We start from the raw sequence: 56541 nt of genomic DNA on the forward strand, positions 1-56541 counted from the left end.
GAGGCGGGCCCGCAGGCCCCGCCGACGGGAGGACGGCCGTCGGAACCGGAGGGTCGGACGGTCGGCAGACGTCGAACGGCGAGGAGGAAGCACGGTGACTACCGCCGAAGTGAGCAGTCCGGTGGCCGCCGGCACCGCGGTCGCGACCGCGCCCGACGCCGGACGCGCCGGTCCGCGCGGACCGCGGGTGCGGCAGTGGTTCTTCGGGGCACGCGCGGGCGGCGGAGCGGGCGGCCGCCTGCTCGCGGGCTTCTGGGCCGTCGTCCTGGCTGCGCTGCTCGTCGAGGCCCCGGGACGGATCGTCTTCGACACCAAGGCCGACGTGGTGCTGACGCCCGGCCGCTTTCTCGGCCAGCTCGCCCACCTGTGGAGCTCGCAGGGCGGCTTCGGCGGACTGCAGGACCAGGCCGTCGGCTACGCCTTCCCGATGGGCCCGTTCTACCTGGTCCTCGAATGGCTCGGGCTGCCGCCGTGGATCACCGAGCGGCTCTGGATGTCGCTCATCGTCGCCGTCGCCTTCTGGGGCATGGTCCGCCTGGCCGAACGCCTCGGCGTCGGCACGCCCGGGTCCCGGCTCGCGGGTGCGCTCGCCTACGCGCTGTGGCCGACGCTGACCGCCGTCCTCGGCTCCACCTCCGCGGCCGTGCTGCCGATGGCGCTGCTGCCCTGGGTGGTCGTGCCGCTCGTCGACGGCGCCCGCGAGGGGGCCTCGCCGCTGCGCTGCGCCGCCCGTTCGGCCCTCGCCGTGCTGTGCATGGGCGGCGTCAACGCCGTCACCGTCCTCGCCGTGCTGCCCGCGCCGCTGCTCTATCTGCTGACCCGTCAGTGGACACCGCGCGGACGGCGGTTGCTCGGATGGTGGCTGCTCGCCGTCCCGCTGGTGACCGCATGGTGGTGGCTGCCGCTGCTGCTGCTCGGCCGCTACGGCTTCGACTTCCTCCCCTACATCGAGACGCCGCACACCACCGCGTCGACCATGGCCGCCACCGAGGCGCTGCGCGGCACCGGCAACTGGCTGGACTACCTCGACTTCGGCACGCCCGCGCTGAGCGCGGGCTGGGTCCTGGCCACCACCGGGTGGGCCGTCGCGGGCAGCGCCGCGCTCGCCGCGTTCGGGCTCGGCGGGCTGGCTCGCCGTGATCTCCCCGAAGGGCGCTGGCTGCGCTGGACGCTCGGCGTCGGCGCCGTCACCGTCATGGCGGTCTACGGCGGCGCCCTCGGCGGCCCGCTGCACGACCAGGCGCAGTCGTTCCTGAGCGGGCCGGGAGAGGCGTTCCACAGCATCTACAAGTTCCAGCCGCTGCTCGCGCTGCCGCTCGTACTCGGCCTCGCCCACCTGCTCGGCCGCGCCGTCACCGGGCCCCGCCGCGTGCTCGTGCCCGTCACGGCGTTCGTGCTCACCGCCGCGCTGATCGGCTGCGCCGTCCCGTACCTGACGGCCCGTACGCTCCAGAGCGGATCCTTCAAGGCGGTGCCCGACTACTGGAAGCAGACCGCCGCGTTCCTCGCCGACAACGGCGGGGGCGGGCGCAGCCTGCTCGAACCGGCTGCCTCGCACGGCGACTACACCTGGGGCAGCACCACCGACGACGCGCTGCAGCCCTACGCCCAGTCCCCGTGGGCCGAGCGCACCCTCGTCCCCGACGGCGGCGCGGGCGTGCAGCGCTACCTCGACGCCGCCGAGCAGGCCTTCGCGACCGGCACCGACCAGCCGGGCCTGGCCGCCTACCTGGCCCGGGCGGGCATCCGCTACGTCGTGCTGCGCCACGACCTCGACCCCGGCCAGTTCGACTACGTCAACCCCACCGCCTACCGCGAGACGCTGCTCCAGTCCGGCTTCCACCTCGTCACCTCCTTCGGGCCGGAGATCCCGCCGACGCCGGTGCGCGGCGACACGCCGCTGCAGGTCGTCGCCCTCGACTACGGCTACCCGGCCGTCGAGGTCTTCGAGGCCGACGCCGCCCCGCTCCAGCCCGAGACGCCCTTCAGCGTTCTCCCGGCCGCCGGGGCCCTGCGGCTGAGCGGCGGACCGGAGAGCCTGCTCCCGCTCAGCGGGCCGCCCGACGGCCTCGGCGGCGGGCTCGCCGACGGCCGACCCGTGCTGCTGAGCGGTCAGACCGCGGCCACCGGCGGTGTCGCGCCCGCCGGCAGCCCGCTCGTGGTGACCGACGGCCTGCGCCGCACCGACACCTCCTTCGGACTCGTCCGCGACAACGTCTCCTACACCTACACCGCGACGGGGACGAACCCGCCCGACCGCTCCGACGGCACCGGAGGCAAGGCGCCCAGCCAGATCGCCCTGCCCTTCGACGTGACCGGGCACCAGACCACGGCCGTGATCGCCGGAGCGGCCTCGGTGACCGCGTCGAGCTACGGCTCCTGGCTGCTCCAGTCCCCGCAGTACGACCCGGTCAACGCCTTCGACGGCGACGCCGGGACCGCCTGGACCGAGGGCAGCCCGAGCAGCCCCGTCGGCCAGTGGCTGCGGATCGACTTCGCCGGCCCCGTCGACCTGCCCGCCGCGGTGTCCGTGCGGCTGCTGGCCGACAGCCCGCTGCGGCCGCTCGTCAGCAGGCTGACCGTCCGCACCGACCACGGCACGGTGACAGACACCCTGAGCGCGAGCGGCTCGCCGCAGGACCTGGCCGTCCCGGCCGGTCCCACCCGCAGCCTCACACTCACCATCGCCGCCGCACGCGGAGCCGTCCCCGGCGGGCTCGGCGCGGGCATCAGCGAGGTGTCCGTCCCCGGCGTCCAGGTGACCCGCTACCTGGCCGCCCCGCACGACGCGGCGACGAACGGTCAGGGCGGCGTTGCCTTCTCCTTCCACCGCACCGTCGGCGCGACCGGCCTGCTCGGCCCGCAGAGCGCCGAGACCTCGCTGGCCCGCCGGTTCACCCTGGACGCGCCCGACTCCTTCGACACCCAGCTGACCGCCATGCCGGTCCCCGGACCGGCCCTGGACGCGCTGATCCACAAGCTGACGCCGAGCGGCGGCCTGACCGTCACCGGCAGCCCCGCCATCGCCGACCTGCCCCAGTACCAGGCCGCGAACCTGGTCCAGGCCACGTCCTTCGACGGCTGGATCGCCGCGCCCGGGACCACGCCGCAGCTCAGCTACTCCTGGAAGGGGCAGCGGACCCTCAGCGAACTCGACCTCCGGCCCGCCCGCGGACTGTCCGCCGCGCCGCTGACCGTGCGGCTCAGCAGCCCCGCGGGCGACCGCACCGCGTCGGTGGGCAGCGACGGCAGGGTGATCTTCGCGCCGCTGCGCACGGACCGGGTCACCGTGACCTTCCCGAAGATCCAGCAGGTCGACACCTACGAGCCGATCACCGGCAGCGAGGTGCCGCTGCCGCTGGGGCTCGCCCGGGCCTCGTTCCCGGCGCTGCGCGACCTGCCGCAGCAGGCGGCCGACCCCGGCGCCTCGTTCGCGCTGCCGTGCGGCCAGGGCCCGCAGCTCACCGTCGACGGCCGCAGCTACCCGACGTCCGCCTCCGGCACGCTGGGGGCGCTGCTCTCGCAGCAGCCGGTCGTGGTCACGCTCTGCACGACCGGAGGTCGCCTCACACTCCCGGCGGGCACCCGCAGTCTCTACGCTCCCGGGGATGCGGCGGGCCAGTCCCTGGCTCTGACGGACGTGACCCTCGTCGGCGCGTCGGAGCGCGCCGCGCTGTCGCGCACCGAGACCGCGCCGGGCGCGGCGGTGCGCACGACGGGCGCGTGGAGCTGGGGCCAGGAGGACCGCACCGTGACGGTCCATCCGGGACCGGCCGCCTACCTGGAGGTGCACGAGAACGCCGCACCCGGGTGGTCGGCGACGCTGAACGGGCGGGCGCTCCAGGCCGTCACCCTCGACGGCTGGCAGCAGGGCTTCCTGATCCCGGCCGGAGCGGGTGGCGAGGTGCAGCTGACCTACACGCCGCAGACCTGGTACGTCGTGGCGCTCTCGGTCGGCGGCTTCCTGCTGCTGCTCGTGCTCGCGACGGCGGCCTGGGCGGCGCGGCGGCAGCGGTCCGGCGCACCGGCCGGCGCTGCGGCCCTGCTCCCGGCCGCGGGCGCACGCAAGGCCGCCGGGAGGACCGCCGCGCTGATCGCCGGGCCGGTCGTCGGCCTCGCCGTCCTCGCACTGGTCGGCGGCCCGATGGCAGGCGTGGTCCTGGTGCTGGCCGCGCTGTGGTGGTGGCGTCCCGACCTGGCCCGGGTCGTGGCTCCCGCCCTGGCGGTCGCGGCCATGACCGCGGCGGGCCTGATCGCCGCCGTCGACGTCCAGCACGGCCTGACGCCGGGCCAGGGCGCGTTCAGCGCGGCCGCGCAGGCCTGCGCGCTGACCGCCCTCGCGGCGGCACTGGCGAGATGGACCGCTTTGCGCCCGCAAGGGACGCCCGGTGGCACCGCCCAGCCGGAGACGCCCGCCCCGACGGTCGCGCCGCCCCCGCAGACGGCCCCGGCGCCCCCGGCGTCGGAGCCGGCCGGTCCGCCGACCCTCGTCGAGCCCGGCCCGCTGCTCCCCTTCGTCCCGCACCAGAGCGGCGCGCCGAAGGCGAGCGCCTACCAGCCGACCCCCCGGCCCGATCCCGCCCCCGCCCCCCGCGAAACCCCGGGCAGCGCGGAGGCGCGCCCTGGCGCGGTCGGCATCCCGCGCCAGACCCGGGGTGAGACCGCCGCCGCCGAGGCTCCTGCGGGCCGTCGCGCCGACGAATCGCCGAGCACCGCCACGCCGACGACCGCTGCCGGGGAGAACGACGTGTCTACCGAGGGCATGCCACCGGCGCCGGGGCCCGAGGACGAGGCGGGGGAGCCGTGATACTCGGCGTCGGGGCGGCCGTGTTCGCGGCCGTCTGTTACAACGTCGGTCTGCTGGTGGAGAAGCAGGCGCTCGGCGCGCTGCCGCCGTTGCGGCTGGGCGCGCCGGTCGCGCTGTTCCGGTCGCTGTTCGGGCGGCCCGCGTGGCTCGCCGGGTTCGCACTGGTCCTCGCGGGGCTGGTGCTGCAGGTCGTCTCGCAGGGGCTGCTGCCGATCACCGTGGCGCAGCCGCTGCTCGCCGTCGGCCCGGCCGTTCTGGTCGCCGCCTCCGCCGTGGCCTACCGGGAGGCGCCGGCGCGCGCCGACCTCGCCATGCTCGGGCTGCTGGCCGCGAGCACAGTGATGCTCGTGCTCAGCTACGACCCGCACCTGGACCCCGTGGGCCGCGGTCAGCACCCGGTCGCGGTGCTGACGGTGTGTGCGCTGGCGGCGGCCGGCGCAGCCGCGGTGCTGCTGCCGCGCGGTCCCCGCTCGGGCACGGCGTACGGGGTCGCGGTCGGCTTGCTCAACGGCGCGGGCGGGCTGCTGGCCAAGGCGCTCGCGGTCTCCGCGCGGGACGGCCGCCGCTCCCTGCCCGCCCTGGCGGCACTGCCGTACCCGTGGCTGCTCGGCCTGTTCTCCGTGCTGATGCTGGGGGTGATGCAGATCGGGCTGCAGCGCTCGCGCGCGGCCACGCTGGTGCCCGCCCAGGTGATCACCGGCAACGCCCTGGTCATGGTCGCGGGCGGGGTGATCTTCCACGAGCCGCTGCCCGCCGATCCGTTGCGGCTCGGGCTGCGCCTCGCGGCGCTGGTCGCCTCGCTGCTGGTGCTGGCGCTGCGGCCGCCCGCCGCGTCAGTGCGCGGCGCGCGCGGAGTGGGCGGCCCGGTGCAGGGCCTCGTCGACGACGGTGGCGAACCGCTCGACGGTGGTGTGCCAGCGCAGGCCGAGCGCGCGTCTGCGGGCCGCCGCGCCCATGGCCCGCCGCCGGGCGGGGTCCAGGGCGAGCCCGGCCCACGCTGAGGCGAACGCGCCCTCGGTGGGGGCCAGCAGGCCGGTCGCGCCGTGCGCGACGGAGTCGGTGAGGCCCGGGATGCGGAAGCCGACGGTGGGCGTGCGGCGCACCGCGGCCTCGGTGACCACCAGGCCCCACCCCTCGACCTGTGACGGGTGCAGCAGCATCCAGGCCTGGCACAGCAGTTCGTGCTTGGTCTGCTCGCTGATCCGCCCGGTGAAGACGACCCGGCTCCCGGCCAGGGCTTCCAGCCGTTCGCGCTCGGGGCCGTCGCCCGCGATGACGAGGGTGCCGCCGGTGACCGGACGCACCCGCTCCCAGAGCCGCAGCAGCAGGTCGATCCGCTTGTACTCGGCGAGCCGGCCCAGCGCCAGGAACAGCGGTTCGGCCGACTTCCGTGGCAGCGCTGCGGGTTGGGCCACGTCCTCGACGCCGTTGGTGACGACGCGGATCCGCTCGGGGGCCACGCCGATCTCCGCCAGCGCCCGGGCGGTGGACTCGGAGACGGCCACGAACAGGTTGCCGCGGTGGACCCGCGGCAGCAGCACGGTCTCCGCGTAGCGGCCCAGCGCGGCGATCGGCCAGGGGTAGCGCAGCGGCCACAGCTCGCGGTGCACGTGGTTGACCAGGCAGACCGCCGGAGTGCGCGGCGACCATGCGGGGGCGAGGTAGGGCAGGCCGTTGCACACCTCGACCAGCAGGTCGACCCGGTCCAGCGAGCGGACCGCGCGCGGCGCGGTGAGGAACTGGCTGTACGGGCCACCGTTGCGGCGCACCCGGTAGGGGCGTCCGGCGCCGACGGGACCGCCGCAGACCAGGGTGGTGGGATGGCCGCGACGGGCGAGGCCTTCGGCGAGTTTGTCGATGAGCAGTTCGGATCCGCCGGCGGCGGGGCTGGCGAGATCGCGCAGGGACAGGAAGGCGACGTGCGCGCGGGGCGCCGTCCGGGCCCGGGCGTCGTTCTCCCGGGACGGCGGCCGAAGGACGCCTGAGCGGTCCATCGGGGGGTGCCTTTCGTCGGGGGCGGGGAGAAGGGCGCGCCAACCCTAGGGCGTTGATGACAAAGCGTCAATAACTTCTTACTTGTGGGTAGTTCTTTGGCTCACATGGGAATCATCAGCCAGTGCGCAATTATTGACGTTGCGTCAGTTTGCGCTCTACGGTCCGAGACGTCTCGCGCTCGTGCTCCGCCGCCACCACGTCCGGCAGCCCTCTGGGGGTCCGATGAGCCACCGCGTCAGCGCCGCCGTCCTGCTCGCCACCGGCGTCCTGCTCGCCGCCGCCGGCCCCGTGCTGCACTTCGCCGTGCTGCCCGCCGTCCGCGTCGCCCCGTGGGATCCCGACGACACCACCGTCTCCACCGGCCAGGGCCGTTACCTCGACCCGACCACGGGAGCGCCGGGCACCGGCCTGGTCACCGTCACCGAGCACATCCAGGGTGACCCGGCCGTCGGCCGGAAGCACCACGCCGCCGTGTGGACCATCACCACCCGTGTCGACACCCCGAGCACGATCGCGCTGGCCGACGCCCGGCAGGCCCTGCAACTGAGCGTGCACCGCTGGACCTTCGACCGTGTCACCAACCAGTACGTCCCCTGCTGCGGCGCCGACACCGGCCAAGGGGCGGACGCCTTCCGCAAGTTCCCCTTCCACGCCGAAGCCCTCAGCTACCGGCTCTGGGATCCGGAGGCCGCACGGGCCTTCCCCGCGCAGCTCGACGGCACCCGCGAGATCGACGGCCACGCGTTCAACGCCTACGTGCAGACCATCCCGCCCACCGAGGTCGGCACCCTCGCCGTGCCGCCCGGCGTGCTCGGCGTGACCTCCAAGGACGCCACCGTCGAGGCCCAGGAGTGGTACCAGAACCCGCAGACCGTCACCCTGGTCGACCCGGAGACCGGCACGCCCGTCTCCGTCACCACCCACGAGATCGTCACGCTGCGGCTGCCCGGCGACACGCGCCACGCGGCCACCGCCCTCGACGTGACGCTGCGGACCACGCAGGACACCGAGCAGCAGCTCGTCGACCAGGCCACCGGGCAGGCGACCGAACTCTCGCTGCTCGAAGGGCCGGTGCCCTGGCTGGTCACGGCCCTCGGCGTGGTGCTGGCGGCCCTCGGCGCCCTGCGGACGCACCGCAGAGCGGTCCCGGGCGTGCCAGGCCTACCGGGCGGCGGAGCCGGCGGGGCGGACGGGCCCGACGAGCCCGAAGGCCCGGAGGCGCGGACTCACATCCCGGCGGCCGAGACCCCGGTGGCGGAGGAGTTATGAGCACGGGAGACGGCGTGCCCGCGGCCCGGTGCGCAGCGGACGCCCGGCCCCCCGCGGCGACGGCGCTGCGCCTGCTGGCCACCGCCGCCCGGCACGGCGTCGCCGACCCCGCCTACCAGCGCCTGCACGCCGCCTACCGGGTGCGGCGTCTGGACCGGTCGTTCGGGCTGGCAGACCGTCAGGTGGTCGCGGTCGGCACCGACGTGTGGCGCGCGGACGCGTTCCGCGCCGCAGGCGCCCGCTGCCTGACCGTCGAACCGGGCACGACCGGCCGCGCGCAGCCCGCGACCCCCGCCGACGCGCCGGACCTCGCCGCGCCAGGGCCGGGGGAGCGCATCGTCGCCGACGGCTACTGGCTGCCGGTCAAGGACGGCGCGGCCGACCTCGCCTACTGCGACGCGGCGTTACCGAGCGGACCCGACGCCGTCGGCGTCGTGGACGAGCTGGCCCGGATCACCCGCGTCGGCGGACTCGTCTGCCTCTCCCTCACCGGCGCCCGCCGCCCCCTCGTGCACCTCCTCCGCCGACGCGAGGACCTGGCACTGCTCACCCGCCCCCCGATCGTGCGGCTGCCCCGCCGCCGCACCGAGCTGGTCCTGCGGAGGACGGCATGACCACCCAGGCGACCCGCTTCACCGCGGTCGACGAGACCGCCGACCTGATGGAGCGACGCGGCGAACCCAACCTCATCTACCTGGAACTCGGCGTCGCCGGACGCCTGGACCCCGAGCGGCTCCGCGCCGCCGTCCACACCGCGTTCGCCGACCACCCGGCCACCCGCTCGCGGCGACTGCCGACACCGCCCTGGCGCACCCGCAGCCGCTGGCAGGTCGAACCACGGCCCCCCATCGATCCGCTGACCGTCCTGACCGGCCCCGACCTCGACCTCGACCTCGACGCCCAACGGCGCGCCATCCTCGACCACCCCCTCGACCTGCGGCAGCCACCCCTGCTGCGCCTGCGCCTGCTCAGCGGCCCACCCGGCGGCGACCGCCTCCTCCTGGTCGCCCACCACGCCGGCTTCGACGGCATGGGCTTCGTCGGCGTCCTGCTGGCGATCTGCGCGGCGTACAACGCCGAGGCGGCGCACGTCGCAGCCGCGCCTGCGGGAGCGGCCCCGGTGGGAACCCCTTCGGTCCAGCCCGCGCACGACGAGGCCGCGGCTGTCGGCGCGGGGAGTCGTGAGCGCAGGGAGGACGGGGCCGCCAGGGCAGACGGGCGGAGAGGGATGCTGCCGCCGAGGCCCGTGCGGGTAGCGCGGGAGCCCGCGTCGGCGGGGCGGCGTGGGTACGGGCTCGTGTCGCTCGGGTTCGATGTCGAGGGGAGCGACGCGCTCGCGCGGGCCGCCCGGGCGGCGGGGGTCACGCTGAACGACCTGCTGCTCGCCGCCCTCGGCCTGGCCGTCACCCGGTGGAACACGCGGCACGCCCGGCCGGTCGAGCCGCTGCGGATCACGATGCCCGTCAACACCCGGGACCGGCAGGCGCGGCACGTCGGGGGCGGCAACCAGTCACGGCTCACCTCCATCGACGCGGCCGGTCGCGACGCCCGCGCCGTGCTCGCCGCCGTCGCCGTCCGGACCGCCGAGGCCAAGGCCGCGCCCGCAGGGCCCCAGGGAGGGCCGGCCGCGGTCGTGCTCGGTTCCCCGTGGCTGCCGCGCGCTCTGCGGCGGGCCCTCGCCCCCTGCGTGCGGTTCGCGGCGCGCTCCTTCGCGGACACCACCATGCTCAGCAACCTCGGCCCGCTGGCCGACCTGCCGCCCGTACTCGTGGGCGCGGGGGAGATCACCGAGCTGTGGGCCGCCGCGCCCGCGCCGATGCCGCGCGGCCTCTCGGTGACCGCCCTCGGCGCCCACGGACGCCTGCACGTGATGTTCCGTCATCGCTTCGAGGCGCTCGACGCCCCGGCCGCCGCCGCCTTCACCGACGTGTTCGCCGAAGCCGTCGCCGAACTGGCCGCCGCCGCACCCGCCGCCACCGCACCGGTCGCCGCCGCACCGGTCGCCGCGGACACGGCGGGAGCCGACCTCGCCGCGACCGCGGCCCACCGCACGGAAGGAAACCCGTGACCGACTCCGCCGCCTCCCCGCTGCGCAGCCTCTACGAGGACCCCACCGTCGTCGTGGCTTCCGGCCTCGACCGGGCCAGACGCCAACTTGCGCTGCTCGAGCCGTTGCTGGACCAGGCCGCGGCGAGCCGTCGGCGGCTCCGCATCCTTGACGTCGGCTGCGGCGACGGAGCGGCCACCGCACTGCTCGCCGATCGCGCCCACGGGCACACCGTCGTCGGCGCGGACTGGTCCCAGATGGCCCTGGAGCGGGCCCGGGCGCGCGGCATGACCCTGGTGCGGGCGACGCTCGACGGCGGCGGGCTGCCCGTGGCCGACCGGGCCCTCGACGTGGTCGTGTTCAGCGAGGTCATCGAGCACCTCGTGGACACCGACGCGGCCCTCGACGAGCTCGTCCGCGTGCTGCGGCCCGGCGGGTCGCTGCTGCTCTCCACGCCCAACCTGGCGGCCTGGTTCAACCGGGGACTGCTGCTGGCCGGCGTGCAGCCGGTCTTCAGCGAGGTCAGCCTGCGGCGGATCTACGGCCGTCCCGGCCGTGAAGTCGTGGGCCACCTGCGCCTGTTCACCCGCGCCGCGCTGCTCGGGCTGCTGCGCGGGCACGGTCTCGACATCGTCGCCGTCCGCGGGGCCGCCTACCACGACACCCCGCGCCTGCTGCGCCCGCTGGACCGCCTGCTCCAGCACGTGCCCGAGTTCGCCGCCGACCTGATCGTCCACGCCCGCACGCGACCGGCCCCCGGCGCCGACGGCCCGGGACGCCCCGACACCGTCCCATCCGCGGAGGACCGCATGCCCCTGCCCGCCGAGCTCCTCGACCTGCTCGCCTGTCCCGTCGACAAGGGCCCCCTGCTGTACGACGCGGAGACGGACAGCCTGTACAACCCGAGACTGCGCCGCGCCTACGCGATCGTCGACGACATCCCGCAGCTGTTGGCCGACGAGGCACGCCCGGTGGGCCCGGACGACCACGAACGCATCACCGGCCCGGGCGTCGAATCCGCCTCCCGGGGGCGGGATAGGGTGGGCCCGTGACTCCTTCATCCGCTTCATCCGCGGCGGATTCCGCGCCGCAGGCCGCCCCACGGGCGCCTTCGCTGCGCAGCGAGTACCGGGAGCTGACCCGCAAGCGGCTGCTGGAGGCCGTGCGCGAGGTGCTGGAGGAGACGGACTACGCGGCGGCGACCGTCGACGAGATCGTGCGGCGCGCCGGGGCCAGCCGGGCCACGTTCTACGTGCACTTCCGCTCCAAGGCCGAGGCCGCCGCGGCGCTGCTGGAACGGGTGACGCCCTCGGACCGGGGCCTGTACGCCACCCTCCCGAAGGCGCTGCGCACCCGCGCGGGGCTGCGTCGCTGGCTGGAGCTGTCGCTCGGCTGGTACGAGGAGCACGCCCGGCTGCTGGCCGCGCTCAACGAGGCGATGGCGGTGGAGGGCACGGTCGCGGAGCGCCGCTCGGCGGCCGTCGAGCGCATGGTGGAGGCGCTGCCGGAGTACCTGGACCACTCGGAGGACCCGGCCCGGGCGCGGGTGCGCCTGCAACTGCTGCTGCGCCAGTTCCACCAGGTGGCGATGGACACCGTGGTGCAGCAGGCCTGGCAGCCGGACCGGGACGTGCTGCTGGACGAGATGACGGCCGCCTGGTGGCTCGCCCTGGGCGGGGAGGCGACCCCGCCCAGGCGCTGAGCCCTCCGCGGCGTGCCGCGGTGTGGGGTCAGTCCGCGTCGGCCCCGGTGAGCACCCGCAGCTCCACGGCCTCCTGGTCGATCCGGTCGTCCTGGTCGACCCCGTTCCCGGCCTCGGCCCGTCGCCGGCCGCGCACGCTTCCCGCCCAGCCCAGCAGGAACGAGGCCGGGATGGAGACCAGCCCCACGCTCTGCAGCGGGGACCAGGCGAAGTCGTGCGTCGGGAAGAGCGTTCCCGGGCCGCCGGAGACGGTGGGGGAGATCAGCTGCAGGCCGATCGTGAGCGCCGCGCCGCCGTAGACGGACCAGAGCAGCCCGGTGCGGTTGTAGCCGCGCCAGAAGAGGCTGCAGACCAGGGCGGGCAGCACTGCGGAGGCGGCCACGGCCACCGCCAGCATGGAGAGGAACTGCACGTTGTAGCCCTGAGCCTCGACGGCCAGCAGGATGCCGACGATCCCGAAGAGCAGCGCGGCCCACCGGACCGTGCGCACCTCCTTGGCCTCGGTGAGACGGCCGCGGCGCACGGCGTGGGCGTGTATGTCGTGGGCCAGGCTGGCGGCCGCGCTGAGGGTGATGCCGGCGACCACCGCGAGGACCGTCACGAAGACCGTGCAGGCCACGGCGGTCGTCAGGGACAGCCCGGCCGTGGTGGAGGGGCCGCCTGCCAGGGTTCCGGCGAGCAGCAGCAGGGACGCCTGACCGTTGGGGTTGACGGCGGAGATCGTCTGGCCGCCCACCAGCGCGGCGGCGCCGAGGCCGAGGACGGCCAGCAGGACGCTGTAGATGCCCACGGTGCCGAGCGCGTACCGGGTGGAACGGCGCGCGGTGGCTCCGTCGGAGGTGGCGTTGATCCGCATGATCATGTGCGGCATGCAGGCGGCGCCGAGCACGACGGTCAGGTGCAGTCCGGCGATGTTGAGCGGGCCGCTGGCGGTGACGCCGAACTGCGAGGTCGAGCGCAGGTAGTCGGCGGGGTGACCGCTGCCCTGCGCGGCCGCGGACAGCAGTTCGCTCGGGCTCCAGTGGAAGCGGGCCAGCACGCAGAGCGTCGTGATCGCCAGGGTGACGGTGGTGAGGACCACCTTGGCGATCTGCATGAGACTGGTCCCCTTCATGCCCCCGGCCAGGGTGTAGGCGACCATGAGCACGCCGATCAGTACGATGCAGATCTGCTGGGCCCCGGCGCTGGTCAGCCCGAGCAGCATGGCGGTCGCGGCACCGGCCCCGGAGAGCTGGACGACCAGGAACGGCACCGAGACGGCGAGGGTCGCCACCGAGGCGGCGACGCGTGGCGCCCTGCCGGGGGCCCGCAGCGCGAAGATGTCCCCGAGGGTGTAGCGGCCGGCGTTGCGCAGCGGGCCGGCGAGCACCAGCAGCGTGCTGAGCGCGAGGGCCGTGCTGACGTCGAGCATGATGCCGTTGAAGCCGGACAGGGCGATGATGCCGGTGGTGCCCAGCATGGTCGCGGCGGAGATGTAGTCGCCGGACAGGGCCAGGCCGTTCTGGAGCGGCGTCAGCGTGCGGTTGGCCGTGTAGAAGTCGGCGACCTCGTCCTTGTCCGGACCGACCATGACGCAGAGCAGCAGCGTCACGCAGACGAAGACCAGGAAGGCGATCAGCACCGCGGTGTGGGTGCTCTGGCCTGCCGCGGGGACGGCGTCGGCGAGGAGGAGAGGGCTCACCAGCCGCTCCATCTCCGTGCGGCGGCGCGCTCCTCGGCCGCCGTGGCCGTGGCGGCCGCCCGCTCCTCGTGCCTGGTCCGGATCCGGTCCGCCTCGGGGTCGACCTCGCGGCTGTAGCGGCGGTCGTAGCGGATCGAGGTGCACAACGACACCACGCCGAGGGCCGCGCAGAGCAGCAGCCCCAGGTTGACGCGCCCGACGATCTCGGTGGCGAGCAGGCCGGGAGCGGCGCCGGCCAGCAGCACGAGCGCTGCGAAGCAGACCGCGTTGACGGTGATCAGGCTGCGGTCGAGGCGGGTGACGCGTCGGCGCAGGCCGTCGAGTCCCGGCGTGCCGGTCTTCTCCGGCGGCGGACCGAGCGTGGAGGGCGGCCCGGGCCGGGCGGGCCGGGGCCAGCCGGAGGGTTCGCCGAAGCCGTACGGCGGCTCTCCGGGGTGGGAGGTGGGATGCATCGAAGGGTCCTCGCGGTGGCGGCATGGGTGGGTGGGGCCCGCAGGTGAACCTCGCGGGCGAGTCCGGGGCGGCGGGGTGGCCGTCAGCGTAGCCAGCCCGGAGGCCATTGACTAGACATGTGTCCAGTCAGCAGACACTGTTTCGCTCACCTGCGAGGATCGGTGCACGGAGCGTCGGCGGCGACGTCCCGGCAGCGGAGGGAAGGGATGGGGCGGGATGGCCCACGAGGGGCGGTCGGTCGCCTGACGTTCCGCGTACGTTCAACCCGCAGCCCCTGACCATGGCGCGTCACGCCCTTTACGTTTCCGGTGGGTTTGTGAGAAGGGGCCATGGATACACAGCGTGCGGTACGGGCTCGTGGGATCACCAAATGCTTCGGAGACGTCGTCGCCCTCGACGGCGTCGACCTGGATCTGACGTCGGGGCAGATCCACGGACTGGTAGGGCCGAACGGCGCCGGCAAGACGACGCTGCTGGGTCTGCTGCTCGGCCTGGCCGTCGCCGACGACGGCAGCCTGGAGGTGTTCGGCAGGCCGGTCGGCCGCGCGCTCGCCGCGCCGGCGGGCGTCGCCGGGTTCGTGGACGGGCCGGGCCTGTACCCGTCATTGACGGCTCGTCAGAATCTGCAGGCGCTCGCCTCGCTGCGAGGCCAGGACCGGCGGACCGCGCGCGTCGACGAGGTGCTGGAGGAGGTCGGGCTCCGCGAGGTCGCCGACGACCGGGCCCGCGGCTTCTCCCTGGGCATGCGTCAGCGACTCGGACTGGCGGCGGCGTTGCTGGCCCGCCCCCGGCTGCTGGTGCTCGACGAGCCCTCCAACGGGCTCGACCCCGCGGGAAAGAAGCATGTGCACGGCGTCCTGACGCGGCTCGCGGGGGAGGGCGCCACCGTCGTGCTCTCCAGCCACCGCATGGACGACCTGGAGGCGCTCTGCTCCGAGGTCACCATCCTGGCGACCGGACGGGTCCGCTTCTCCGGCCCGATCGGCAAGCTGGCCGCCGAGACCCGCGAACTCGACTACCGCCTGATCACCTCCGACCCCGAGGCCGCGCGCCGCCTCGCCGCCGACGCCGCCGGGGTCCGCGTCGTGGACGGCGAGGCGGCCTGGCGCGGCGCCGAGGCGCTGGTCGTGCGCGCGCAGGCGCCCGCCCTGGAGCGGCTCGTGGCGCGGCTGGTCGGGGAGAACCTCGCGATCCGCGAAGTCGCCCCCGTCGTCTCGCCGCTGGAGACCGCGTTCCTCACCCTCACCGAGGAGCCGGAAGAGCACATGGACCACGCGGCGCAGGCCGACCACACGGAACCCGCGTCACACACGGAACCCGCGTCGCACGCGGAGCAGGCCGAGCAGAAGGCGCAGGAGGCCGACCGATGACCGTCACCGTCGTCGAGCAGGACGTCATCCCGCCCGGCGCCGAGGAGGAGGCGCTGCGCGTCCCGGTGACCCGCGCCTACCGGTTCGAGCTGGTCAAGCTCGTCTCACAGTGGCGGGTCCGCCTGCTGCTGCTCGTCTGCTGGACCGCGCCCGGCCTGTTCGTCGCCGCGGTGGACCAGCAGGGCACCCTGCCCAGCGACACCCTCTTCGGGCGCTGGATGCACACCACCGGCTGGGCCGGACCGCTGGTGGTCCTCGGCTTCGCCGGTTCCTGGGCGCTGCCGCTGCTGGTGTCGGTCGTCGCCGGGGACGTGTTCGCCGCCGAGGACCGGCTCGGCACCTGGCGCCACCTGCTGGTCGCGGTCCGCTCGCCGCGGCGGATCTTCTGGGCCAAGACGCTGGCCGCCCTCACCGCCCTCGTCCTGCTCGTGGCGGGACTGGTCGCCTCCGGCGTCGCCGGCGGTGTGGCCGCGGTGGGCAACCGGCCGCTGGTCGGCATCGACGGCCATCTGCTGACGCCGTCCGACGCCGCCGGCAAGGTCCTGCTCGCCTGGGCCTGCGCACTGGTGCCCACCCTCGCCCTCGCCGCGATCGGGCTGCTCGGCTCCGTCGTGCTCGGGCGCTCGCCGATGGGGCTGCTGGTTCCCGCACTGCTGGCGGTCGCGATGCAGCTCGCGCAGATGCTGCCACTCCCGGTCGCACTCCGCCTCGCCCTGCCCGGCTACGCCTTCGTCTGCTGGAACGGGCTGTTCGCGGCCCCGACCCAGCTCGGCGAGCTCCTGGTCGCCCTCGCGGTCAGCCTGGCCTGGATCGTCGTCGCCACCGCCGTGGCCTACCGGCTGTTCCTGCGACGGGACTTCACCAACGCCACGGACGACGGCACCGGCCGCCGGGCGGGCGTTCTCGCGATCCTGCCGCTGGCCGCCCTGCTCGCCCTCACCTTCGGGGTCATCGCCGCGGCCACCCCGTCCACCGGCTCCGGGATCACCCAGGCCAAGGTGCAGCAGTCCGTGGCCACCGCCTTCGCGCACCTCTACCGGATGCAGACCGCCCAGCTGAACCGGCCTGCCGTCACCGAGGCGCAGCTGCGCGCCACCGCGACCTGCGACCGCAGCGACGGCCAGGTCGACCCGGTGGGCGCCGGCAACGACTGGCGCTGCGTCATCACCTGGCACCTGCCCGGGACGACGGCCCCCGGCAACGCGGTCTACCAGCTCAACATCGCCTCGAACGGGCGCATCGAGGCCGACGGCGACGGCCCGAAAGAAGTGAACGGCTACTTCCTGGTGCACACCCCGGCAGGGGACGCGCCGAACCCGCTGTGGCAGTTCGACGGGAATGTCGAGCTGCTCCCCACCTCCCCGAAGGGATGACTCCATGCAGGTAACGCGCCGCCGGCGTGTCCAGGAGCAGCACTTCGTCCTCCCGGTCCGCCGCCTCGGCCGCCGGGCGACACTGGTGACGGCGTGCGTCACCGCCGTCGCGGTGGCCACCGGCACCGCGGTCGCCTCGACCCGCCAGTTCGGTGACCAGCAGGTCGGCCAGAACACCGCCAAGGGCGAGATCATCTCCAGCGACCAGTACATAGCCCCCTACGGCAGCCGTCTCGTCATCAACGACGGGAAGCTCATGTCGTCCACCGTCAGCCCGGACGGCGGCCACCTCGCCGCCTCGGTGACCGACGGCGACGCGGCGCTGGTCGTGGTGAACCTCAAGACCGGTCAGATCCAGCAGCGCGTCGGCAGCGCCGCCGTCGACGACCTGCACATCGCCAGCAGCGCGGTGGGGCAGGAGGGCCCGACGTACTCGCCCGACGGCACCCAGCTGTGGCTGGGCCAGACCGACGGCTACACCAGGTTCACGGTCGACCCGGACGGCTCCCTGTCCAACCCGGTCACGGTCGCGATACCGGCCCAGGGCGCCGAGCACGCGCTCGTCGCCGCGGCGGTGTTCTCCGCTGACGGCAAGACCGTCTACGGCGCCGTCAACGGCCAGAACCGGGTCGTCGCCATCAACGCCGCCACCGGCGCCATCGAGCAGAGCTGGGCGGTGGGCAACGCGCCGCGAGGCATGGTCCAGGTGGGTGACAAGCTCTACGTCAGCAACGAGGGCGGTCGCCCGGCCAAGCCCGGGGACTCCACGCTCAACTCCTACGGCACCCAGGTCCCGGCCAGCCACGTGACCGGCGCCACCACCACCGGCTCGGTCAGCGTCATCGACCTGGCCGACCCGAGCGCCGCCGTGGGCAGCATCAGGACCGGTCTGCACCCGACCGCGGTCTACGCGAAGAAGGGCGCGGTGTTCGTCACCGACACCGCCAGCAACACCGTGTCGGTCATCGACACCAGGCGTGACAAGGTCGTGCAGACCATCTCAACCCAGCCCTGGCCCGAGGCCACGGTCGGCTACGAGCCCGACGCGGTCACCCTGACCGACGACGGCCACCTGCTGGTCACCCTCGGCCGCGCCAACGCGGTCGCGGTCTACCGGTTCACCAGCGCCCAGGAGCCGGTCAGCTACGTCGGGCTGCTGCCCACCGACTACTTCCCCGCCCGGATCACGACCGTCGGCAAGAACGTCATCGTCTCCAACACCCGTGGCATCGACGCCCTGCGCCCCGACGCCACCGGCGCCCACAACACCCACGACACGACGTCGAGCCTGACCCGGTTCACGCTGCCCAGCGACCGGGTCATCCAGAGCGAGACCGCCAAGGTCTTCCAGCAGAACGGCTGGACCCGTGGCGCGCTGACCCTGGCGAGCCGGCACAAGGCCAAGCCCGTCCCGGTGCCGGCGCGGCTCGGCGACCCGTCGACGATCAAGCACGTCTTCCTGATCGTCAAGGAGAACCGCACCTACGACCAGCTCTTCGGCGACATCCCGCAGGGCAACGGCGACCCGGCGCTGGCCCAGTTCGGCGAGAACGTGACGCCGAACCAGCACGCCATGGCCGAGCAGTTCGGGCTCTACGACAACACCTACGACATCGGCACCAACTCCGCCGAGGGCCACAACTGGCTGATGCAGGCCGACGATCCGGAGTACACCGAGTCCTCGGCCGGCGAGTACCTGCGCAGCTACGACACCGAGGACGACGCGCTGGGCCACCAGGCCTCCGGCTTCCTGTGGACCGGCGCGCAGGCGGTCGGCAAGTCCGTCCGGGACTTCGGCGAGTTCCACCAGTTCCTGACCAAGCCCGCCGACGCGAGCTGGCAGAACCTGTACTGCGACGCCAAGACCATGGACAAGACCGGTCAGGGCAGCGCCTACACGCTCGCCTCTTCCTCGCCGATCCCGTCGCTCAACAACGTGTCCGTGCCCGCGTTCCCGAAGTTCGACACCAGCATCCCGGACCAGTACCGGTACGAGATCTGGAAGCAGGACTTCGAGAAGAACGGTCCGGCCAACCTGAACATGCTCTGGCTCTCCAGCGACCACACGGGCGGCCCCGCCGGCCCGGCCGCGCAGGTCGCCGACAACGACCTGGCCACCGGCAAGATCGTCGACGAGATCAGCCACAGCACGTACTGGAAGGACTCGGCGATCTTCGTCGTCGAGGACGACTCCCAGGCCGGTCTCGACCACGTCGACGGCCACCGCGCGCCGATCCAGATCATCAGCCCCTGGGCGCAGCACGGCACCGTCGACGACCATTACTACACGCAGATCACGATGATCCGCACCATCGAGCAGATCCTCGGGATCCACCCGATGAACCAGAAGGACACCGCGGCCACCCCGATGGCCACGGCATTCACCGCCACGCCCGACTACGCGCCGTTCGACGCCGTGCCCAACCGCACCTCGCTGACCGACGGCCTGCCCACGCCGCCTCCGTGCGGCAACGACAATCCGGCCCCGCAGGACCCGAAGGCGTCCCTGGTGCCGTCGACCACCGCCGTCCCCCCGGCGGAGACCTCGATCGCGGCCCAGTGGGCCACGTGGAAGTCGCAGCAGCGGCTGACCGGACCCAACGCGGTCCCGGACTACGCCAACCCGGCGCAGATGAACCACCTGGTCTGGTACCAGACGCACAACTGGAAGACGCCGTACCCCGGTGAGACCCGGATCTACGCCCCCAACGACGTCCCGGGCGCGTACATCCCCTCCTCGGACACCGACGGCTGACCCGGCCCTCACATGGAGCGGTCCGCGTCCGGGGAACCGGACGCGGACCGTCATGCCTCTGCCGTCAGTGGCACCAGCGCGGGGCCTCACCGATGTTCTCGATGTACCGGGCCGAGGACCAGGCCCAGCAGCCGTTCGCCAGCTTGTACCAGCGCGGGTTGCCGTCCACCGTCTCGCCGTTGACCTTGCACTTGATCCAGACGATCTGGCCGAAGGCCAGCGAGCCGACCACCTTGGCGTTCCGGTTCGGAGCGTTGCGGATCAGCAGGCCGGTCTTGGCGATGACCTGACCCTTGTACAGGTGGTGGTGCCACGACGACGGGGCGGCGGCCGAGGCGGTTCCCGCGGCGGCGACCGTGGCGAGCGCGCCGGCGGCCGTGACGGTGGCGATCTTGCGAAGAGTCGACTGCAGAAGCATCTGCGAATCTCCTGATGAGGTGGGCCCGATGAACGGGCCGGGGGATGGGGGCTGCCGGCGTGAACCGGCGTCGTGCACCCCTCGGGTCGGCCCCTTCGCAGCCACGACCCTGTCGTCGTGACCCCGTGGGGACCGGTCACGAGCAACGCTAATTCGACTACCCACCGTCCGCAAAAGATGACTTTCGGCAACGGAGCGCCATGGGGGCGGCCGTGTCAGAAGCGGACCTCCTCGCAGGCCCGTCCACGCAGCCGGTAGCCCGAGTCGCTGTGCTCCCAGCCCTCGGCGCACAGCACGGACCTGTTCGGCAGATCCCGCCCCACCGGCACGGTGAAGTGCTGGTGGTACCCCCAAAAGCCGGTCGTGCTATTGGTGCTGACGCCACCACCGTAGACGTGGAAGTGGCCGGTGAAGTCGCCGCCCCAGGTGGTGGACGCGGTGATCCGGTCGACGTGCAGGCCGCTGCCGTCCACGTCGATGCAGGTGCGGTCGTTGCAGCCGCGCGCCCCCGCCTGGGCCGGCGGCGCAGCGACGGTGACGCCCGCCACCGCGAGCACCGCGCCGAGACCCGCGTGCAATGCCCAACGCGCCGCTGTCGCTGCCCTGTTGATGGATCCGACGAATCCGGTCCGCTTCATCCGACGCGCCCTCTGCTCTTGTTCGCACACCGATCGTTGCGGGGCGATCTTCGCAGCCGGGCGGTCCGCCGATCATCCCCGGCCGCGGGAAACCACCCGTATGGCCTCGTGCCGAGGCGGGCCGACGGCGGACGGGTGTGCGGCACAGGACGCGGGCAGACGGGTGATCAGTCGGGAGCCGGCTCGCGCACGGCCTGGATGACGGCCCAGGTGACGGAGACGAACGGCACGGCCACGACCGCCCCGACGAAGCCGAGCGCGATCGTCCCGAGGATGACGGAGATCGCGACCACGACGGGATGCAGCCGTACCGCCCAGCTCATGATCAGGGGGTGCAGCAGATGACCCTCGATCTGTCCGATGACGACGATGAGTGCGAGCACGATCAGCGCCGTCACCGGACCCTTCGCGGCCAGGGCGACCACGCTGGCGACCGCCAGTGCGAACGGTGAGCCGATCAGCGGCACGAACGCCGCCAGGAACTCCAGCACCGCCAACGGGACCGCGAACGGGACGCCCAGCGCGAACAGCGCGATGCCGACCAGGATCGCGTTGGTCCCGGCCACCAGGATGATGCCGCGGATGTAGCCGGCGAACGTGCGCCACGCCGCCCGTCCGGCCCGGTCCCAGCCCGAGCGTCCGCCCGCCGGGAGCTGGTCACGGAACCACGACCACATGCGTTCGCCCGAATGAACGAAGAACACCGAACAGAACAGGCCCAGCGCCGCCACCGTCAGCGCCTCCACCACCTGGGTGGCGCCGCTGAGGGCGCTCTGGATCAGCGTGGTCCGGTGGGCCGAGATGAACGAGGTCACCTTGTGCTGCAGATCCGTCAGGGCGCTCGGGCGCACGTGGAACGGCGCACCCTCCAACCAGACCTCCAGGCGGTGGATCCCGGAGTCGAACTGCGTCGTCACATGACCCGACTCGCCGGCCACCAGGAACCCCGTCAGGGCGAAGCCGCCGGCGATCAGGACCACGCACAGCACGTAGGCGCAGACGACGGCCCAGATCCTCGGCATCACCCGGTTCAGACGGTCCGCCAGCGGCCGCAGCAGGGCCGCGATCACCAGCGCGAGGAAGACCGCGACGGCGACCGGCTGGAACCTCGCCAGCAGCCGGAACACCACGTAGGCCGCCGTCCCCAGCACCAGCAGCCGCCAGGCCCAGCCCGTGACCACCTGCAGGCCGCGCGGCACGTGCGGACCCGAGGTGATCCGGTCCAGGTCGACGACCCGCACCCGCCGCGCCCCACGGGCGAGCCGGTCCAGGGCGGCGGGGAACTGCGAGGTGCCGCGGCGCCGGGGCGTGGGTCGGGGCGGTCGGGGCGGTCGGGTCGTCCGGTGCGCCACTCGGTCTCCTTCCCCTCGACCTGCTCCTCCTGGCTTCGCTCAGCCAGACCCCGCCAAGTCCCGCCACGTTGTGCCAGGCCCCGCCACGCCGGGCCAGGCCCTCCTGCCGCGGTCCGCCCCTGGCGCTGCCGCAGGGGAGGGGCGGCTCAGAAGCTCTGGGCCTTGGCGACCACCGGGACGAGGGTCAGGTCGGCGTCCTTCGTGCTGAACGCGACCGGCGTCGCCTTCCCGTTGGGGGCGAGGTGCTCCGTGCCGACCACGCCGCTGTCGACGACGTGTCCCGAGGTGTCCGTCCAGTCCACCTGCACGGCGAAGGAGGCGGCGGCGGTCCCGTGGTTCGTGATGTTGACGATCGCGGCGTGGAGCCCGCCGGTCTGGGTCTTCGGAAGGCCGGTGAGGAAGACGTCCGAGAAAGCGTTCCCGCGCCCGGTGACGTTCTTCAGAGCCGCCTGGTAGGCGGCCTGCGTCCGGGCGGACTCGGCGGCGACGGAGGAGGCGAACGCGGAGGCCCGCGCCGCGTTGGACGCGGACACCGACGCGGCGGAGGCCTGGCCGGCGGAGGCGAGCGACTGCAGGGCCGACGGCGCGTTCCCGGAGAAGTTCCCGGTGTTCGGCGGTTGCGTGGTCATCACGGTGCTGCCGGAGAAGTTGCCCGTCGCCGAGCTGGTGCACGCGCTGAGCCCGAGCACGCCGCCCGCGAAGAGTGCCAGAGCAGCGACGAGACCTGCGGTGTAATGGAAGACGGCTCGCTTCGTGCTCGACATCAGTGGTCCTCTCCGACTCGGACTCGCCTGGGCGTGGCCTGCCTGGGTGTCCGTGGCCGGTCCGGCGACGGAGCGCCCTTCCGATTACACGCGCAGACCCCGCGGCCCGCGACAGCTGGTGCTCCGTCTGGCGAGGTCCGAACGGGTGACGGTGTGGCTCCGACGCTCGAGCGCGGCGGGTCCCGGCAGGCCGCCGCAGGAGCGTGCCTTGGGGGGAGGACGCCCGGGGAGACCTCGGCGGCGTGCCCTGCGACGGCCCGGAGACGTCCCGGAAGCGGCTCGGAAGCAGCCCGCCCCAGCCGGCCGGAGTGGTACTCGGGCAGTCTCAGGACGGAGTATGGTGGAGTCCCAACACCGCGTTTAACTCCCATGCATGACGCTGCGTCACTTCGCGGACGCCTAGTGACGTCATCGGGTCGACTTCGTAAGCTCTGTCATATGCCCGACGCTCTTCCAGCCCCGGACGACCTCGTCCAGCTCCAACGCGAGTTGGATGCGGCGGACAATGCGCTCGCTGACTTCGCCCAGAGCAAGACCGCGGAGTACCGCGCGCGGTTCCCTGAGCCGCGTCAGGCGCTGCAGCGGGCCAGGTGGACGGAGGAGGACATCGAGGAGTTCGGCAGGCTCCGTCAGACGGTGCAGGACCTGCGCACGGCGGTGCGCCAGCATCCGACGACCGTCCGCGCCCACGCCGTGGGCTGTGCGCGGGAGACCGCTCAGGCGCGCAAGGTCGCAGCTCGTAGGCGGGTGGAGCGGAGCGCGGACTGAATCCCGGACCGAATCCCCGGACTGGATCCGGGGCCGGGGCCCCGACCGGAACCCCGGGCGGGTCTCAGGCGGTTCTGAGCGTCGCCCAGACGACCTTGCCCTCGGTGGTGGAGGAGGGCTTGACGCCCCAGGACTCCGCGAGGGCCTGGACGATGAGCAGGCCCCGGCCGCTCTCCTCGTCGAGATCCGGCGCTTCGGGAGCCTCGCAGCAGACACCGTGGTCGTCGTGGACCTCGATGCGCAGCCGGCCGTCGGCGGAGAGGGCGACGCCGCAGAGGATCCTCGTGCTCGCCGTGTGCACCACGGCGTTGGTGGCGAGCTCGGACAGCAGCAGGGCCGCGTCGTCAAGGGCCTGACCGGGCACGGACCAGGCGTCCAGGTGTTCGGTGAGGCGGTGCCGTGCGATGCCGACGCTGGAGCGGTGAGCCGGAAGCTCCAGCCAGTGGGATCGTCGTAGGCCCGCCGTCGCTAAGTGCGGGGCGGGCAGGAGCTCTGTCGTCTGCTGTCGGTGAGCACTCACGAATCCGACTATGCTCGCCGTCCCGTACACGGCGCAACCAACTCCCTGATAATTTCAGCGCGATGTCATCCTCCTGGTGTCATCATCGCCAAGTCTCTGCCAAAATCGGATCGCTGACGGAGCGACGGGTCGTCTGATCGCCAGATCGTCGGGGAGGTGGAGCGCGTGACCGAGAACCGGTCGAATGCCGGCACGGGCGCTCCCACCGTGCTGCGCATGATCCTCGGCCGACGGCTCCAGGACCGGCGCCTCGCCGCGGGGGTCTCGCTCGAGGCCGCGGCCAAGGCCCTGCGCGTCACCTCCCTGACGGTGCGCCGTCTGGAGAAGGCCGAGGTCGCCCTCAAGCCCCTGTACGTGGAACGGCTGCTGGAGAAGTACGGCGCCGACGCGCAGGAGATCGAGGAGTTCATCGCCCTCGCCGAGCAGGCCAACGAGCCCGGCTGGTGGTACGCCTACCGCGACGTGCTGCCCAGCTGGTTCTCGGCCTACGTCAGCCTCGAATCCGGCGCCGTGACCCTGCGCACCTACGAACCGCACTACGTCCCGGGCCTGTTGCAGACGCACGCGTACGCCCGGGCCGTCCTGCAGGGCGGCTTCCCCAATGACTCCGGGGACGAGCTGGACCGGCGCGTCGACCTGCGGCTGCGGCGGCAGAGCCTGCTGGACCACCCCGACGCGCCCACCCTCTGGGTGGTGATGGAGGAGGCCGTCCTCCATCGCGTCGTCGGCAGCGCGGAGGTGATGCGCGACCAGATCGACGTGCTGCTCACGGCCATGGAACGCGACCACGTCAGCATCGACGTGGTCCCGTTCACCGCGGGCGCCCACGTGGGAGCGTGCGCGCCCTTCACCTACTTCCGCTTCAGGGAGCGGGAGCTGCCCGACGTCGTGTACAGCGAGATCCTCTCCGCGTCCGTCTACCTGGACCAGCGCGCGGACGTCGTCGCCCATCTCGAGGCGCACAACCGGATGGCGCTGCTGACCTCGTCCGGGCAGAGCAAGGCTCTGCTCAACCGCATGCGTAAGGAGTACTCATGACCACCACCGACAGTGCGGGTGCCGACAGAGGGATCTACAACGGGATGCCGGCCCGTGAACTCGGCGAGCAGGGCTGGGAGAAGCCCTGGAGCGGCCCCAACGGCGGACAGTGCGTCGAGGTGAAGCGGCTGGCCGACGGCCGCGTCGCGCTGCGGCAGTCCACGGACCCCGGCGGCCCCGCGCTGATCTACACCACCGACGAGATCAGCGCGTTCGTCGAGGGTGCCAAGGCAGGCCTCGCGGACCACCTGCTGGCCGGCTAGGGCCGGTCGGCCCCAGGGCCGAGGCCCGGTCGGCGCGCACGACACCGACGTCAGACACGAAGGGGAACGGAACCGATGAGCGACACCCGTCCCGCGAGGGGCCTCGACACCAACAGGCCGCACTCCGCCCGGATGTACGACTACTACCTCGGCGGCAAGGACCACTTCGAGGTCGACGCCCAGGCCGCGGAACGGGTCGTCGCGGTGTTTCCCAGCATCTTCACCTGCGCCCGCGAGAACCGCGCGTTCATGCACCGCGCCACCCGCGTCCTCGCGCGCGAGCACGGCATCCGCCAGTGGCTGGACATCGGCACCGGCATCCCCACCGAGCCGAACCTGCACCAGGTCGCCCAGTCGGTCGCCCCGTCCGCGCGCGTCGTCTACGCCGACAACGACCCCCTCGTCCTCAAGTACGCCGAGCGCCTGATGCGCAGCACGGCCGAGGGACGCACCACCTACATCGAGGCGGACGTCAACGACCCGGAGTCGCTGCTCGACAGTCCCGAGCTGTCCGAGGTCCTCGACCTCGATCGGCCCGTCGCCCTGTCCCTGAACGCCCTGCTCCACTTCGTCCCGGACGCCCAGGACCCGCACCGCATCGTGCGGACCCTCCTCGGCGCCCTGCCCTCCGGCAGCGCGCTGGCGATCAGCCACTGCACGCCCGACTTCGACCCGGTCAGCTGGGAGAAGGTCGAGGACATCTACAACGGCTCCGGCACGCCCGTCCAGTTCCGCACCCGTAAGGAGGTCGCGGGGTTCTTCGAGGGCCTCGACCTGCTGGAGCCGGGCATCTCCGTGGGCCACCGCTGGCGCCCGGACGGCGCCTCGGAGGACGTGCCCACCGACGCCGAGGTCAGCCTGTGGGTCGGTGTGGGCGTCAAACCCTGACGCCCACGCTGCCCGGAGCCGCCCCGCCCTTCCCGTACGGGGAACGAGATGCCTCACTACCAGACGATCCCTCCAGTCGGCGCGCCCCCGGCACGGCACCGGCCCCGCCGGTGCCGCCCCCCACGTCGTCCGGAGGCGTGGCCGGCGGGGCGGCCGGCGACCGACCCGGGCGGGCGGTCGTGGTGACGCCGACCCCCGCCCAGGACGGGTGGCCGGACCCCGCCGCCGATCCGACGGCGGTCTGGCCGGAGCTGTGGCGCAGCCACCCGACGCTCGTCTTCCCCTCGCGCCCGGACCACCCCACCGCCTCCGGCTGGCTCCCGGCCGACTTGGCCTCCGGCCTGGACTGCGCCCCGCGATGGCTCGTGACCATCGACGACCGCCACCTCGCCGTCACCGCTCCCGACGGCCGCCCCTGGTACCGCGGCCTGCTCCTCTCCACCCGCCCCTGGCGCCGATCCGCCCGTGCTCGCGGCGAACTCCTGCTCGTCACGGGCCCGTTCACCCATCCCACCGAGTTCCTCCCGGCCGCCCACGGCGGCCGCCTGCTCTGCGCGGTGGCGGACGTCCTGCTCCTGAACTGCTGTTTCTGACGGCCCGGCAGGGCCGCCTACCGCCCGTCGAAGGGCTCGTCGTGCCAGCGCCAGCCGGCGGTGTCGTCGGCGTGGATGTGGAGCAGGAACTCGGCGACCGGGCTGCCGTCCGGGAAGGTCATGGTGAGGGCGTCGCGGATGCGGAAGTAGGAGAGGTCCGCCTGCTCCCAGTCCTCCTCCTCGACGGCCTGCTCGTGTTCCGCGAAGAGGGGGCGGAAACCCTCGAATCCGGGGAGGGCCTCGACGGTGGCCCGGAGCCAGGGCCAGTCGTTGTCGGTCACGGTCAGCCGGGCGATCTCGTGGTCGCCGTGGTGGAGTCGCCAGACGCTGCCGGGGGCCAGGTTCGTGTTCGTCACCTCCCCATGATGGCGATCGGCACTGACAGGCGGACCGTCGAGCGGTACGGTGTGGATCATGGACGCGGCAGGTGCAGTGGTGCGGCCGTTGCTCTTCCTCGATGTCGACGGCCCGCTCATCCCGTTCGGCGGACCCGCGCCGAGCCGAGCGCTGCCGACCGATGCGGCCGACTCGCTGTTGTCGCGGATCGACCCCACCGTGGGCCGTCGACTGGCGGCGCTGGAGTACGAGTTGGTATGGGCGACCACCTGGGGCGAGGACGCGAACGAGCTGGTCGCGCCCCGGCTCGGGCTGCCCGCCCTGCCCGTGCTCGCGTGGCCGGAGGGCGAGGGGGACGCGGAGGCGGAGGAGCGGGACATACGCGCCGGGCGGCACTGGAAGACGCGCCCGATCGTCTCCAGCGCCGCCGGGCGCGCGTTCGCGTGGGTCGACGACGAGATCACGCGCGCGGACCGCGTCTGGGTGGCGGCGCACCACGGCGGTGCGGCGCTGCTGCTGCGCGTGGATCCCCGGACCGGGTTGACGGGGGAGGACTTCGACCTGCTCGCCTCGTGGCCTATCGACGGGCAGGCGCGGGGGTGAGCGGCGCGGACTCGCGGCTGAGGCGCAGGACGTCGTGGGCGACCTGCGGGTCCGTGGCCCAGCGGATCGGGGTGACGGGCACGGCCTCGGGGCCGATGAGCAGTCCGGTCCGCCCATCGAGGGAGGGGTCGGTGGCGGCGAGGACGGACGACCGCGCCGCCACTGCGGCCGGTCCGGCCGTGGAGCGCTCGAAGGCGCGCCGGACCAGCGGCCACATCAGGCGGAGCCCGGGGGAGACGATCTTCGGGGAGGTCATCGTGCCGTCGGTCATCGCCGTCGCCGCGCCGCCGGGATCGGCGGCGAAGACCGAGACGCCGCTGCGGTCGAGCCGCCGCGCGAGGTCCAGGGTGTAGGCGAGGTTGGCGAGCTTCGCGCGCCCGTACCAGTGGAAGCCGTAGTAGCCGCCGCGCGGCTCGACCGCGTCGAAGCGGTGCTTGGCCACCCGGACCGCCCCGGAGGTCACGTTCACGATCCGGCTCGGCGAACCGGAGCCGAGCGTCTCCAGCAGCGACTCGGTCAGCAGGTACGGCGAGAGGTGGTTGACGGCGAAGGACGCCTCGATGCCGTCGGCGGTCAGCCGTCGCTCGGGGAACATCGCTCCCACGTTGTTGACCAGCACGTCCAGCGGGCCCTCGGCCGCCAGCCGCACCGCCAGCTCCCGGACCTCGCCGAGCGAGGCGAGGTCCGCGGCGACGAAGGCCGGCTCGCCGTCCGTCGCGGCGGCCTTGAGCCGTTCCACCGCCTGCGCTCCGCGTGCGGCGTCCCGGCCGACAACGGTCACCGCGAAGCCGGCCGCCGCCAACCCCCGTGCGGTCTCCAGGCCGATACCGCCGGTCGCACCCGTCACCACTGCCCGCTGCGTCATTGTGCCCCTCCAGGCGTCGAATGCTTCGAACCCGCTGAAACGGATGACTATCCGGTTCCCTGGGCAGACGGTAGCACAAACGGATAGCTATCCGGTTGGTGGTGTGTCAGCGTGGCGGGCGCAGACCCTCGAGCAGGACGCTGAGATAGACCCCGATGCGCAGCGGATCGCTGTCGCCCACCCGCACCGCGTGCTCGATGCCGCACAGCAGCCGGCGCACGTCGTCCGCCTCGATGTCGCCGCGGATGGCGCCGGTCTCGCGGGCGCGGTCCAGCAGCCCGGCAACGGCCTGGTCGAGCTCCGCCTTCAAGGCCGCGGTCTGCTCCTCGGCGTCGCGAGAGGCCTCCAGGACCGCCGCGAACTCCGGGTCGTCGAGCGACCGCGCCAGGGCGTAGGTCAGCAGCCGGTGCAGGCCCGTCAGTGCGTCCGCCTCCGCCGCCGCGGCCCGGGCCTCGTCGACGAGCTGCGCGAAGCGCTCCACCGACAGGGCCTCCACCAGCGCGTGGCGGGTGGGGAAGTGCCGGTACACCGTCCCGACGCCGACGCCCGCGAGGCGGGCGATGGCGTTCAGCTGCAACGAGCTGTCGCCCGCTGCCAGCTGCTCGCGGGCGATCTGCAGGACCCGTGCGCGGTTGCGCGCGGCGTCCGCGCGCATCGGCGTCGCGCGCTCGGGGTTCGGTGTCACGCCGACCAGGATAGTGGCCGCTGCGGCGCGCCCCCCGGCCGACCACGGGGGTGCCGGGCCGCCCTCGCCTCCCTCACGCGCAAGCCCGGGGTCCGGAGGCCCGGGGCCCCGGCCCCGGAGGATCGGAGGCCCGGAGGAGCTTGTGGCCCGGAGGAGCAACGCGCGCAAATCCCACCCCGGCGGTGCTCACCGGCACCAAGCGGACGACCGCGCCGGAACCGTGCGAGCTCCCGCCCAAGCGGACGTCGATCTTTCCGACGATGTGTCAGGACTTCACCGCCACAAGGACGTAGGTGTCAGGACGCGGCCATGACCACTTCCGCGCCGTCGTTACCCACTGGTACACAAGTCCGCGACGCGCGTCGACCTGTCCCCACCCGACCTGTCGTGCAACACCACCACCACAAGTGGAGGCTCCATGCGCACCCCCGCGTCCAGACGGCTCATGGCGGGCACCCTCGCCGTCGGCACGGTTCTCGCCGGCGCTCTCGTCCTGGCCCCGAGCGCCCGGGCCGCCGGCGGCGGCTACGTCGCCCTCGGCGACTCCTACGCCGCCGGCGTCGGCAGCGGCAGCTACATCTCCTCCAGCGGTACCTGCTACCGCAGCACGCTCGCCTACCCCTCCCTGTGGCAGCAGGCGAACTCCCCGTCCAGCTTCGACTTCGAGGCCTGCTCCGGGGCCACGACCTCGGACGTGCTGAACGGCCAGCTCTCCGGGCTGAACAGCGGCACCACGGAGGTCAGCGTCACCGTGGGCGGCGACGACGCCGGCTTCTCCTCGACGATGGAGACCTGCGTGCTGGACGGCACCAGCTCCTGCGTCTCGGCCGTCAACACGGCGGAGAACTTCGTCAACACCCAACTCGCTTCCAGGCTCGACTCGCTGTACTCGGCGATCCGCTCCCACGCGCCCAACGCGCACGTGGTCGTGCTCGGTTACCCGCACCTCTACGCGATCCCGGGCGACTGCCTGTTCGGCATCAGCAACACCAGCCGCAGCGCCATCAACGGCGCCGCGGACGACCTCGACGGCGTCATTGCCAAGGAGGTCGCCAAGTACGCGGGCTTCACCTTCGGCGACGTCCGCAGCGCCTTCTCGGGTCACGAGATCTGCACGGACAGCCAGTGGATCCACAGCACGACGCTGCCGGTCTACGAGTCCTACCACCCCACCTCTGCGGGGCAGTCCGGGGGCTACTACCCGGTCTTCCGCGCCGACGCGTGAACCGGCGTGACACGCTGAAAGCCTGACGGATCGTCCGGTACTGCGGGCCCTGGCCACGCCCGCAGTACCGTTCAGCGCCCGTCCGAGTCCGACCAGGGCCCGAACCCGGTCAGGGCTCGATGGCCCGTTCGAGGCCCAGGGGCACCTCGTGCAGGACGAGGCGGCTGCGCAGCTCGCGCACGCCCAACTCGGCCTTGAGGCGGTCGATCACGGTCTCGAACTCGCGGGTGTCGGTGCAGGCGAGGTGCAGCTGGTAGTCGTACTCGCCGGTGACGCGCATCGCCCCGACCACCTGCGGCACCGCGCCGAGCTGCTCCTCGAAGCCCCGGCGGTCCACGCCCTCTCGCAGGCGGACGTCGCTGAGCAGCTGCATGGCGCGGCCGAACGACTCCAGGTTCAGTTCGGCCCGGTAGCCGCGGATGACGCCGTCCGTCTGGAGCCGGCGCACCCGGTCGGCCACCGTGTTGGCCGACAGCCGCACCTGGCGGCCGAGCTCCTGGTACGTCGCCCGGCCGTCGTGCAGGAGCAGCGTCAGAAGCTCGCGATCGATACGGTCCACGGTCCCATGCTACAAATCTTCGGCGCTGCTGGCACCGTGGCGAGTTTTCCTCGGCTGCTATCCCGAACGGGCCCATAACTCCGCGACAAAATCGGACAGATCGGCGCAAGAATCGCGGGCATGGAACTCCTGCTGCTCAGGTCCGCCCTCGCCCCCCTCCTCGTCCTCCTCGCCTCCGTCCTCGCGCGTCGTCTCGGGCCCCGCAGGGGCGGGCAGCTGCTCGGCGCGCCGACCACGAGCGGTCCGTTCCTCGCCCTGACCTGGATCGCCTCCGGCCCCGAGAAAGCCGCCGCGGCCGCCCACGGCACCGCCACGGGAATGCTGGGCGTCGCCTGTTTCTGCCTCGCCTACGCCCGGCTGGCGCCCACCCGCCGCCCGGCCCGCACCCTGGCGATCGCGCTCGCCTGCGCGGCCGGGGCGGCACTGGCCGGAGCCGGCGGCGGGAGCGTCTGGCTGTCCACGGCGCTGGCCGTCTCCGTGATCGTCGTCGGCCTGCTGACCTGGCCCTCCGTCACACCGACGCCCGCGCGGCCGAACCGCGGCGCGGGCGGCTGGGAGATACCGGCGCGCATGGCGATCACCGGCGTCGTCGTGGCGGGTGCGCTGGCCGCGAGCGACGTGCTGGGGTCCTTCGTCGCCGGCGTGCTGACGGCGCTGCCGGTGCTGCTGTCCGTGATGGTGACCTCGACCCACCGGGAGGCCGGCGGGCGGGCCGCCGTCGACATGCTGCGCGGCGCGCTGACGTCCACTGCGGGCACGCTCGGCTTCATGCTGGTGCTCTGCTTCGCCCCGACCCACCTCGGACCGGTCGCCGCCTTCGGTCTCGCCCTCGCCGCGCTGGTGCTCGGCGAGCGCCTGCTGCGCCGCTGCGCGCCACGGGCGGCCGCCACCGGCCGGACCGCCTGAGCGCGCCGGAGGCGCGGCGTCGGTCGCGTGCGGGTGTTGTGCCGGTTCCGTGCGCGCGGCGCGCGGCGCGCGGCGCGGCCCCGGGGCGGGAGCATGCTGGTCGTGGTTCGTGCTCACGGACCCGGGTCCCGCTGGTTCCTCACCTCGGCGGGGCCCGATGAAAGGAGCCTGCGGTTACCCCCCCCGGCCGCAGGCACCCGGGGTGCGGTGCTGCACGGAGCGGAGCACCGCACCCCGTTCCTCGGATACGCGTACGCCGGTGGCCCGGACGGCGTGCGCCATCGGGGTGGCGCCGGGAGTGTCCTGCACGGATTCGGGGGAGTGTCACCCGGATCGTGAAGCATGACTCGTAAGCGAACCGCACTGCTGTGTGCTGCCGCTCTGCTGCTCTCCTCCACCCCGCTGCTCGCGGGGACCGCGGGCTCCGCCGACGCCGCCGGGCGCCGCGGATCCGACTGCGTCGCCTCCCCGGCCGCGGCGCACGGCAAGGCCCGCGTCATCGAGGACACCGTCAGGAAGTCCCGGCGCGAGCTGAAGCTGCGCGCGGTCGTGGCCAGGGTGACCGAGAACGGCCGTGACCTGTGGACCGGCGCGGTGGGAACGTCGATGACCTCCGTGCCGGCCCGCCCCGACATGCGCTTCCGCGCGGGCTCCGTGGGCATCAGCTACATGGGCACGATCCTGCTGCAGCTCGCCGACGAGCACCGGATCAGCCTCGACGACCCCATCTCCCGCTGGCTGCCCTGGGTCCCGCACGCCCGCGAGATCACGCTGCGGATGCTCGGCAACACCACCTCCGGCTTCCAGGACTACGTCAAGAACCCGGACTTCCAGAAGGCGCTGCTGGCGCACCCGTTCAAGCACTGGACGCCCGCGGAGCTCCTCGGCTACGCGAACCCGGAGACGCTGCTCTACAAGCCCGGCACCAACATCAGCTACTCCCACGCCAACTTCCTGCTGTTGGGCGAGGCGTTGCAGCGGATCACGCACACCCGGCTCGACCACCTGCTGGAGCAGCGCATCTACCGTCCGCTGGGCCTGCACGCGACGTCGAACAGCTACACCCCCGACATCCCCACCCCGGTGCTGCACGCCTTCACCACCGCACGCGGCACGTACGAGGAGTCGACCTTCTGGAACCCCTCGTGGACCACCGCGCCGGGCGCGGTCATCACCCAGGACATCTGCGACCTCGCCCGCTCGGGCGAGGGCATCGGCGCGGGGCAGACGCTCACCCGCCAGGGCTACCGGACCCTGCTCGACCCCGGCACGGTCGGCCTCGGCGAGAAGACGCCGCAGTGCCCGCTCTGTTTCCCGCAGACCAGGGCCGCGCACTTCGGCATGTCCGTGATCGTGGTGAACGGCTGGATCATCCAGAACCCGTCCTTCCTGGGCTACGCCGCGATCATGGCGTATCTGCCCTCCCGGCACCTGTCGATCGCGGTCTCGGCGACCGACACCCCGGACACCTCCACAGCCGTCACCAACCTGGCCACCAACGTCGCCGAGGACATCTCACAGCGGCTCGTGCCGAACAACCCGCTGACCCTGGGTCCCTTCTAGCGACGAGAGGGGCGCGAGGCATCAGCCTCGCGCCCCTCTCAGGTGCGCACGTCGTCGGCACCGCCGACGTCCCCCTCGGACGACCGTCAGGTGCGGACGGTCTCCGGGTCCCGCGTGCCGGCGCCGACGGGCGGCTGCGGCATGCGGGGCGGCTTGCGCAGCGACCGCGGCATGAGGGCGGTCCACTTCTTGCGGGCCGGCTCCTCGACCAGGGTGTACAGCAGCCAGGCGAAGAGGGTGCCGATGGCGAAGCCGACGGCGAGGATCCACACGTTGCGGTTGCCGGCCGGCTGCCACAGGTGCAGGTCGTACATGGCCTGGATGACCTGCTGGTGGACCAGGTAGTAGCAGTAGGACCAGCTGCCGAGGAGGACCAGGGAGCGCCGGTTCAGCAGGCCCGTGCGGCCGTCGAGCTCCCGTTGGACGTAGGCCGTGATCAGCAGGACGGACAGGATGGCGACGATGTCGCGCACGCTGGCCTCGACCTGGATGCCGTAGCGGCCGTACGGCGGGACCGCGTGGGTGGCGTACACCGGGACGTACGCGACGAGCGCCAGCAGCACGACCCAGGGGCTGAGCCGCATGCGCCACCCGCGCCGCAGCGCGAAGGCGAAGGCCATGCCGACCGCGAACTGCGGGAAGTACGACACCGGCAGTCGCATGAGCCACGTCTCGAACGAGGGGCGGCAGTAGTTGAGCGCGTAGACGTCCACCGCCCACACGATCACCATGCTGGCGGCGCTGATGAGCATCAGGGTGCGGGTGCGCAGCCGCTCGAACCAGCGGAACGCGAACGGGAAGACCAGGTAGAACGCGAGCTCGACGCTGAGCGTCCAGGTGACCGGGTTGCCCGGGAGGATGGGGTGGACCCCGGGTATCCAGGCCTGGACCAGGAAGATGCTCGACAGCGTCGAGCCCAGGTCGGTCGTGTCCTTGCCCCAGCCGATGCCCGAACCGAGGTTGTAGAAGAGCAGCATCGCGGTGACGGTGGCGACCAGGTGCGCCGGCCAGATGCGGCCGAGGCGTCGCCAGTAGTAGCCCCCGGTGCTCTGCCGCCCGGGCTGCCAGGTCCAGGTGAGCAGGAAGCCGGACAGGACGAAGAAGAACGTGACGCCGTGCGCGCCGATCAGTGACCACGGATACAGCGCAGGGATGCGCGCCACGCCCCCGTTGGGGGCGAAGCCGTTGAAGTGATGCAGATAAACGGCAAATGCGGCAAAGAACCGCAAACTGGTCAGCGAATCGAGCCGCATCGCCCGCGTTGCGGGCTCTGCGCCTCGGCGCACGAGGGAGCGGGGTGAGAGAGCGGTGAGCACCGGGAGACGATAGCGCGCCCCACCGCGCACGGAAGATCCCCCACCCGCGAGGGTGGATGGTTTGCGTAGATAAGTCCTGTTTGGGTGCTGCTTCGGGGTGCGTGGACGATGCTGCGGGGACGAAGGGTAGGGTGTGGTCCCGGCCGGGCGCGCGAGGGAGTGCTGATGGCCCCCGTGCTCACGGCTGCGGCAGCGCTGGCCGGGCTGCGCGAGCTCGAGGCGGTCGGTCCAACCACGGCACCCGACCGATGTCAGCCCATCAGGTTCGCCCAGTCCTGCAGATGCGCGAAGTCGTCTGCGGTCAGACCGATCTTCGGATCGACGTAGTGGAGGAGCGCCGGACCGCGGTGGTGGGTGAGGACCCAGGCGCGGTCCGCGTCCGTGATCTGATCGTCGACCCACGCGAACGGGCGGCCCTGCGCCCAGGCCACGACCTCCGGCGTCTTCCAGAACACGCCGCCCTCCGGCTCCGGCCGCGGATCGGGCCAGGCGATGAACGGCAGGGAAGGCAAGCCGAGAAGCGGTGCCAGGAAGTCGTTGGCTTCTTCCTCCCAGGTCGTCGCCCACACCAGGTCGAAGGGCAGTGCGGCGAGCGAGGGCCCGTGTGTGGCGTTGAGCCAGACCCGCAGCGGCTTCACCGCCTTGTCGGGAAGGCCCCACTCAGCGAGCCGACGACGTTCGGTCGCCTGCCACCGGGGCGTCATCAGCCGGTGCGTCCCGTAGCCCTCGGGCCGCCTGTACGGCTTCGCCGCGTAGGGATTCAGCGGCCCATCCACATCCACCAGCAGCGTCGGCCGCACCAGCCCACCCCCCAAAGATCGTCCCCGCACGCTACCGGCACCCAGCCGGAGAACCCAGCGCCGGACCAGTCGGGCTCCGAGCGCCGGAATGCGGGCTCGCTGCGGTGTTCCCGCTACGGACGGGAAAGCTCGCCTTCGGGCTCGTCGGTCGTCGGCATGGCGCTCATCGTCCTGCTTCGCCGACAGGTGAGGGGTGAGCCGGGGTGGCTAGGCCGGTTTGGTAGGCGAGGACGACGGCTTGGACGCGGTCGCGGAGGTGGAGTTTGGCGAGGATGCGGGCGACGTGGGTCTTCACCGTGGCTTCGGAGAGGTGGAGGTGGGCGGCGAGTTCGCTGTTGCTGAGGCCGTGGGAGATCAGGAGGAGCACCTCGGTCTCGCGCGGGGTGAGAGAGGAGAGGCGGCTGTGCTGGGCCGCGCGGTCGTGGCCGCCCGGGAGGGAGGGGTCGTCGCGGCGGGCGAAGCGGGCGATGAGGCGGCGGGTGATGGCGGGGGCGAGCAGCGCGTCGCCGGTCTGGACAGTGCGGACGGCGTTGACGAGGTGTTCGGGGCTGATGTCCTTGAGGAGGAAGCCGCTGGCGCCGGCGTTGAGGGCGGCGTAGACGTACTGGTCGAGGTCGAAGGTGGTCAGAATGATCACCCGCGGGGAGTGCTCGCTGTCCGCCGAGAGGATTCGGCGGGTTGCCTCGAGGCCGTCCATCTCGGGCATGCGGACGTCCATCAGGACCACGTCCGGCAGGGTGCGGCGGACCGCCTGGACGGCGGCAGCGCCGGTGTCGGCCTCGGCGACGACCTCGATGCCCTGGGCGCCGAGGATCATCGTGAAGCCGGTGCGCACGAGCGCCTGGTCGTCGGCGATCACGACGCGCAGCGGGGTGGTCATGCGTCCTCCAGGAGGTCCAGCGGAATCAGTGCCTTCACGCGGTAACCGCCGGTGAGCCGTGGGCCGGTGTGCAGGGTCCCACCGTAGAGCGCCAGGCGTTCGCGCAGGCCGAGCAGGCCCTTGCCGCCGCCGGTGGCGGCCGCCTCGCCGGGGCGTCCTTCGGTGTTGGCCACGTCCACCGACAACTCCCGTGGACCGTAGTCGACCTGGACGAGCGCGTCGGCGCCGGTGGCGTGCTTGACCATGTTGGTGAGCGCCTCCTGCACGACCCGATAGGCCGTCAGTTCCACTCCCGGCGGCAGCGCCCGCCGTTCGCCGCTGACCGTGAGGTCGATGCGGATGCCGGTCAGCCGGATCCGTTCGACCAGCGCGTCGAGCCCGTCCAGACCCGGCTGTGGGGCGAGTTCGGGCTGCTGCTCCGCATCGGGGGCGGCGGAACCTTCCATCGTCAGCAGGCCCATGACGTGGCGCAGGTCGGTCATCGCCGCACGGCCGCCGGACTCGATGGCGAGCAGCGCCTCCTTGGCCAGGGCGGGGTTCTGGTCGACGACCATCCGCGCCGCGCCGGCCTGGATCACCATGACGCTGACGTTGTGGGTCACCACGTCGTGCAACTCGCGGGCGATCCGGGCCCGTTCGTGCTCCACGGCCAGGCGCAGGGCCTCGATCCGGTCCTGCTCCAGGGCTCGCACCCGGGCCCGGCTCTCCTCGGCCCGCCGGGCCCAGAGGCGCTGCCCGAGGGCCGTGACCACGACCGGGAACAGCAGCAGCGCGCCGACCAGGCCGTTGGGGAAGTGGGGGAGCCGTGCCCGCGACACCAGGACGATCAGGACCGCGACCGCGACCGGGGCGCTGAGCAGGCACAACCGCCGGTGCGGGCTGTGGGCGACGGCGCTGTAGAGGGCGACCGCCGCGACGAGGGATGCGGTGAACAGCAGGTCAGGAAAGACGTGGCGGGCCAGCAAGGCCATGGAGAAACCGAGTTGGGCCCACAGGGCGGGCAGCGGCGCCCGGCGTCGCCAGGCCAGGGGCGCGGCCGCGGCGGGCGCCAGCAACCTGACGTCCAACGGGCTGGCAGGCAGGTTCGGCGTGGTGAGGGCGTAGCGCAGGGCGACCAGGGCGAAGGCGAGGGCCAGACCCGCGTCCAGCAGCTGCTGGCGCCGCGTCGGGCGTGGGAGCGGCTCGGTGGCCCTCAGGAGCCAGGCCGTCGGGCCCGCGCTCGTCGGACTGCTGTTCACGCTCTCCCTCTCCCGACTACATCAGAAGGATGATCCCGGAGGCCATCGTCCGTGAGGTGTACCGGATATGCCTCCCGGGGCCGAGGTGGCCGGTCACCGACCGACCCTAGCGTTTCCGATGTCGGGCAAGGGGCGGGAGAAGGGGAAACGACCATGAACGAGCCTGTGATCGAACTGAGCGGGGTGCACCGCCGGTTCCCGGAGGGACCGGCCGCGCTGTGCGACGTCTCGATGACCGTGGGGGCGGGGGAGGCCGTCGCGATCCTCGGCCCCTCCGGCAGCGGCAAGTCCACCATGCTCAACATGATCGCGGGCCTGGACCGCCCCGACGCCGGCACGGTCACCGTCGCCGGAGTGCGGGTGGACCGGCTCGGCGAGGCGGGCGCGGCCCGCTACCGCCGCGAGAAGGTCGGCATGGTCTTTCAGTTCTTCAACCTGCTCGACGACCTGACCGTCCTCGACAACGTGGTGCTGCCCGCCGAGATGACGGGTGTCGGCCGCGGTGAGGCCCGCAGCCGGGCCTCCGGGCTGCTGGAGACCCTCGGCATCGCCCGGCACGCCCGCGCCTACCCCGGTCGGCTGTCCGGCGGCGAGCGCCAGCGGGTCGCGGTCGCACGGGCGCTGATGAACCGTCCACCGCTGCTGCTGGCCGACGAGCCGACCGGCGCCCTGGACTCCGCGTCCGGCGAGGAGGTGAGGGCGCTGCTGCGGGAGCTGCACGCCGACGGCCAGACGGTCGTCGTCGTCACGCACGACGAGGGCCTCGCCGCGAGCTGTGCGACGCGCGTCGTGCGCATTGCCGACGGCCGGATCGCCTCGGACACCCGCGTGGTGAACGGCGGTTCCGGCGCGCCGGCCGGTGTCGCCGACGGGTCCGCGGCGGTGGCTCGATGAGCGCGCTCGGCCGGGTGGTGAGGGCGGGAGTCCGCCGGCGACGGGTGCAGACCGCCGTCACCGGTCTCGCCGCGATGATGGCGGTCACCGCCTCGGTGCTGGGCGGTTCGCTCCTGGTCGCGTCCAACGCCCCGTTCGACCACGCCTTCGCCCTCCAGCACGGCGCGCACCTCGCCGCCCAGTTCGACGCCGCCCGGGTGACCGCCGCGGAGGTCGACGCCACCTCCCACGACGCCGGGGTCACCGCCGCGGCGGGCCCGTTCCGGACGGTGACGGCCGACCCGTCCGGCGGTCCGGGGCTGGAGCTGCCGCCGGGCGTCGCCATGGACCCGATGAAGCTGGTCGCCCGCTCCGACGCGGGCGGCCCGGTCGACGACGTCACCTTGAGTTCGGGCCACTGGGTGTCGGGCCCGGGCCAGTTGGTCGTGTCGGCCGACTACTCCGGGCCCGAGCTCGGCCTCGGACAGGAGGTCGACTTCCCGAGCGCCTCCGCCGGTGTCACCGCGCTCCGGGTCGTCGGGATCGCGCGCTCCGTCAGCCGCACGGCGGACGGCTGGGTCGAGCCTTCGGACGTCTCCGGCCTCGCCGGGACGAAGGGTGCCGACGCCGGGTTCCAGATGCTCTACCGGTTCGCCTCCGCGTCGACCACCGCACAACTCGCCGCGGACCGCGACGCGATCGCGGCGCGGACGCCGCCCGGCTCGCTCAGCGGCACCCGCACCTGGCTCGACGTCAAGAACAGCAGCGACACGAGCACCGGACTCTTCGTCCCGTTCCTGACCGCCTTCGGCCTGCTGGGCGTGCTGATGTCGGTGCTGATCGTCGGCAACGTCGTCGCCGGAGCGGTCGGCTCCGGCACCCGGCGCATCGGGGTCCTCAAGGCCCTGGGCTTCACCCCGGCGCAGGTGGTGTCCGCCTACATGGGGCAGGCGCTGATCCCCGCAGCCGTCGGGACCGTGCTCGGCGCGCTCGTCGGCCATCTGGTGGCCGGTCAGGTGCTCGCCACCACCGAGCAGGTCTACGGCACCGTCTCGCTCACCGTCGCCCCGTCGGTCGACGTCGCGGTGGTCGGCGGGGTGCTGCTCATGGTCTCGGTGACCGCGCTGCTCACCGCGCTGCGGGCGGGCCGGCTGCGCACGGTCGACGCGCTCGCCGTGGGCCGCACGCCGAAGGCCGGACGCGGTCGGCGCGCTGCTCGCCTTTCCCGAGCGCTGCCGTTGCCCCGCCCGGTGACGCTGGGTCTCGCCCGGCCGTTCGCGCGTCCAGCCAGGGCCCTCGCGATGGTCACCGCGATCCTGTTCGGCGCGGCCGCCGTCACCTTCGCCTTCGGCCTCGGCAGCTCCCTGCAGCGGATCCAGGACGCCAAGGCGACCACCGCCGACGTCACCGTCCTCACCTCGGCGCCGCCGCAGTCCGGCGGGCCCGTGCCACCGGCCTCCGGCGTGGCGGGCGCGTCCGGCGCGGCCGGCGGTGCCACCAGGGCGCCCGGCACGGTCGACACCGCGGCCATGACCCGGGCCATCGGGGCCCAGCCCGGTACCCGCGCCTGGTTCGGCACAGCCCGGACACAGGTCACCGCGGCGGGCACGACCGGCAGCGTCGACGTCACCGCCTTCCTCGGCGACGCCTCCTGGGCCGGCTACCGGATGGTCTCCGGCACCTGGTTCCACCGGCCCGGCGAGGCCGTCGCGCCCACCCCGTTCCTGACCGCCACGGGGACCAGGGTCGGCGACACGGTCGTGCTCACCGACCACGGCAGGGCGATCCCTGTGAGGATCACCGGCGAGGTCTTCGTCACCGAGAACCAGGGCATGGACCTCCTCACCGACGCCAGGACCCTGGCCTCGGCCGAGCCGAACCTGAAGGCGGCCTACTTCTCCGTCGCGCTCACCTCCGGTACGGACCGCAGCGCCTACGCGAACGCCCTCAACGCGGCGCTCCGGCCCACCGGCGCCATCGCCCAGCTCGGCGACGGCGGGGGAGCCAGTCAGCTGCTGATCATGCTGGACGCGCTGACCGGGCTGCTCACGCTGATGCTCGTCGTCGTCGCCGGCCTGGGCGTCCTCAACGCGGTGGTGCTCGACACCCGCGAACGCGTCCACGACCTCGGCGTGGTCAAGGCGCTCGGGATGACGCCGCGGCAGACGGTGTCGATGGTGCTCGCGCAGGTGGTCCTGATCGGTGCGGTCGGCGGGGCGCTCGGGGTCCCGCTCGGGGTGGTGCTCCAGCGGATCGTGGTCCCGGCCATGGGCCACAGCGCGGGTCTGCGCCTGCCGTCCGTGGTGCTGGACGTGTACCAGGCACCCGCGCTGGTCCTGCTCGGCCTCGGCGGCCTGGTCATCGCCGTGCTCGGCGCGACGGGGCCGGCCGGCTGGGCCGCCAGGACGCGGACGGCGGTCGCGCTGCGCACCGAGTGAGGGTCGCCCGCAGAGCCCGCCGGGTGCTGGTGCCGCGGAGGGTCCGGAGCGGACCGCTCAGGGGCCGGTGGGTTCGAAGCCGGCCAGCATCTGCGCCAGCGCGGCCTGGTCGGGGCCGACGAACGGGGAGAGCCCCGCCGCCGAGCCGAGGGTGTCGACCATCCGCTCGGTGATCCCCTCGGCGGCCGGCAGGTGCGTCGACAGGACGAGCTCCGGCGCGCGGTCCCGCAGCAGGTGGAAGCTGTCCAGGAAGCGCTTCGGGTCGACGTTCTCGACCCAGGGGCTGTCCACGCTCGCCCACATCAGCTGCGCGGCGCGCAGGTCCTCGGCCGGGAGGCCGCGGGCGTCCGTGCTCTCGGCGACGTCGGCGGCGGGCATCGGCGCGCCGAAGCAGTCGGAGCTGAAGCAGACGCCGGTCAGGTCGTCGAAGAAGCCGACCGTGGTGGGGTTGTCGAACAGCGGCGGCCGGAACGCGGTCAGCGTGCGGTCGCCGACGTCGAGCGACTGGCCGGGATTGAGCAGGTGGACCCGGTCCAGCGGAAGCGGCGACTCGCAGGACATGATCCCCACCGCGACGAAGGTCGTCACCAGCTTCGCGTCCGGGGCCGCCGCCAGGAGGGCGTCGATGCCGCCGGTGTGGTCGCGGTCCGGGTGGGTGAGCCAGATCCAGCGCACGTCGGCCGGGTCGACCACCTGGGCGAGGACCTCCAGGAAGTGGCGGTCCGGCAGGCCCAGACCGGTGTCGACGACGACCGGCTGCGGCGCGTGCAGCACGAAGGCGTTGACGGGGATGTATCCGATCCCGGGCACCTCGAGGCTGTCGCTGAGGACGCTGATGTCGGGCCGGATGCGGTGAACGGGCATGAGCGGTCTCCCTCCGGGGTGGGGCCGCTCGCAACCGCCCTCCCATCGTAGCGACGCGCAGGGGCATCGGCCCTGGGCGGCCTGGCCGCTCCTCAGGGGACGAGGATGATCTTCCCGGTCGCGGTGCCGGACTCGGCCAGGCGCAGCGCCGCGGCGGCCTCGGTGAGCGGGAGCCGGGTGGCGATGCCGGGCGTGATCCCGCCGCTGCGGACGGCGGCGAAGACCTCGGTGAGGTCGGCCCGGAGGCGGGCGCGGAAACGGTCCTTGGCGAGGGCGTGGCCGGCCCAGATGTTGTAGAAGGTGGCGCGGCGCCGGTTGGGCAGCGCGTTCCACGTCCAGGTGCGGGCGAGGATCTTCAGGACCGGCCACTGCTTGGAACCGGTGTCGTCGCGGGTGGAGGCGCTGCCGTAGGCGACGAGGGTGCCGCCGGGGGCGAGCAGGTGCCAGGAGTCGACGACGCTGCGGCCGCCGAGGTGGTCGAAGACGGCGTCCACGCCGCCGGGCGCCAGCCGGCGCACCTGGGCGGGGACGTCCCCCGTGCGGTAGTCGAGCGGGACGGCGCCCAGGGCGCGCAGCTGGTCGTGGTGCCGCGGGGAGGCGGTGCCGATGACCTTGGCGCCCGCCGCGGTCGCGAGTTGGGCGAGGACCGAGCCCACGCCGCCGCCCGCGCCGTGCACCAGGACCGTCTGACCGGACCGGACGTGCGCCTTGCGGTGCAGCATCTGCCAGGCCGTGATGCCGTTCACGACGACCGTCTCGGCCTGGGCGGGGGAGATCCCGTCCGGCACCTCGACCGTGTCCCGCGCGTCCACCAGCACGTGGCTGGCCCAGCCGCCCACCTTGACCAGGGCGGCCAGCCGCCGGCCGGTCAGGCCCGGGTCGACGCCGGGGCCGGTGCGCAGGGCGCGGCCCACCAGGTCGTAGCCGGGCACGAACGGGAAGGCCGGCTGGTCGTAGTAGCGCCCGCGGCGCATCTGCTGCTCGGCGAAGGACACGCCCGTCGCCTCGACGGCGATCAGCACCTGGCCCGGCCCCGGCTCCGGGACGGGCGCCTCGCGGATCTCGAGGCCCTCGGGCTCGACGATCCCGGGCAGGACGACCTGGACAAGCTGTTCGCGGCTCATGACCACTCCAGTCGGTAGATGCTCTCGCTTCTGTTATAGGTTCTAACTCATCGCCTTCGTGATAGTCAAGAGCGTCAGTGATACCCTCTAGCCGAAAGGTGGTGGGGCTGTGGTCGGGACGGATGCGGGAACGCCGAGGGAGCGGTACCGGGCCCAGGTGCAGCAGGAGATCAAGGCGCACGCCTGGGAGCAGATCCGGGCCGCCGGAGCCTCGGCGCTGTCCCTCAGTGCGATCGCCAAGCGGATGGGCCTGAGCGGCCCCGCGCTCTACCGCTACTTCGCCGGGCGGGACGAGCTGATCACCGCGCTGGTCCGGGACGCGTACCGCAGCCTCGCCGACGCCGTCCGCCTCCGGGCGGAGGCGGGCGCCGACCTCGCCGCGCTGGCGCAGGTCCTGCGCCGGTGGGCGCTGGACGACCCGCAGCGCTACTTCCTCGTCTACGGCACCCCGGTGCCGGGCTACGAGGCCCCCCGGGACACCACGTCCATCGCCGCCGAGATCATGGCCGTCCTTCTGGAGGCGAGCGCGGGGGTGGTCGGGGCCGCCACGCCCGACGACCGGGAAGCTCCGGGCCCGCTCGAGGCCCACCTCGCCGAGCACCGCTCCTGGGACGGTGGCAACCCGGCGCCGTCGTCCGCGCTGCGCCTCGCGCTCGTCTTCTGGACGCGCCTGTGCGGCGTCCTCTCCCTCGAACTCGCGGGCCACTTCACCGGCATGGGGTTCGACCCCGAGGAGCTCTACACCGCCGAGGTCCGCGCCCTCACGGGGGGCTGACCGGAGCGCCGAAGGGCGCCGTCGCCTCGCGCCGGGCCGCGCCCGGGTTCGGGCGGCCTCCAGCGGATGCGGGCGTGCGGGGAAGGGCGCACGATCGAGTCGTGACCGCGATCGTCGTCCTGCTGGAGCTGGAGCCCGCCACGGAGGTGGTGGACGCCGACGTCGGTGAGACCGACATCGGCGCCCGGGTCCGCGCGGTCCACGCCGCGGCCGCCGACGCGGAGGCTCCCGGCGCCCCGCTCCCGCGCACCCTGTGCGGGCTCGACACGGACGAACTGGAGCCCGAGGCCTACGTGCCCGCGGGCCCCGGTGCACCGTGGTATCCGCCCGAGTACCGCAGCCGGCACTGCCTGGACTGCGAAGAGGCGCTGCGTGGCGCCTGATTCCAACGCCCGCGCCTGATCCGACCGCGTGTGATCCGGCCATGCGCTCTCCTCACCGTGTCAACCAGGGTTGACACGGCTTGCTCTGTCAACCTACATTGACAGACATGAGCGAAACCAGGACGCTCGCGGACGCCGCGAGCAGCCGCGATCCGGCGGTCGGCCTGAAGGCCGTGCGCGCCCTGCGCGAACTGGCCGAACGGCTGGAGGACCTGCAGGTCGGCAACGCCCGCGCGCAGGGATGGACGTGGCAGATGATCGCGGACTGCCTCGGCGTCAGCCGTCAGGCGGTCCACAAGAAGCACGGCGGCGGCGGCCGGTTCGGCCGCAGGAAGGAAGACTGACGATGTTCGAGCGGTTCACCGCCGACCTCCGGCGGGCCGTCGTCCTCGCCCAGGAGGAGGCGCGGATGCTGGACAGTGCCACGACCGGCCCCGAACACCTCCTGCTCGGCCTGCTCGGCCTGCCGGGCGACGCCGCCGTCGCGCTGCTCGCCGAGGGCGGGCTCGACCTGCCGACCGCCCGCGAGGCGGTCCGCGGCGGCCACGCCGCGCCAGGCCCGGAGCTGGACGCCGAGGCGTTGGACACCATCGGCATCGACCTGGACGCCGTGCGCGAGAAGGTGGAGGCGGTCTTCGGCGTCGGCGCCCTCAGTGGGGCAGGCAGCGCCGCGGGGCGCCGCAGGCGCGGCGGCGGGGGTTTGCCCGGTGGGCATCTCCCGTTCACTCCCGAGGCGAAGAAGTCCCTGGAGCTCTCGCTGCGCGAGGCTCTCGCGCTGAAGAGCCGGGTGATCCTCCCCGGCCACCTCCTCCTCGGGCTGCTGAGGCTCGAGGAGGCCCCCGCCGCCCGCCTCGTGCACGCCCGCGGCTTCGAACTCGCCGACCTGCGCGGGCGCGTCCGCGCAACCCTCGCCTGAGGGTCGGTCAGTACACCTGCCCGCCAGTCGAATCCGACGATCGGCGGTGTCCAGACCGCCGAGCGGAGGTACCGCCCCGCCCTGCGGTTCGTGGAACATCGAACCAGGACCCCGCCGTACCCCCGTGTGCGGGATCTCTGCCCCGGCCGTCGTGCTCGGCCGGGGCATTTCCCCTTTCCGGGCTACGTCACATGTCGTACGGGCCGATGAGCGTCCACTGCTGGTTCGGGTCGCTGCCGCTGCTGTTGCTCAGGCAGTCCCACTGGTCGACCCTGCCGCCGTTCGACTGGGACCAGCCCTGCACCTCGAGGCACTTGTTGCTGTTCACGTTGATGACCCGGCCGCCGCCCACGAACCACAGCTGGTTGGTGTCCGGGCCGTTGCTGTTGCTGAGACAGTCCCACTGGTCGACGGTGGCGCCGTTGGACTGGGACCAGCCCTGAACCTCGAGGCACTTCCCGCTGAAGGCGTTGACGATCCGGTAGTAGCCGTTCACCGGCTCGAACCGCCACGCCTGGTTGGCGTCGGGGTTGTCACCGGGATAGATGCAGTTCCACTGATCGGCGGTGCCCCCGTTCGCCGAGGACCACCCCCCGATCTCAAGACAAAGGCGGGAGTTGATGTTCTCCATGACGAACGGCTCGGGATCTGAGGCATGGGCCGAGGCGGCTGGAAGCATGACCAGGAAGCCCGCGGCGGCGACGGTCATGCAGAGAGAACGACGCCAGGACGGCAGGATGCGGACAGACAAGGAGAACCCCCCCGGATGTTCACAGGACGGCCGCGACGGCCGGTCGTTGATCGGTGATCATCTTGGATCACGCCCGTCCGGGCGGCAACCGGATTGGCCGAATCACCGCCCCGGCAAGTCCACCACGGGTGCTGACGGTTGCTGGAGTCCGAGCAACCGGGTGAGCTCGGTGAGCGCGCGGCCGAGGGGGAGGTCGACGCGGTGGGCCGCGTGCTCGTCGCCACGGGTGCGGCCCTGGTTGATGATGAGGACCGGGATGCCGCGGCCGGCCGCATGGCGGACGAAGCGCAGGCCGGAGAGGACTGTCAGCGAGGAGCCGAGGACGAGGACGGCGTCGGACTCCTCCACCAGGCGGTAGCACTGGTCCACCCGGGAGCGGGGGACGTTCTCGCCGAAGAAGACCACGTCGGGTTTGAGGGTTCCGTCTCCGCAACCCGCGCAGGGCACCGTGCGGAAGGCGCGGACGAGGGCGTCGGGCAGGTCCGCGTCGCCGTCCGGGTTGATCCGGGTGGCGGTCGCCGCGAAGTCGGGATTGGCCTCCCGCAGTCGGCGGTCGAGCTCCGCGCGCGGGCTGGTCCCGCGGCAGCCGAGGCAGACGACACGGTCGAGGCTGCCGTGCAGCTCGACGGTCTCGACGAGCTCGGCCGTCCCCGCCGCGCGGTGCAGGCCGTCGACGTTCTGCGTGATCACGCCGGTGAGGTAGCCGTGCCGGGCCAGCGTCGTCACGGCGTGGTGGCCGCTGTTGGGGTGGGCCCCGGTGATCGCGCGCCAGCCCAGGTGGCTGCGGGCCCAGTAGCGGCGCCGGGCCTCGTCGCTGCCGGTGAAGTCCTGGTAGGTCATCGGGGTGTGGCGGCGCAGCGTGCCGCTCTCGCCGCGGTAGTCGGGGATCCCCGACTCGGTGGACAGCCCGGCGCCGCTCAGGACCAGGACGCGGCCCGCGCGCACGACGGAGGCGACGGCCTCCACGCTGGTCGACGCCGGGGCCGGCGGGACGCCGGTGGGCGTCCAGGTCAGAGTCGGTCGCATCCGCATGCATGCAGGGTACGGCGATCCTCAGGCAGTCGAGGGGCCGTCCGCGGGAGCCTCGGGCAGCGCATCGGGCAGCGGTGTGGCCCAGTCCAGGACGCGCAGCAGCTCCTCGTCCACCCGGGGAGCGGGCCTGCCGCCACCGCCCGGCCCGCCCGGCTCCCGCGCCGGAGGGGGCCCCGACGGGCCGCGCGCCGCGGTGAGCTGCGCGCTGGCTGCCATGTTCCGCTCGGTGCGCGGCCTGCGGTGCCGCTCGGGCGAGTCTAGGCGATCTGGTGGTGGACACGTCAGCCGGACACGCCGTGCGGTTCGGCGAGCTGCGAGCGGCGCAGGAGCCCTCAGCGGGCGGGGCCCCAGCGGTCGATCGAGGCCAGCAGCATCGCCACGTCGTCCAGGCGGCTGGTCGCGGGCAACGCGTCCGCGAGCAGCCGGTCCGCGAGCTGCTCCAGCGAGGGCACGTCCGCGTGGGCCAGCGCGGCGCGCAGGCGGTCGATGCCGTGGTCGATCTGCCCGTCCGGGCGCTCGACCAGGCCGTCGGTGTACAGGGCCAGCACCGAGCCGGGGGCCAGGACCACTTCCTCGACCGGGAAGGTCGCCCTCGGATCCACGCCCAGCAGCACCCCGCCGCCCAGGTCCAGCACGTCGGTGCGCCCGTCGGGGTGACGCAGCAGCGGGGGCAGATGGCCCGCGCGGACGCCCTGCGCCCGGCCCGTGGCCGGGTCCAGCTCGACGAGGCAGCAGCTGGCCAGCAGCCCGGACCCGAGGTCGGGCAGCAGCTGGTTGACGTGCTCCAGCACCTGCTCCAGCGGGTGTCCGCTCGCCACGAAGGCGCGGACCGCGCTGCGCAGCTGCCCCATGACACCCGCCGCCGCCACGCTGTGCCCCTCGACGTCGCCGATCACCAGGCAGAGCCCGCGCTCGGTGACGATCGCGTCGTACCAGTCGCCGCCGATCTCCATCCCGCGCGTGCCCGGCAGGTAGCGGGCGGCGATGCGCACGTCGTCCAGCCGGGGCAGGGCGTGGGGGAGCAGCGCCTGCTGCAGCCCGCGGGCGAGGGCGAACTCCGCGTCGTACAGGCGGGCACGCTCCAGGGCCTGGGCGATCAGGCCCCCGAGCGCGGTCAGCACGCTGCGCTCCTCGGAGGTGAACGGGTGCGGCTCGTCGAAGCCGAGGATGCAGCTGCCGACCGGGTGACCGGAGGCGATCAGCGGCAGGAACGCCCACGCGCACATCTGGTCCAGCGGGATGCCGGGGTAGGCCCCGGCGAGCTCGTCGACGGACGCGAAGAAGATCGGGGCGCCGCTGGTCAACGTGTCCACCCCGGGGAGCCGGGCGCGCATCGGCGTGCCCTCGAAGGGATCGAGGAAACCCTCTGGGTAGCCCGCCTGAAGCGCCAGGTGCAGCCGGTTCTCCCTGACCACGTAGATCGCCAGCTCCTGGCCGCCGAACGCGGGCAGGATCTGTTCGGCCACCGCCGCGCACACCTCGCGGACGGACACCGCCTGCGCCAGGGCGCCGGCCAGCTGGAGCAGGTGGTAGATCGCGCCCGCCCCGCCCGGCCGGGCCGCCTCGTCGGTCTGCGCGACCGGGACGGCGATGTCCTCCACCGCCCGGCCCTTGCCGCCGGTGGGGAGCGCGCCCGGCTGGACCGTGCCGGTCATGCCCTGCGCGTCCGGCTGCAGCGTGAACGCCAGCCAGCGGTCCGGCGGGCGGCAGGCCAGGAAGGCGGTCGGCTGCCGCGAGATCACCGCCGCCCGGTAGCGGTCCTCGTGGACCGGATCACTCAGCCAGGGCAGCATCTCCCACAGTGTCCGGCCCAGCAGCGTCTCCCGGCCGACCCCGAGCATCAGCTCCGCGCCCAGGTTGGCGTACAGCACCCGCCCGTCCCCGTCGAGCGAGAACACGCCCTGCCGCATCCGTTCGACCGTCTGCGCCGCGGCCGCCGTGGTCCCGATGTCGAGCACCGCGCCGACCAGGTGCGGTCCGCGCACGCCGTGGGCGACCCCCTCGCGCACCCGCGCCCAGACCTGGACGGGGCGCACACGCTTCGAGGCGTCGACGACCCGCAGACGCAGCGGCGGGAACCGGCCCGTCCGGTAGGCGCGCCGCAGCGCGGCCCGCACCCGCGGCAGGTCGTCGGCGTCGATCGCGGTGGTCAGCACCTCGACGGCCCGGCCGGTGCCGGTCCCGGGGGCGAGGCCGAACAGCGAGCAGAGCGCGTCGTCGAGGTCGAGCGCCCTTGTCTCGAGGTCCAGGTCGAACAGCCCGAGCTGGACCGCCTGACCCGTCAGCCAGGGCAGTTCCACGACCGTGGTCCGGGCCTCGACCGACCCGCCGTCGGCGAGCAGCTGGGACAGCTCGGCGCCGAGCCGGCGCGCGGTCTGCCGCAGATGCCGCCGAGCGGTCGTGGGCACGCCCTGGTCGGTGGCCGGCCACAGCGCGCAGAGCACGCCGAAGACCTCCTCGCCGTCCATGACCGGGGTGTAGGCGGACGCGAAGGCGTACGGCAGACCCATCAGCAGCTGCGGGAAGCGGCGCATGGTCTCCTCGGGCCCCGCCAGGTGCACGGTGCGCCGCGAGCGGTAGGCGAGCGATCCCGGGAGCGCGCCCTGCACCGAGACCCTGCGGAACGGCTCCAGCGTGGCGACGGGCACCCCGACGACGGTGCTCAGCACCAGGGACCGGCGGTCCCGTGAGCGCAGGTAGACCATGGAGCCGTAGGCGCCGGTGCCGCGCACGGTGCGTTCCACCGCGTCGGCCAGCAGATCGTCGCAGTGACGGGCGGCGGCTGACGCGAGGCCGCCGGCTCCGCCGCCGCGAGTGGTCCGGGTCGCCCCACCCGGATCATTGGGCACATCCTGGCGCACCCCTTCTCTGTACGCTCGGCCTCCTGGTGTGTCAAGGCGAAACCGCAGGTGGCGGCCCCGCCTGCGCACGCACCCAGCGTGAGCTCGACGGGGCCACGAGGTGAGGGGATCAGTTGCCGCGGTGACGCTGGTGACGTCCGGCCTGCGGTTCTGCCTGGAGGCGGGTCAGCACCTCGTCGGCGATCTGCTCCGCTCCGCCCACGGCGTCGACCGACACGAGCAGGTCGGCGTAGTAGGCCAACACCGGGGCGGTGTCTCGGTGGTACACCCGCTGACGGTTGCGGATGACGTCCTCGGCGTCGTCCTGGCGCCCGCGGGCGAGCAGCCGGTCGACCAGGACGTCCTCGGGCGCGGTGAACTCGACGACGGCGTCGAGCTTCACGCCGGACCCGTCCAGGAGCAGGGTGAGCCCGTCGGCCTGAGGGACCGTCCGCGGGAAGCCGTCCAGGATGAACCCGTGCCGGGCGTCGGGCTCGTCGAGGCGCATCCGCACCATGTCGACGGTGACCGAGTCCGGCACCAGCTCACCCGCGTCCAGGTAGCGCTCGGCGTCCCGCCCGAGCGGCGTGCGCCGCTCGCGGTGCCGGCGGAAGAGGTCGCCGGTGGAGATGTGGGGGACGCCCAGGGCGGAACTGAGCATGGCTGCCTGGGTGCCCTTGCCCGCTCCGGGCGGGCCGATGAAGACGAGTCGCATCTGACGTCGGGGGCCTTTCGTGGCGGAGGATGGCATCCGATCGTCCATCTGGTTCCCGACGCGGCGGTGCGGTATACCCGATCGGTGTACCCGATCCGGGTGTGCGGTGAGTTCAGCGCGAGAACGGTGCGGTGCGCTGGGGGGCCGGGAAGGGAAGACGCTCCCTGCGATCTCTGCGCAGCGCGGCGACCGCCTCGAAGGCGTTGCGCCGCGCATGTTCCTGCCACGGACGGTCCAGACGGGCGATCCCCGCGACCACGAAGCCCGTGAGGTCGTGGAGCCACCGCTCCACGCTGCCGTCGGTCCGGCCGGTGTTTCTCAGGAACGTGGGTGAGCTCTGCATGGCACTCCGATCAGAGGGTGAACAGCACGCCGGTCGCGCGCTGCATCAGACACTCGTTGGTGTAGGTGTGCTGGTACTCCACCGGGTCGCCGTCCCACACGCCCGTCGCGCTGACGGTCACCGGGCGGACGATGTCGGGGCACATCGTCTGGACAGTGGGCTTGGCGGTGAAGTCGAGCCCGTCGGTCCGCAGCGCCGCGCAGGCGGCGGCGGGCGAGGGGTGGGTGCCGCCCGGCTCGTCGCCGCACTGGAGCACGACCGAGTGGCCGATCCCCGGCACGGCAGGGGTGCCCGGGGTCACCGTCAGCACCAGCACCGAGGGTCCCGTCGCCGCCCCGGGGGCGGGATCGGCGAAGGCGAGTGGTGCGGCCGGCGCGATCAGGCCCGTGACCGCGAGGAGAGCGGTGGTGGCCAGTCGACGCGAGTTGTGACGCATGGTGTCCTCCGAGCTGCGTTCCGTGACCGCATGAGCGGTCGGTTCGTCCCGAGCGAGGACACTGCCACACGGTTTTGTCACGTCGTGCAGTTGATGGGCCGAACAGGTCATGACATGTACATATCACAATGGCTGGATTCAGGCTCGCGCCGTTCCGTTTCGCCCCCCTTCGGTTCCCGCTCGACAGCCGCTCAACACCCGCTCCCCACCGGCCCGGTGGCAGCTGGGGCCGGATGGCCAGCGGAATCGCGGCGTCCGCGCGTCGCGCGGGTGCTGACGGGAGTCGTTCGTCGCACCTGCGCAAGCCCGGCGGTCAGGCCACGCCGGAACGGCCGGCATGTGCGCCGGGCGTGGGTTTTTGCGCCGGGCCGGGCTGCCGGTCGTAGCCTCTGATCTTCATGGGTAATACCCCCTGCCGGTGGGCACCGCTTTCATGTCAGAGTGGCCGCCCGTCACACGCTGGGAGAACTGACCGATGTTCACCACCCGTCCCACCCTGCAGGGCACCTTCGGCATGGTCTCCACCACGCACTGGCTCGCCTCGCAGTGCGCGATGGCCGTCCTCGAGGACGGCGGGAACGCCTTCGACGCCGCCGTCGCGGCCGGTTTCGTCCTGCACGTGGTCGAGCCGCACCTGAACGGACCGGCCGGCGAGGTGCCCGTCCTGCTGGCCCCCGTCGGCGTCGCGCCCACCGTCCTGTGCGGGCAGGGGCCGGCCCCGGCCGGAGCCACCGTGGCCCACTACCGCGGGCTCGGTCTGGAGCTCGTCCCCGGCACCGGGCCGCTGGCCGCCGCCGTGCCCGGAGCCTTCGACGCCTGGATGCTGCTGCTGCGCGACCACGGCACCCGGCGCCTCGCCGACGTGCTGCGCTACGCCGTCCACTACGCCGAGTCCGGGCATCCGGCGCTGACGCGCGTCGGCGCCACCGTCGAGACGGTGCGCGAGCTGTTCGAGCAGGAGTGGACCAGCTCCGCCGCGCTCTACCTGCCCGGCGGCCGCGCCCCGCGGGGCGGCGAGCTGTTGCGCAACCCCGCCCTCGCGGCCACCTGGCGACGCGTCATCGCCGAGGCGGAGGCGGCGGGGACGGACCGCGAGACGCAGATCGAGGCCGCCCGCCGCGTCTGGCGCGAGGGCTTCGTCGCCGAGGCGCTGGTCCGCGCCGCCGCCCGGCCGACCATGGACACCTCCGGTGAGCGCCACGTCGGCGCCCTGACCGGCGACGACCTCGCCTCCTACCGGGCCGGCTACGAGGCGCCGGTCACCCTGGACTGGAACGGCTGGACGGTGTGCAAGGCGGGCCCCTGGAGCCAGGGCCCGGCGCTACTGCAGCAACTCGCGCTGCTCCCTGACGACTTCGGAACGGGCGAGACCGCGTACGGCACGGCGGGCTACGTGCACGTCCTGGTCGAGGCTACCAAGCTGGCCATGGCCGACCGCGAGGCCTGGTACGGCGACGCGGCCGACGTCCCGCTCGCCGACCTGCTCTCACCCGGGTACAACGCCGCCCGCAGGTCCCTGATCGGCGACCGGGCGAGCCGGGAGCTGCGGCCCGGCGCCCCCGGGGGACGGCCCCCGCGTCTGCCTGCCTGCGTCGACCGCCTCGCCAAGACCGGCAACGATGACGGCTTCGACGCCCTCGGCACGCCGCCCGCTGGCGCGCTGCCCGCGGGGACGGGCGAACCGACCGTCGGCCGCGACGGCCTGACCCGTGGCGACACCTGCCACCTCGACGTGGTGGACCGCTGGGGCAACATGGTCTCCGCCACGCCCAGCGGCGGCTGGCTGCAGTCCAACCCCGTCGTTCCCGAGCTGGGCTTCCCGCTCGGCACCCGGCTGCAGATGGCCTGGCTCGAACCCGGTCTGCCCAACTCGCTCACCCCCGGCCGCCGCCCGCGCACGACGCTCACCCCCTCTCTGGCGCTGCGCGACGGCGAGCCGGTCCTGGCCTTCGGCACCCCCGGCGGCGACCAGCAGGACCAGTGGAGCCTGCACTTCTTCCTCGCGGTGGCCCTGCGTCCCCGGGTGAACGGGCAACCTGACCTGCAGGGCGCGGTCGACGCCCCGAACTGGCACACCGACGCCTTCCCCAGCTCCTTCTATCCGCGCGGCATGCGACCCGGCAGCCTCGTCGTCGAGGACCGGATCGGCGCGGCGGCGGCCGCCCAGCTCCGGGCCCGCGGCCACGACGTCACCCTCGGCGACCCCTGGTCCGAGGGCCGCCTGTGCGCGGTGGCCCGCGACCCGCGCACGGGCGTGCTCTCGGCGGCGGCCAACCCGCGCGGCATGCAGGGCTACGCGGTCGGCCGCTGAGCCCCGCCAGGGCCGGGGCGGTCCGCCGCCGTCAGGCGGGACTCAGCGCAGTACGCGGGAGCGCCAGGCCGCGAACTGCTCGACCGGGTCGCCCCGCTCCACCCACGGCCAGCCGACCACCGTCGACCCCAGCTGCTCGAACACCGCCCCCGCCTCGGAGGTCCGTCCGGCCTGGGTGAGGGCGTAGGCGAGCAGGTTCAGGTCGGCCAGCGCCGCGGCATGGCGCAGGAAGCCAGGCCGGGTCCACAGGGTCAGGGCACGGTTCAGCACCGCGGCGGCGTGGGGCCGGTCCCACCACATGTCGGCCAGAATGCCGTTGAGCTGGTTGCCGGTCGTGGCCCGGTGGAACTCCCGGACGGACGCGGTGAGTTCCAGCGCCGTTGCGGGGGCGTCCGCCGGCATCCTGGTCTGCTGGGCGTCGACGAACTCACGTGCCTGGCCGGCCAGACCGCACTCCTCCGGCGAGAGGTACGCGAGCACCTGCAGGTGCGCCTCGCGGTTCCACGGGTCGCGGATGACGACGCCCTGCCAGACCTCGTTCAGCTCATGCGACGGGCGACGCATGAGCCGGAGTATCGCCAGCAGCACCACCAGCGGCAACGGGTCCTCGGGCCGCAGCTCACTGGCCTGGTAGCAGGCGTCCGCCGCCTCCGGCAGCTCCGTCGCGGGCTCGCCGCGGGCCACCCGGACCGCCGCCACCCAGGCGCCGAAGATCATTGCGTCGACGCTGCGCGGGCGACGCATGAGCCAGGACCGCTCGAAGTTGAAGTCCGCCGTGTACTCGGCCAGCACCGAGAGCCGGTGCCAGCGCCGGTCCCAGTCCGTGTCCGCGTCCTTCATCAGGCGCTCGGCGGCCTCCACGTTGAAATCCGCCATGCTGCGCATGGTGGAGGGGCTGAGCTGCTTGCACAGCCTGCCCAGTTCTCCGTCGTCCAGCTCGGGCATCAGGCGTGGAGACGACTTGGAGCGCCCAAAAAGTGCCATGAGTCCGGATCCTAGCCAGAGAGTAGGTTTGGTGAAGATAGCCCGGAATGTAACGATTAAGCCGCACCTGTTCCGCGACTGAACCGGGCCGGGGTCGCAGATCATACACATGCGGTGAGCGTGGCGTTACGGGTCGGGCACCCTGAATCGGCCCTGTGAACAAGTCGTGGACAAAGGACCTTGACGGTCTCTCACATGCTGGAATCAACGGCCCGCGGAAGGTCTCACGCGCCGGGCACGAACCGGTCGACCACGAACACGACCCCGGCGGCTCCAGGACCCGGGGCGTCGGCCCCCGAGCGGCCCACCTGCGCCCGACCGGCGGAGTCCGTGGCGGCGTGGTACCCAGGAAGTTGTGACGGAATCCGTTTCCCGGGCGCGGTGGGTCGCACCGCTGCCCTGGGTGCTGATCGCGGTGAGCATGACGCTCGAGCTGACGACGCCGAGCGCCTACTCCTACCTCTCGCTGCTCAGCGCCGCCGCCCCGCTCGCGGCCCTGTACTACCGCACGGCCTGGGTGATCGTCGTGGCCCTCACGGGCGCCGCCGGGATGATCGCCCTGCAGATCGACCAGGGCCGGGCCTACAGCGCGCACTTCGGGGTGGACTTCGGCGCGAACGCGGTGATCGCCGGGGCGGCGGTGTTCTTCACGGTGTCCACGACCCGGTCGAGCGAGCGCCTGGAACGGGTCCAGGCGCTCGCCGAGGCCGCCCAGCGGGCCCTCCTGCGTCCGCTGCCACGGCGGGTCGGCAGCGTCGCCATGGCGGGCTTCTACCGCGCGGCGGACGCGGAGGCGCTGGTCGGCGGCGACCTCTACGGAGTGCGGCAGTCCGCCTGGGGAACCCGGATGATCCTCGGCGACGTCCGCGGCAAGGGCAACGGCGCGGTCGCCACCGTCGCCACGGCCCTGGCCACCTTCCGCGAGGCGGCAGCCGTCCAGAAGAGCCTCAGCGACGTCGCAGAGCGGATCGAGACCGCCCTGATGCTGGACTCGGCCGACGCCCACGACGAGGAGCTCTTCGTGACCGCGGTCCTGCTCGAGTTCCCCTCGGACGAGCCCGTGGTGCGCCTGCTCAACCGCGGGCACCCGCCGGTGCTGCTCCTGGACGCTGACGCTGTCCGCCCGATCGAGGCCCCCTTCGCCCTGCCGCTCGGCCTCGGCTCCATGCTCGGCGTCCCGCGTCAGGACGAGGTCACCCACCGCCTGTCGGACGGCGACCTTCTGGTCGCCTACTCCGACGGCATCACCGAGGCCCGCGACACCCACGACAACTTCTACCCCCTCACCAGCCGGCTCGGCTCGTACTTCACCGGCCGCACCGGCCACCGGCGCAGCCCCGCGCGCGTCGCGGAGTTCATCGAGCAGGACGTGGGCACCTGGGCCGAGACCCTGAAGGACGACGCCGTCGTGCTCGTCCTCGAACGCGCCACCGACTGAACTGCGGGGTTCAGGACTTCCACTGCCAGACCCGGAGCCAGTCGACGAGCATCGTCTGCGGGACCGGCGTGGTGCTGCTGGTGTTGTCCAGGACCAGGTACTGGGCCGCGCCGCCGTTCGTGAAGGGCTCCTGCGCGAGGGTGTAGCCGTCGTAGTAGAACGTCACGGTCCGGTCGTCCGGGTTCCAGTACGAGGCGTAGACGTGCCAGCCCGGGCGGAGACTCGTGCAGGCGCCGGGCGCGCCCGTGCCGTCGTGGACGTGGAAGCAGAGCCGCCCGTTCAGGCCCTCCATCGTGTCGATCTCGCCGTCGGCGGGGTAGCGCTGGCCGTCCGACCAGAAGGCAGGCCAGTTGTCGACGGCAACGGAGGTGGTCCCGGGCGTCCGGATCCGGGCCTCCACCAGGGCGGGCCCGGTGAACTCGAAGCCGCCGGAGGCGCGGCCGTCGTGCGGGTTGCTGGACACGAGCGCGCCGTGCTCGGCGGTGAGCGCCAGCCGCAGGCGGCCGCCGGACTCGGTGACGTTGGCCGAGTCGTAGCCCTGCTTCTCCGAGCTGCTGACCGGGCCGGTGAGGCCCGAGCCGAACCAGCCGGGCCGCCAGATCGCCGTGTCCAGGGCGGTGCCGTCGAACTCGTCGTCGAGGACCAGGT

Annotated in this window: 53 protein-coding genes and 1 pseudogene (1 of these 54 cut by a window edge); 27 read left to right on the plus strand and 27 right to left on the minus strand. The window is 73.2% G+C overall.

Translation table 11 applies throughout. From position 1 onward, the window contains the following. The first annotated feature begins 94 nt into the window (after positions 1–94). Positions 95–4807 carry an alpha-(1->3)-arabinofuranosyltransferase domain-containing protein gene (locus tag TR49_RS46285; protein ID WP_042377185.1) on the plus strand — a complete coding sequence of 1571 codons (4713 nt, stop codon included), beginning with the start codon at positions 95–97 and terminating at the stop codon, positions 4805–4807. 833 nt (positions 4808–5640) lie between these two features. On the opposite strand, the gene TR49_RS03925 is transcribed toward TR49_RS46285, so the two are convergent. After that, the gene (locus TR49_RS03925) at positions 5641–6801 is read right to left on the minus strand and encodes a glycosyltransferase family 4 protein (RefSeq protein ID WP_084724541.1); all 1161 of its coding nucleotides are present in this window, start codon (positions 6799–6801) and stop codon (positions 5641–5643) included. Between the two features lie 223 nt (positions 6802–7024). Here TR49_RS03925 and pgfA point away from each other — a divergent pair, with 223 nt between their 5' ends. The 6 genes and pseudogenes from pgfA to TR49_RS39620 all read left to right on the plus strand — a co-directional run bounded on the left by pgfA (position 7025) and on the right by TR49_RS39620 (position 11820). After that, positions 7025–8071, plus strand: a complete 1047-nt coding sequence (gene pgfA, locus TR49_RS03930; protein WP_042377187.1) for a cell envelope lipid trafficking protein PgfA — start codon at positions 7025–7027, stop codon at positions 8069–8071. Further along, positions 8068–8685 (plus strand): methyltransferase domain-containing protein, encoded by a 618-nt coding sequence (locus TR49_RS03935; protein WP_042377190.1) that lies wholly within the window; start codon positions 8068–8070, stop codon positions 8683–8685. Before pgfA ends, TR49_RS03935 begins: the two co-directional genes overlap by 4 nt. After that, a complete protein-coding gene (locus TR49_RS03940; RefSeq protein WP_042377192.1) occupies positions 8682–10139 on the plus strand; it encodes a condensation domain-containing protein in 1458 nt (485 codons plus the stop codon). Before TR49_RS03935 ends, TR49_RS03940 begins: the two co-directional genes overlap by 4 nt. A gap of 53 nt (positions 10140–10192) precedes the next feature. Then, a pseudogene (locus tag TR49_RS03945) lies at positions 10193–10744 on the plus strand (class I SAM-dependent methyltransferase); the annotation flags it as partial. A gap of 183 nt (positions 10745–10927) precedes the next feature. Then, complete coding sequence (locus TR49_RS41060; RefSeq protein WP_084724587.1) at positions 10928–11170, plus strand: Trm112 family protein; 243 nt, start codon at positions 10928–10930, stop codon at positions 11168–11170. Then, complete coding sequence (locus TR49_RS39620; protein WP_084724542.1) at positions 11167–11820, plus strand: TetR/AcrR family transcriptional regulator; 654 nt, start codon at positions 11167–11169, stop codon at positions 11818–11820. Before TR49_RS41060 ends, TR49_RS39620 begins: the two co-directional genes overlap by 4 nt. 28 nt (positions 11821–11848) lie before the next feature. Here the strand turns inward: TR49_RS39620 and TR49_RS03955 are convergent, their stop codons facing one another. Together TR49_RS03955 and TR49_RS03960 are read right to left on the minus strand one after the other, a co-directional pair. After that, the gene (locus TR49_RS03955) at positions 11849–13501 is read right to left on the minus strand and encodes a sodium/solute symporter (protein WP_042377724.1); all 1653 of its coding nucleotides are present in this window, start codon (positions 13499–13501) and stop codon (positions 11849–11851) included. Continuing rightward, positions 13498–13953: a DUF485 domain-containing protein gene (locus tag TR49_RS03960; protein ID WP_042377194.1), complete on the minus strand. Its 456-nt coding sequence runs from the start codon at positions 13951–13953 to the stop codon at positions 13498–13500. The genes TR49_RS03955 and TR49_RS03960 overlap by 4 nt, the downstream gene beginning before the upstream one ends. A gap of 330 nt (positions 13954–14283) precedes the next feature. Here TR49_RS03960 and TR49_RS03965 point away from each other — a divergent pair, with 330 nt between their 5' ends. From TR49_RS03965 to TR49_RS03975, 3 genes are read left to right on the plus strand one after another with little or no spacing between them, the layout of a single operon-like run. Further along, a complete protein-coding gene (locus TR49_RS03965; protein WP_084724545.1) occupies positions 14284–15324 on the plus strand; it encodes an ABC transporter ATP-binding protein in 1041 nt (346 codons plus the stop codon). Next, positions 15321–16697 carry an ABC-2 transporter permease family protein gene (locus TR49_RS03970; protein WP_174501548.1) on the plus strand — a complete coding sequence of 459 codons (1377 nt, stop codon included), beginning with the start codon at positions 15321–15323 and terminating at the stop codon, positions 16695–16697. Before TR49_RS03965 ends, TR49_RS03970 begins: the two co-directional genes overlap by 4 nt. A gap of 4 nt (positions 16698–16701) precedes the next feature. Beyond that, positions 16702–19452, plus strand: a complete 2751-nt coding sequence (locus TR49_RS03975) for a bifunctional YncE family protein/alkaline phosphatase family protein (protein WP_042377196.1) — start codon at positions 16702–16704, stop codon at positions 19450–19452. Between the two features lie 64 nt (positions 19453–19516). Here the strand turns inward: TR49_RS03975 and TR49_RS03980 are convergent, their stop codons facing one another. The 4 genes from TR49_RS03980 to TR49_RS03995 all read right to left on the minus strand — a co-directional run bounded on the left by TR49_RS03980 (position 19517) and on the right by TR49_RS03995 (position 22624). After that, positions 19517–19870 (minus strand): SH3 domain-containing protein, encoded by a 354-nt coding sequence (locus TR49_RS03980; RefSeq protein WP_042377197.1) that lies wholly within the window; start codon positions 19868–19870, stop codon positions 19517–19519. A 215-nt stretch (positions 19871–20085) separates the two neighbouring features. Then, a complete protein-coding gene (locus TR49_RS03985; protein WP_152627051.1) occupies positions 20086–20508 on the minus strand; it encodes a hypothetical protein in 423 nt (140 codons plus the stop codon). Positions 20509–20675: 167 nt separating this feature from the next. Beyond that, positions 20676–21860: an AI-2E family transporter gene (locus TR49_RS03990; protein WP_084724546.1), complete on the minus strand. Its 1185-nt coding sequence runs from the start codon at positions 21858–21860 to the stop codon at positions 20676–20678. 146 nt (positions 21861–22006) lie between these two features. Then, positions 22007–22624, minus strand: a complete 618-nt coding sequence (locus TR49_RS03995; protein WP_042377201.1) for a hypothetical protein — start codon at positions 22622–22624, stop codon at positions 22007–22009. A gap of 438 nt (positions 22625–23062) precedes the next feature. Here TR49_RS03995 and TR49_RS04000 point away from each other — a divergent pair, with 438 nt between their 5' ends. Beyond that, positions 23063–23392 (plus strand): hypothetical protein, encoded by a 330-nt coding sequence (locus TR49_RS04000; protein ID WP_042377203.1) that lies wholly within the window; start codon positions 23063–23065, stop codon positions 23390–23392. 64 nt (positions 23393–23456) lie between these two features. Here TR49_RS04000 and TR49_RS04005 read toward each other — a convergent pair whose 3' ends face one another. After that, positions 23457–23912 (minus strand): ATP-binding protein, encoded by a 456-nt coding sequence (locus tag TR49_RS04005; protein WP_084724588.1) that lies wholly within the window; start codon positions 23910–23912, stop codon positions 23457–23459. A gap of 216 nt (positions 23913–24128) precedes the next feature. Here TR49_RS04005 and TR49_RS04010 point away from each other — a divergent pair, with 216 nt between their 5' ends. The 4 genes from TR49_RS04010 (at position 24129) to TR49_RS04025 (ending at position 26694) form a co-directional block, all read left to right on the plus strand. Next, positions 24129–24950 (plus strand): Sco1979 family transcriptional regulator, encoded by an 822-nt coding sequence (locus tag TR49_RS04010; RefSeq protein ID WP_439654079.1) that lies wholly within the window; start codon positions 24129–24131, stop codon positions 24948–24950. Further along, positions 24947–25213 carry a DUF397 domain-containing protein gene (locus tag TR49_RS04015; RefSeq protein ID WP_042377206.1) on the plus strand — a complete coding sequence of 89 codons (267 nt, stop codon included), beginning with the start codon at positions 24947–24949 and terminating at the stop codon, positions 25211–25213. Before TR49_RS04010 ends, TR49_RS04015 begins: the two co-directional genes overlap by 4 nt. Before the next feature lie 75 nt (positions 25214–25288). After that, positions 25289–26101: an SAM-dependent methyltransferase gene (locus TR49_RS04020; protein WP_042377208.1), complete on the plus strand. Its 813-nt coding sequence runs from the start codon at positions 25289–25291 to the stop codon at positions 26099–26101. Between the two features lie 179 nt (positions 26102–26280). Beyond that, positions 26281–26694 carry a hypothetical protein gene (locus TR49_RS04025; protein WP_152627052.1) on the plus strand — a complete coding sequence of 138 codons (414 nt, stop codon included), beginning with the start codon at positions 26281–26283 and terminating at the stop codon, positions 26692–26694. A 17-nt stretch (positions 26695–26711) separates the two neighbouring features. Here TR49_RS04025 and TR49_RS04030 read toward each other — a convergent pair whose 3' ends face one another. Beyond that, a complete protein-coding gene (locus TR49_RS04030; RefSeq protein WP_201776153.1) occupies positions 26712–27050 on the minus strand; it encodes a hypothetical protein in 339 nt (112 codons plus the stop codon). A gap of 58 nt (positions 27051–27108) precedes the next feature. Here TR49_RS04030 and TR49_RS04035 point away from each other — a divergent pair, with 58 nt between their 5' ends. Beyond that, complete coding sequence (locus TR49_RS04035) at positions 27109–27633, plus strand: HAD domain-containing protein (protein WP_042377212.1); 525 nt, start codon at positions 27109–27111, stop codon at positions 27631–27633. On the opposite strand, the gene TR49_RS04040 is transcribed toward TR49_RS04035, so the two are convergent. Further along, the gene (locus TR49_RS04040; RefSeq protein ID WP_042377215.1) at positions 27608–28498 is read right to left on the minus strand and encodes an SDR family NAD(P)-dependent oxidoreductase; all 891 of its coding nucleotides are present in this window, start codon (positions 28496–28498) and stop codon (positions 27608–27610) included. The genes TR49_RS04035 and TR49_RS04040 overlap by 26 nt on opposite strands. Positions 28499–28604: 106 nt before the next feature. Then, complete coding sequence (locus TR49_RS04045) at positions 28605–29183, minus strand: TetR/AcrR family transcriptional regulator (protein ID WP_369405290.1); 579 nt, start codon at positions 29181–29183, stop codon at positions 28605–28607. 418 nt (positions 29184–29601) lie between these two features. Between TR49_RS04045 and TR49_RS04050 the strand changes: the two genes are divergently transcribed. Next, positions 29602–30408: an SGNH/GDSL hydrolase family protein gene (locus TR49_RS04050; protein ID WP_052433995.1), complete on the plus strand. Its 807-nt coding sequence runs from the start codon at positions 29602–29604 to the stop codon at positions 30406–30408. Positions 30409–30517: 109 nt separating this feature from the next. Here TR49_RS04050 and TR49_RS04055 read toward each other — a convergent pair whose 3' ends face one another. Continuing rightward, complete coding sequence (locus TR49_RS04055) at positions 30518–30967, minus strand: Lrp/AsnC family transcriptional regulator (protein ID WP_042377223.1); 450 nt, start codon at positions 30965–30967, stop codon at positions 30518–30520. 120 nt (positions 30968–31087) lie between these two features. Here TR49_RS04055 and TR49_RS04060 point away from each other — a divergent pair, with 120 nt between their 5' ends. Then, positions 31088–31873, plus strand: a complete 786-nt coding sequence (locus TR49_RS04060) for a hypothetical protein (RefSeq protein WP_042377224.1) — start codon at positions 31088–31090, stop codon at positions 31871–31873. Between the two features lie 342 nt (positions 31874–32215). After that, a complete protein-coding gene (locus TR49_RS04065; protein ID WP_152627053.1) occupies positions 32216–33436 on the plus strand; it encodes a serine hydrolase domain-containing protein in 1221 nt (406 codons plus the stop codon). Positions 33437–33522: 86 nt separating this feature from the next. On the opposite strand, the gene TR49_RS04070 is transcribed toward TR49_RS04065, so the two are convergent. From TR49_RS04070 to TR49_RS04085, 4 genes are all read right to left on the minus strand, one after another. After that, on the minus strand, positions 33523–34689 hold the full coding sequence (locus TR49_RS04070; protein ID WP_052433996.1) for an acyltransferase family protein: 1167 nt from the start codon (positions 34687–34689) through the stop codon (positions 33523–33525). A gap of 314 nt (positions 34690–35003) precedes the next feature. Continuing rightward, positions 35004–35555 (minus strand): hypothetical protein, encoded by a 552-nt coding sequence (locus TR49_RS04075; protein ID WP_042377738.1) that lies wholly within the window; start codon positions 35553–35555, stop codon positions 35004–35006. Positions 35556–35715: 160 nt separating this feature from the next. After that, the gene (locus TR49_RS04080) at positions 35716–36432 is read right to left on the minus strand and encodes a response regulator (protein WP_042377226.1); all 717 of its coding nucleotides are present in this window, start codon (positions 36430–36432) and stop codon (positions 35716–35718) included. Continuing rightward, on the minus strand, positions 36429–37670 hold the full coding sequence (locus tag TR49_RS04085; protein WP_042377228.1) for a sensor histidine kinase: 1242 nt from the start codon (positions 37668–37670) through the stop codon (positions 36429–36431). Before TR49_RS04085 ends, TR49_RS04080 begins: the two co-directional genes overlap by 4 nt. 153 nt (positions 37671–37823) lie before the next feature. Between TR49_RS04085 and TR49_RS04090 the strand changes: the two genes are divergently transcribed. Both TR49_RS04090 and TR49_RS04095 read left to right on the plus strand, forming a co-directional pair. Continuing rightward, positions 37824–38564 carry an ABC transporter ATP-binding protein gene (locus tag TR49_RS04090; RefSeq protein WP_042377230.1) on the plus strand — a complete coding sequence of 247 codons (741 nt, stop codon included), beginning with the start codon at positions 37824–37826 and terminating at the stop codon, positions 38562–38564. Continuing rightward, positions 38561–40981 (plus strand): ABC transporter permease, encoded by a 2421-nt coding sequence (locus TR49_RS04095; RefSeq protein ID WP_084724548.1) that lies wholly within the window; start codon positions 38561–38563, stop codon positions 40979–40981. Before TR49_RS04090 ends, TR49_RS04095 begins: the two co-directional genes overlap by 4 nt. Positions 40982–41038: 57 nt before the next feature. On the opposite strand, the gene TR49_RS04100 is transcribed toward TR49_RS04095, so the two are convergent. After that, positions 41039–41845 carry an MBL fold metallo-hydrolase gene (locus TR49_RS04100; RefSeq protein WP_042377234.1) on the minus strand — a complete coding sequence of 269 codons (807 nt, stop codon included), beginning with the start codon at positions 41843–41845 and terminating at the stop codon, positions 41039–41041. A 92-nt stretch (positions 41846–41937) separates the two neighbouring features. Next, positions 41938–42969, minus strand: coding sequence for a medium chain dehydrogenase/reductase family protein (locus TR49_RS04105; protein ID WP_042377237.1), 1032 nt, complete (start codon positions 42967–42969; stop codon positions 41938–41940). Positions 42970–43078: 109 nt separating this feature from the next. Between TR49_RS04105 and TR49_RS04110 the strand changes: the two genes are divergently transcribed. From TR49_RS04110 to TR49_RS04125, 4 genes are all read left to right on the plus strand, one after another. Beyond that, positions 43079–43744 (plus strand): TetR/AcrR family transcriptional regulator, encoded by a 666-nt coding sequence (locus TR49_RS04110; protein WP_042377239.1) that lies wholly within the window; start codon positions 43079–43081, stop codon positions 43742–43744. Between the two features lie 101 nt (positions 43745–43845). Beyond that, positions 43846–44127 carry a hypothetical protein gene (locus tag TR49_RS04115; protein ID WP_052433997.1) on the plus strand — a complete coding sequence of 94 codons (282 nt, stop codon included), beginning with the start codon at positions 43846–43848 and terminating at the stop codon, positions 44125–44127. Between the two features lie 107 nt (positions 44128–44234). Continuing rightward, the gene (locus tag TR49_RS04120) at positions 44235–44471 is read left to right on the plus strand and encodes a hypothetical protein (RefSeq protein WP_042377242.1); all 237 of its coding nucleotides are present in this window, start codon (positions 44235–44237) and stop codon (positions 44469–44471) included. Between the two features lie 2 nt (positions 44472–44473). Further along, complete coding sequence (locus TR49_RS04125) at positions 44474–45043, plus strand: Clp protease N-terminal domain-containing protein (protein ID WP_042377245.1); 570 nt, start codon at positions 44474–44476, stop codon at positions 45041–45043. Between the two features lie 187 nt (positions 45044–45230). Here TR49_RS04125 and TR49_RS04130 read toward each other — a convergent pair whose 3' ends face one another. The 7 genes from TR49_RS04130 to TR49_RS04155 all read right to left on the minus strand — a co-directional run bounded on the left by TR49_RS04130 (position 45231) and on the right by TR49_RS04155 (position 51160). After that, on the minus strand, positions 45231–45752 hold the full coding sequence (locus TR49_RS04130) for an RICIN domain-containing protein (RefSeq protein WP_052433998.1): 522 nt from the start codon (positions 45750–45752) through the stop codon (positions 45231–45233). A 144-nt stretch (positions 45753–45896) separates the two neighbouring features. Continuing rightward, entirely contained in the window at positions 45897–46826 is a 930-nt protein-coding gene (locus tag TR49_RS04135) for an NAD-dependent protein deacetylase (RefSeq protein ID WP_042377254.1), read from the minus strand. A 21-nt stretch (positions 46827–46847) separates the two neighbouring features. Then, a complete protein-coding gene (locus tag TR49_RS42395) occupies positions 46848–47042 on the minus strand; it encodes a hypothetical protein (RefSeq protein WP_152627055.1) in 195 nt (64 codons plus the stop codon). Between the two features lie 116 nt (positions 47043–47158). Beyond that, on the minus strand, positions 47159–49687 hold the full coding sequence (locus TR49_RS04140; protein ID WP_236653215.1) for a SpoIIE family protein phosphatase: 2529 nt from the start codon (positions 49685–49687) through the stop codon (positions 47159–47161). Positions 49688–49796: 109 nt separating this feature from the next. Beyond that, entirely contained in the window at positions 49797–50381 is a 585-nt protein-coding gene (locus tag TR49_RS04145; protein ID WP_042377259.1) for an adenylate kinase, read from the minus strand. Between the two features lie 112 nt (positions 50382–50493). Further along, positions 50494–50724: a hypothetical protein gene (locus TR49_RS04150; RefSeq protein ID WP_042377261.1), complete on the minus strand. Its 231-nt coding sequence runs from the start codon at positions 50722–50724 to the stop codon at positions 50494–50496. Between the two features lie 10 nt (positions 50725–50734). Beyond that, positions 50735–51160, minus strand: coding sequence for an SSI family serine proteinase inhibitor (locus tag TR49_RS04155; RefSeq protein ID WP_052433999.1), 426 nt, complete (start codon positions 51158–51160; stop codon positions 50735–50737). A gap of 475 nt (positions 51161–51635) precedes the next feature. On the opposite strand from TR49_RS04155, the gene TR49_RS04160 reads away from it, so the two are divergent. Beyond that, positions 51636–53471: a gamma-glutamyltransferase family protein gene (locus tag TR49_RS04160; RefSeq protein WP_042377263.1), complete on the plus strand. Its 1836-nt coding sequence runs from the start codon at positions 51636–51638 to the stop codon at positions 53469–53471. A gap of 42 nt (positions 53472–53513) precedes the next feature. On the opposite strand, the gene TR49_RS04165 is transcribed toward TR49_RS04160, so the two are convergent. Continuing rightward, entirely contained in the window at positions 53514–54455 is a 942-nt protein-coding gene (locus TR49_RS04165; protein WP_042377265.1) for a hypothetical protein, read from the minus strand. Positions 54456–54810: 355 nt separating this feature from the next. On the opposite strand from TR49_RS04165, the gene TR49_RS04170 reads away from it, so the two are divergent. Continuing rightward, positions 54811–55893 carry a PP2C family protein-serine/threonine phosphatase gene (locus TR49_RS04170; RefSeq protein WP_052434001.1) on the plus strand — a complete coding sequence of 361 codons (1083 nt, stop codon included), beginning with the start codon at positions 54811–54813 and terminating at the stop codon, positions 55891–55893. A gap of 10 nt (positions 55894–55903) precedes the next feature. Here TR49_RS04170 and TR49_RS04175 read toward each other — a convergent pair whose 3' ends face one another. Continuing rightward, a protein-coding gene (locus TR49_RS04175) for a glycoside hydrolase family 16 protein (protein ID WP_042377267.1) crosses the window boundary here: on the minus strand, positions 55904–56541 show its 3' portion. 109 nt of this gene lie beyond the right edge of the window; 638 of the gene's 747 nt are visible here — the last part of the coding sequence; its start codon lies beyond the right edge, outside the window; the stop codon is at positions 55904–55906.

This window comes from Streptacidiphilus melanogenes, from assembly GCF_000787835.1.
GTDB classification, from domain to species: Bacteria; Actinomycetota; Actinomycetes; order Streptomycetales; family Streptomycetaceae; genus Streptacidiphilus; species Streptacidiphilus melanogenes.

Bases quoted from the DNA above. Each gene is read 5' to 3' on its own strand.
- TR49_RS03995 (WP_042377201.1), bottom strand. From the start codon at position 22,624: ATGTCGAGCACGAAGCGAGCCGTCTTCCATTACACCGCAGGTCTCGTC.
- TR49_RS04160 (WP_042377263.1), top strand. From the start codon at position 51,636: ATGTTCACCACCCGTCCCACCCTGCAGGGCACCTTCGGCATGGTCTCC.
- TR49_RS04100 (WP_042377234.1), bottom strand. From the start codon at position 41,845: ATGCCCGTTCACCGCATCCGGCCCGACATCAGCGTCCTCAGCGACAGC.
- TR49_RS04060 (WP_042377224.1), top strand. From the start codon at position 31,088: ATGGAACTCCTGCTGCTCAGGTCCGCCCTCGCCCCCCTCCTCGTCCTC.
- TR49_RS04135 (WP_042377254.1), bottom strand. From the start codon at position 46,826: ATGCGGATGCGACCGACTCTGACCTGGACGCCCACCGGCGTCCCGCCG.
- TR49_RS04090 (WP_042377230.1), top strand. From the start codon at position 37,824: ATGAACGAGCCTGTGATCGAACTGAGCGGGGTGCACCGCCGGTTCCCG.
- TR49_RS04070 (WP_052433996.1), bottom strand. From the start codon at position 34,689: ATGCGGCTCGATTCGCTGACCAGTTTGCGGTTCTTTGCCGCATTTGCC.
- TR49_RS04150 (WP_042377261.1), bottom strand. From the start codon at position 50,724: ATGCAGAGCTCACCCACGTTCCTGAGAAACACCGGCCGGACCGACGGC.
- TR49_RS03985 (WP_152627051.1), bottom strand. From the start codon at position 20,508: ATGAAGCGGACCGGATTCGTCGGATCCATCAACAGGGCAGCGACAGCG.
- TR49_RS03980 (WP_042377197.1), bottom strand. From the start codon at position 19,870: ATGCTTCTGCAGTCGACTCTTCGCAAGATCGCCACCGTCACGGCCGCC.
- TR49_RS04130 (WP_052433998.1), bottom strand. From the start codon at position 45,752: ATGACCGTCGCCGCCGCGGGCTTCCTGGTCATGCTTCCAGCCGCCTCG.
- TR49_RS04080 (WP_042377226.1), bottom strand. From the start codon at position 36,432: ATGACCACCCCGCTGCGCGTCGTGATCGCCGACGACCAGGCGCTCGTG.
- TR49_RS41060 (WP_084724587.1), top strand. From the start codon at position 10,928: ATGCCCCTGCCCGCCGAGCTCCTCGACCTGCTCGCCTGTCCCGTCGAC.
- TR49_RS04120 (WP_042377242.1), top strand. From the start codon at position 44,235: ATGAGCGAAACCAGGACGCTCGCGGACGCCGCGAGCAGCCGCGATCCG.
- TR49_RS04165 (WP_042377265.1), bottom strand. From the start codon at position 54,455: ATGGCACTTTTTGGGCGCTCCAAGTCGTCTCCACGCCTGATGCCCGAG.
- TR49_RS04125 (WP_042377245.1), top strand. From the start codon at position 44,474: ATGTTCGAGCGGTTCACCGCCGACCTCCGGCGGGCCGTCGTCCTCGCC.
- TR49_RS42395 (WP_152627055.1), bottom strand. From the start codon at position 47,042: ATGGCAGCCAGCGCGCAGCTCACCGCGGCGCGCGGCCCGTCGGGGCCC.
- TR49_RS03940 (WP_042377192.1), top strand. From the start codon at position 8,682: ATGACCACCCAGGCGACCCGCTTCACCGCGGTCGACGAGACCGCCGAC.
- TR49_RS03960 (WP_042377194.1), bottom strand. From the start codon at position 13,953: ATGCATCCCACCTCCCACCCCGGAGAGCCGCCGTACGGCTTCGGCGAA.
- pgfA (WP_042377187.1), top strand. From the start codon at position 7,025: ATGAGCCACCGCGTCAGCGCCGCCGTCCTGCTCGCCACCGGCGTCCTG.
- TR49_RS04050 (WP_052433995.1), top strand. From the start codon at position 29,602: ATGCGCACCCCCGCGTCCAGACGGCTCATGGCGGGCACCCTCGCCGTC.
- TR49_RS04015 (WP_042377206.1), top strand. From the start codon at position 24,947: ATGACCACCACCGACAGTGCGGGTGCCGACAGAGGGATCTACAACGGG.
- TR49_RS03935 (WP_042377190.1), top strand. From the start codon at position 8,068: ATGAGCACGGGAGACGGCGTGCCCGCGGCCCGGTGCGCAGCGGACGCC.
- TR49_RS04040 (WP_042377215.1), bottom strand. From the start codon at position 28,498: ATGACGCAGCGGGCAGTGGTGACGGGTGCGACCGGCGGTATCGGCCTG.
- TR49_RS04010 (WP_439654079.1), top strand. From the start codon at position 24,129: ATGATCCTCGGCCGACGGCTCCAGGACCGGCGCCTCGCCGCGGGGGTC.
- TR49_RS04065 (WP_152627053.1), top strand. From the start codon at position 32,216: ATGACTCGTAAGCGAACCGCACTGCTGTGTGCTGCCGCTCTGCTGCTC.
- TR49_RS03925 (WP_084724541.1), bottom strand. From the start codon at position 6,801: ATGGACCGCTCAGGCGTCCTTCGGCCGCCGTCCCGGGAGAACGACGCC.
- TR49_RS04105 (WP_042377237.1), bottom strand. From the start codon at position 42,969: ATGAGCCGCGAACAGCTTGTCCAGGTCGTCCTGCCCGGGATCGTCGAG.
- TR49_RS04145 (WP_042377259.1), bottom strand. From the start codon at position 50,381: ATGCGACTCGTCTTCATCGGCCCGCCCGGAGCGGGCAAGGGCACCCAG.
- TR49_RS03965 (WP_084724545.1), top strand. From the start codon at position 14,284: ATGGATACACAGCGTGCGGTACGGGCTCGTGGGATCACCAAATGCTTC.
- TR49_RS03970 (WP_174501548.1), top strand. From the start codon at position 15,321: ATGACCGTCACCGTCGTCGAGCAGGACGTCATCCCGCCCGGCGCCGAG.
- TR49_RS04095 (WP_084724548.1), top strand. From the start codon at position 38,561: ATGAGCGCGCTCGGCCGGGTGGTGAGGGCGGGAGTCCGCCGGCGACGG.
- TR49_RS04155 (WP_052433999.1), bottom strand. From the start codon at position 51,160: ATGCGTCACAACTCGCGTCGACTGGCCACCACCGCTCTCCTCGCGGTC.
- TR49_RS04035 (WP_042377212.1), top strand. From the start codon at position 27,109: ATGGACGCGGCAGGTGCAGTGGTGCGGCCGTTGCTCTTCCTCGATGTC.
- TR49_RS03975 (WP_042377196.1), top strand. From the start codon at position 16,702: ATGCAGGTAACGCGCCGCCGGCGTGTCCAGGAGCAGCACTTCGTCCTC.
- TR49_RS04020 (WP_042377208.1), top strand. From the start codon at position 25,289: ATGAGCGACACCCGTCCCGCGAGGGGCCTCGACACCAACAGGCCGCAC.
- TR49_RS04000 (WP_042377203.1), top strand. From the start codon at position 23,063: ATGCCCGACGCTCTTCCAGCCCCGGACGACCTCGTCCAGCTCCAACGC.